Below are 56,572 nucleotides of genomic sequence, written 5' to 3'. Positions count from 1 at the left end.
GGGCCGGGTGTCCAGGGTGGAGCGCAGCGGAATCGGCGCAGCCGACGCGACGGAGGAGCGCCCTTGACACCCGGCCCGGAAGCGCGAAACTCACAGCTGGAGGGGCGGCCCCACACCCAACAACCCGCGCCACCCACCCACACCACTCAAAACCGCTCTGACCCGCACCCGACAACACCACCGTGACCAGCCGCGTCACCCCTGCTCAGAGATCCGCCGGGGGCGAGGTGGCTGTCCAGCGGGGGCCGGTGTCCTTGTCGATGGTCCAGATGAATTGCTGGTCGGGGGTCCGGGTCATGCCGAAGTCGTAAAGGCTCGGCTCCCCGGCGGTCAGCCATGTCTCGATCGCCCGGTCGGTCTCATCGGCCAGGTGGCGGGGGCCGCCCTGGTACGCCACGGCCGCGCCTCCCTCTCGTGCGTCGAGGGTGGCCCACGACGCGCGGCCGTCGTGCAGCCAGGCGCTCACGCCGTCGCTGTCCGCCCGCGTGGTGATCCGGACGTCGGGGAGTACGACGCGCAGGGCGAACAGCAGACTCACCTCATCGTGCAGGCGTCGCACGTGCTGCCGGAAAGGGCCCTCCGGCCCGGCCGTGGCAGTTCCCCGGATCCGGTCCCAGGGCAGGCCCTGGCCTGTGCCGCGACTCGGCATGAACGTCGCCAGTCCCTGCATCCAGCCACTGGCCGAACGGCCATCGTCCGCCACCGTGAGCGCCACATGTCCGAGCCGGCCCCAGGGGCTGACGATCCGGCCGCCGGGCCGGGTCTGCTCCACCCACGCCCACGGCACCTCGTCGACCGCGTACGTCGCGATGACGCGGTCGAACGGCGCTCCCTCGGCCCAGCCGTGGGCGCCGTCGCCGGTGACCACGTTCACCTCTGCTCCTGCCGCGCCGAGACGCACTCGCGCCGCCTCCGCGAGCCCGGGGTCGACCTCCACGCCGGTGACCCGTCCCGGGCCGACCCGTGCCGCCAGCAGAGCGGCGTTCCAGCCGGCCCCGGTGCCCAGTTCCAGTACGCGGTGGCCCGGCTCTGGCATCAGCGAATCGAGCATGTCCACCACGACGGCCTGACAGGACAGGCTGGAGGTGGCCAGTCCGTCCGTAATCTGCGTGATCGTGGCCTCGTCGGGCCCCGGACAGACGAGTTCGGCCCAGCGTCCGGGATCCGCCGTACGGTCCACCGGGACATAGGCGGAGCCGTCCCAGACCCATACCCGGTCCGGGGCGAAGAGGTGCCTCGGCAGATCCTCAACCGCCGTGCGAACCCATGGCGAATCGGCCGGCCAACCGCCCTCCGCCTCCGGCTCGCGCTGATCGCCCATGGGGACATCCCCTCTCTCAACCGGCAGAACGGACCCAGGCTCCCATGCCCGCTCGGGCCGGATCGCCGCGGTGAATCTCGGTGGCTGAAAAGCGGTTGCGGGGAGACCGGCGCCGTCTGTTTCCATGGGCGCATGGTGTCCACCGATCGACTTCTGGCCTTCGCCGCCATGTCGTTTCTCCTGATCGTCATTCCCGGCCCCAGCGTGCTGTTCGTGATCGGACGGGCTCTGGCGCAGGGGCGGCGGGCCGCGTTGACCACCGTCGTGGGCAACACGCTCGGCGCGTACGTGCTCGTTCTGGCCGTGGCGCTCGGGGTGGGGGCCGTGGTGGAGCGTTCGGTGCTTGTCTTCACCGTGCTCAAGCTCGCGGGCGCTGCGTATCTCGTATATCTAGGCGTCAAGGCGGTGCGGCAACGTGGGTCGCTGGCCGCCGCGTTCGCCGGTGGTGCCCCGGCGCAGGGGGGTCTGCGTACGCTGGGGGAAGGGTTCCTGGTCGGCGTGGCCAACCCGAAGGCCATCGTGTTCTTCGCCGCCGTACTGCCGCAGTTCGTCGACCGGACCCAGGGCCATGCCACGGCTCAGATGCTGCTGCTCGGCCTGGTCTTCAACGTCATCGCCGTGGTCTCCGACACCACGTGGGGACTGGTCGCGGCCACCACACGCGACTGGCTGGGCCGCTCACCCCAGCGGCTCTCCCTGGTCGGCGGGGCCGGTGGGCTCGCCATGATCGGGCTCGGGGTCACGATCGCCGCGACCGGCCGCAAGGACTGAGCCGGCGCCGGAGCCCGCGCCGCTCGCGGACGACCTCACCGAGTTCTTCCGCGCCCTGCGCGGATGAGCCGATCAGGGGCGGGGTGCCAGCAAGGCGTTCACGATGTCCTGGAGTGGGCCGAGCAGGTCCTCGGGGGTCGCGTCGCGCAGGGGTTGCAGGGCTACCGCGGAACGTACGACGGCGACGCCGACGCCCAGCGCGACCAGGAGTTCCGCCCGCAGCAGACGATCGGCGTCGTCCTCGGTGGCCGGGTCGTCCTGCGGCGGGCTGCCCGCGCCCGCCGCTTCCCGTACGCGGTGGCTGAAGTCCTCCAGCGCCCGTCTGCGCAGGGCGTCTACCTGCTCGTCCCCGGAGGGGCGCAGCAGCATGAGTACGGGGTGTTCGCCGAACTCCGGCCAGGCGTCGGCCGCCAGTTGACGGCTGAGCGCCTCGGCCAGCGCCTCGCGGCCCTCGGGGAAGTCGCCCTCCCGTCCCAGGAACCGGGGCGTGGCCGTCAGGGCCGCCTTGAACAGGCCTTCCTTCGAGTCGAAGTACCGCTTGATGAGCGCCAGGTTGACCCCGACGTCGCCCGCGACGTCCCGGAGTGTCGTGCGCTCGTACCCGAGGCGGATGAAGCGGCTGTGCGCGGCCTCCAGGAGCGCCTGCCGGGTCGCCGCCGCGTCCCGTCGCCGGGGTCCCCCGGTCCCGCTCCCCTCGCGGGTCTCTCCCGTCGCCACGCAGACCCCCTAAGTAATCATCCGTTGACTTGGCTCTGAAGCACGGTTACGTTACCAAGCACCAAGTAATCAATCGTTGACTTGCAAGCGTTGGCTTGCTCTCTTCGCAGTCCGGAAGGATGACGGTGGCCCAGCACGCTCTCCTCGTCATGGATGTCCAGCGCGTCGTCGTCGACCGCTACCCCGCTCCCGGCTACCTCCCGCGTCTGCGCGAGGCCGTCGACGCCGCTCGGGCGGGCGGCGTTCCCGTGATCTACGCCGTCGTCGGGTTCCGCCCCGGGTATCCGGAGATCAGCGCCCGCAACAAGATGTTCGGCGGACTTCTGCGCGCCGGGGCCCCGGCCGGTGCCGATGCCGATGCCGCCGCCACTGCCGCCGCCCGTGCCGCCGCCGAACGGGCCACCGAGATCCATCCGGACGTCGCGCCCGAGCCCGGCGAGACCGTTGTCACCAAGCGCCGCGTCAGCGCCTTCGCCGGCAGCGATCTGGACGTGGTCCTGCGGGCGGGCGGTATCGACCACCTCGTTCTCACCGGCATCGCCACGAGCGGTGTCGTGCTGTCGACCCTGCGCCAGGCGGCTGACCTGGACTTCGGCCTCACCGTCCTGTCCGACGGCTGCCACGACGCCGACCCCGAGGTGCACCGGGTGCTGACGGAGAAGGTCTTCCCGCAGCAGGCGGAGGTCACCACCGTGGCCGACTGGGCGGCGAAGGTACGCTGACGGGCCGTCTCCTGCCTCGCCGCCCTCGCCGCCGCCGTAGCCCTCGTCGCCGTAAGCACGCACGCGCGCACGCGCACCCGCACCGCCTCGGTCTCGCGCCCGCCCACTCAATGGCATGGTGTGTCGGCACGAACCGATCACGCGTGAGCGAGCGAGGCAGGAAATGAGCACGTCCAGTACGTCCCATGATCAGAACAGCGCGCGACCGGGCGGTCCCTTACACGCCGACGACACCGTCCAGCTGCGGCGACCCGCCAAGCCGCCTGCCGCACCCCCCGCCAAGCCCCCCGCCGCGCCCGGCAAAGGCTCCTCCAGCCTTCTGAAGTCCAGCGCCCTCATGGCCGCCGGCACCATCGTCTCCCGTATCACCGGGTTCCTGCGCACCCTCGTGATGGCCACCGCCATCGGTGTCGGCGCGCTCAACGACTCGTACCAGGTCGCCAATGTCCTGCCCACCATGATCTACGTGCTGGTGGGCGGCGGCGCGCTCAACGCCGTGTTCGTGCCGCAGCTCGTGCGGGCCATGAAGAAGGACGACGACGGGGGCGAGGCGTACGCCAACCGGCTCTTCACGCTGGTCATCACCGGGCTGGCGGTGGTCACGGCGCTCGGGGTGCTGGCGGCCCCGCTGCTGGTGCGCATGATGTCGCCGGACATCGCCTCCGATCCGGAGCGCATGGCCGTCACGGTCACCTTCGCGCGGTACTGCCTGCCCACCATGTTCTTCATGGGCGCGCATGTGGTGCTCGGCCAGATCCTGAACGCCCGTGGCCGGTTCGGCGCGATGATGTGGACGCCGGTCCTCAACAACCTCGTGACGATCGCCACGTTCGCCGGCTTCATCTGGGCCTTCGGCACCTTCACCGAGTCCGGCGTCGGCCCCTCGACCGTCACCCCCGGGGCCGTACGGCTGCTCGGGCTCGGCACGCTGCTCGGGCTCGCCGTGCAGGCGCTGGCGATGCTGCCGTATCTGCGCGGTGCCGGTTTCCGGCTCCGGCCGCGCTTCGACTTCCGGGGGCACGGGCTCGGCAAGGCGATGGGGCTCGCGAAGTGGACGCTGGCCTTCGTGCTGGCCAACCAGGCCGGCCTGGTGGTGGTCACCCAACTGGCCACCGAGGCGGGCTCGCTGGCCGAGCGGGCCGGTTACCCGGGGTCGGGGATCACGGCGTACAACTACGCGCTGCTGCTCTGGCAGATGCCGCAGGCCATCATCACCGTCTCGGTGATGACCGCCGTGCTGCCCCGGATCTCGCGCGCCGCCCACGACGACGACACGGCGGCCATACGGGACGACATCTCCTCCGGGCTGCGGACCTCGGCCGTCGCCATCGTGCCGTGCGCGTTCGCCTTCCTGGCGCTGGGCGTGCCGATGGCGACGCTGCTGTACGCGGGGTCGGGCGCCGAGGGGGCGCGGGGGATCGGGTACGTCCTGATGGCCTTCGGCCTCGGGCTCGTTCCTTACTCGGTGCAGTACGTGGTGCTGCGCGGTTTCTACGCGTACGAGGACACCCGGACGCCCTTCTACAACACGGTCATCGTCGCCGTGGTCAACGCGTCCGCCTCCGGCCTGTGTTTCGTCCTGCTGCCGGCGCGCTGGGCCGTCGCCGGGATGGCCGCGTCGTACGGGCTGGCCTTCGCGGTCGGTGTCGGGGTCGCCTGGCGGCGGCTGCGCAAGCGGCTGGGCGGGGAGCTGGACGGCGCGCGTGTCGTGCGTACGTACGTGCGGCTGATCGTGGCGTCGGCGCCGGCGGCCTTCGCCGCCTGGGGCGCGGCCCGCGCGGTGACCGGCGAGCTGGGCAGCGGCGCCGGGGGTTCGGCCGTGGCGCTGGCGGCCGGCGGGGCGGTGCTTGGCGTGGTCTTCCTGGGGCTCGCCCGGCTGATGCGGCTGCCGGAACTGGACGCCCTGATGGGCGCGGTGCGCGGTCGCCTGGGGCGCTGAGCCCCGTTCCGGCCGGCGCGGGACGCGCGACTCCCGTTCCGGCCGGCCGGAGCGCGTAAGCCTGTTCCGGCCGGTGCGCGACGCGTGACAACCCGGCGGGCCTCCCGACCTGTCCTACCTCCGGGAGACGCGAGTTCCCAGTCAAGTTCCGCGTATCAGGAGGCAGTTGTGCAATCCAAGGCGCTACGCAGACGGTGGCGGACCGCGGCGGTCGGAGTGGTCTCCGCCGTGGTGCTGATACCGGGGATGCCGGTGGCGTCCGCGCAGCCGGCGGTGCCCGGGGCCGGGGACCGCAGTGGCGGCTCCGGAGGCGGGCCCGTGCGTACGGTCGTGCTGGTGACCGGGGACCGGGTGCTGGTGGGGGCCGGGGACCGGGTGGTGGGGATCGAGCGGGCCGAGGGGCGGGAGAACGCCGCGTTCTCGGTGCGTACGACGGACGGGCACACGCACGTCGTGCCCGTCGACGCGCGGCCGTTGCTCGCGGCGGGGAAGCTGGACGCCCGGCTCTTCGATGTGACGCGACTGCTGGAGTACGGGTACGGCGGCGGCGACGGCGGTTCCGCGACGCTGCCGCTGATCACCTCCTTCACCGGCAGGAGCCTGCCGCCCGCCGGCGCGCTGAAGCGGACGGGCATCCGTACGGAGCGGACGCTGCCGACCGTCAACAGCCGGGCCATGCGGCTCTCCGGCGCGGACGGTTCCGCGTTCTGGGACGCCGTCACCGAGGAGACCCGGGGCGACGAGGCGCCCACCCGCTTCGCGGCCGGGACCGCCGTCAAGAAGGTCTGGCTCGACGGGCAGCGCAAGGCGAGCCTGGACCGGAGCGTGGCGCAGATCGGGGCGCCCACCGCCTGGGAGGCCGGGTACGACGGCAGCGGGGTGACCGTCGCCGTACTGGACACCGGGATCGACACGGGCCACCCCGATCTGGCGGCGCAGGTGGTCGGCGAGAAGGTGTTCGCCCAGGCGGACGGGCCGGGCGACGCGTTCGGCCACGGCACGCATGTGGCGTCGACGGTGGCGGGGACCGGGGCGAAGTCCGGCGGGCGCTACAGGGGCGTCGCGCCCGGGGCGAAGATCCTCAACGGCAAGGTGCTGGACGACAACGGCGACGGCTACGACTCGGAGATCATCGCCGGGATGGAGTGGGCCGTGGCCGAGGGCGCCGATGTGGTCAACCTCAGCCTCGGCGGGGACGACTCCCCCGGGATCGACCCGATGGAGGAGACCGTCAACCGGCTCTCCGCCGAGACGGACACGCTGTTCGTCATCGCCGCGGGCAACTCGGGCGACGGGGAGAGCACCGTCGGCTCGCCGGGCAGCGCGGACGCCGCGCTCACCGTGGGCGCCGTCGACACGTCCGACGTACTGGCCGACTTCTCCAGCCGCGGTCCCCGGGTGGGCGACGCGGGCGTCAAGCCCGATCTGACCGCCCCCGGCGTGGCGATCATGGCCGCGGCGGCGGCCGGCAGCGTACTGGAGCAGGAGGTTCCTTCGGACGTGCCGGGGTATCTCGCCATCGACGGTACGTCGATGGCGACCCCGCATGTCGCCGGAGCCGCCGCGATCCTGGCGCAGCGGCACCCCGACTGGAGCGGCCGGCGGATCAAGGCGGCGCTGACCGGCTCGGCGGAGCCGGGCCCGTACAGCTCCTTCCAGCAGGGCACCGGGCGCACCGAGGTGGTGCGCGCGATGGAGCAGGAGGTCATCGGTGAGACCGGGCCGCTGGGCTTCGGTCTCCAGCAGTGGCCGCACGACGACGACAAGCCGGTGACCAAGCAGGTCACGTACCGCAACCTCGGTACGGAGCCGGTGACGCTGGAGCTGTCGGCCGACGCGCGGGCGGTGGACGGGACGCCCGCGGCCGAGGGGATGTTCACCGTGTCGCCGGAGAAGATCACCGTTCCGGCGGGCGGTACGGCGAGCGCCGATGTCACCTCCGACACCCGGGCCGGTTCGGTGGACGGCTCCTTCGGCGGCGCGGTGACGGCCGCCTCGGCGGACGGTTCGGTCGCGGTGCGCACGGCGGTCGGGGTGGAGCGGGAGAAGGAGTCGTACACCCTGACGCTCAAGCACCTCGACGCGGAGGGCCGGCCCACCGGTGATGCCTCGACGTCGCTGATCGGCATCGGCCGGCAGTTCTACGGTGAGTACGCCAACCCGGAGAACGGGGAGGTCACTGCGCGGGTCCCGGCGGGTGACTACGCGCTCAGCGGGGTGATCCACACCCAGCGGAGTTCCACGGACAACGCGATTCTGATGCGGCCTCGGCTGAAGCTGGACCGGGACACCAGCGTCACGGTGGACGCGCGGGACGCGACGCCGATGGATGTCACGGTGCCGGACAGCGCCGCCGTCAGCACCAACGCCACGGTCGTGTGGATGTACGACCGGAGCGATCCGGACCGGCCGGGCAGCTTCGACTACATGCTTCCGGCGTTCGAGGGCCGCCGGTTCGGGATGATCGGCGGCGAGCCGACGTCCGACGACGGGTACGCGCTGTACTCGGGCAGCTGGGCCCGGACGGACGGGGACGGGACGCCGGTGAACTACCGCGCGGCCTGGGTGCGCCGAGGCGACCTGGGCGGCTTCGCCGACCGGATCGGCCGCGAACGGCTCGCCAGGACCGAGGTGTTGGTGGGGTCCCCGGGCACCGGCAGGCTGGCGCGGATCGACAACTCGCCCCGGACGCCGGAGGGGGACATCCTGTGGAGCACCTCCACCGTCAACCACGAGCTGAGCCCGTCGGCGCGGACGACCGAGTATGTGCTGGCCAATGACGTCAGCTGGTCGCACCGGGTCTGGCAGGGCACGCTGTATCCGAACCCGGAGCGGCCGTTCCTCGTCACGGACACCTTCCTGATGAGCAGGCCCAAGAGGTACGAGGCGGGCAGCAGCACCCGCGAGTCGTTCAACATCGGGGTGTTCGGCCCGGGCCTGGATCCCTCGGTCGCGTTCACGGGCGGTCTCTTCCCGGGTGCGGAGCGGCGGGGGAACACGATCAAGGCGTTCCTTCCGCTGTTCGGTGACGGTGCCGGGAACATGGGGCTGAGCGACTACACCTCGGTCGAGTCGTCGTTCCTGGCCGACGGCACGGAGATCGAGAGCGAGTACGCCCCGGTCGACGGGACCGTCGCGTACGAGGTGCCCGCCGGGGACAGTCCGTACCGGCTGACGATGGATGTCTCGCGCGATCCCGCGGTGTACCCGGTGAGCACGCGGGTGGCGGTGGACTGGGCGTTCCGGTCGGCAAAGACCCCGGAGGACGGGAAGCCGGTGGCGCTGCCGCTGTCGTCGGTGCGGTTCTCGCCGGAGCTGTCGGTGTCGAGCACGGCGCCCGCGGGCGGGCCGTTCACGGTGCCGTTCACCGTCGAGGGCGCTCCTGCCGGGGGCGGCGTCAAGAAGCTCGCCTTCTCGGTCTCGTACGACGAGGGCGCGAGCTGGCAGCGCGCGAAGGCGGTCGGCGGCGACCGGCTGAGGCTGACGCATCCGGCGGGGGCGGGCAGTGTCTCGCTGCGGGCGGAGCTGACCGACCGGGCGGGGAACACGCTGACCCAGACGATCGAGCGGGCCTACCTCATCGCCGAGTAGAGCCTGTCCGCGGAAACGCGGGCGCCGGACACGCCAACGCCCCGGTGCGGACCATGGTTTCGGTCCGTACCGGGGCGTTCGGCTTCCGCCGGGCGGCGGTTACGCGTTGACGGTTTCCTGCTCCGGCTCGGCCGCCGGAGTCTCCGTCGCCGGGGCCTCCTTGGCGGCGCGCTTCGCGGCCTTCTTCCCTGCGCGGCGCTCCTTGCGGAGTTCGACCATCGCGTAGAGCGTCGGTACGAGCAGCAGCGTCAGGACGGTGGAGGTCGCGAGGCCGCCGATGACGACCACGGCCAGGGGCTGGCCGATGAAGCCGCCCTCGCCGGTGATGCCCAGGGCCATGGGCACCAGCGCGAAGATGGTCGCCAGGGCGGTCATCAGGATCGGGCGCAGCCGGTGCCGGCCACCCTCGATGACGGCTTCGACGACGCCGAGGCCCTGGGCCCGGTACTGGTTGATCAGGTCGATCAGCACGATCGCGTTGGTCACGACGATGCCGATGAGCATCAGCATGCCGATCATCGCCGGGACGCCCATCGCGGTGCCCGTGATCAGCAGCAGCCCGATCGCGCCGGTCGCCGCGAACGGGACCGAGACGAGCAGGATCAGCGGCTGGATCAGCGAGCGGAACGTGGCGACGAGGAGCATGAAGACGATCGCGATGGCGGCCAGCATGGCGAGGCCGAGCTTCACGAAGGCGTCGTTCTGGTCCTCGGAGACGCCGCCGATGGAGGCGGTCGCGCCGTCCGGGAGCTTCAGCGAGTCGATCTTCGAGGCGAGCGCGGTGGAGACCGCGCCCGTGTTGTCGCTGGTTGGCCGGGCCGTGATGGTGGCGGCGCGGGCGCCGTCGATCCGGGTCATGGAGACGGGTCCGGGGACGAGTTCCACATCGGCGATCTGACCGAGCTTCACGGCGCCGAGCCGCAGGTCCTTCAGCTCGGCCATGGTGGTGGCCGGTTCTGCGGAGGTGATGACGACATCGCGCTCGGTGTCGTCGAGCATCGCCTTCGCGGCGGTCGTGCCCCGTACGGCCTGGCTGACGGCCGCGCCGAGGGTGGCGTCGCTGAATCCGGCGTCGGCGGCCTTGGAGTTGGCCTTGACCGAGATGCGCGGGATGGACTGCGACAGGTCGCTCTGTACGTCCGTGACGTCGTCGAGCTTCTTCACGACGCCCTGGACCTGGTCGGCGGCCTTGCGCAGGGTGTCCGCGTCGGACGCCTTGACGACGACGCTGAGGTCCTGGCTGCCGAAGCCGTCACCGGCGGCGATGGTGGTGTCGCCGATGCCGTCGAGGCCGGCCAGCTTCTTCTCGATCTCGTGCTGGGTGGACTCGTACTCCTTGGCGTCCTTCAGCGTGATCTGGTACGAGGCCTGGTTGGCGCCCGTACCGCCGCCGAAGGCAGCCATGAAGCCGGAGGAGCCGATGGTGACCTGGTAGTTCTTGATGGTGTCGACGTCCGCGAGGACCTTCTCGACCTTCGCGGCGGCGGCGTCGGCCGCGTCCAGGCTGGTGCCGGGCTCCAGCTTCTGCTTGATGGTGAGGACTTCCTGCTCGCCCTGGTCGAAGAAGTTGGTCTTCAGGAAGGGCACCATGCCGAAGGTGGCAAGGAGGACGGCGACCGCGATGCCGGCGCTCATGAGGCGGCGGCGGGTGGCGAACTCCAGCACCGGCACGTAGAAGCGCTGGAGCCGGCTCTGCGTCTCCTTCTCCTCGGCCAGCCGGCGCGCCTCCTCGGCGTCGACGCCGGCCGCTTCCTTCGGGACCCGCAGGAACCAGAACGAGAGGACGGGGACGACGGTCAGCGAGACGAGCAGCGAGGCGAGCAGCGCCGCCGTGACGGTCAGCGAGAACGAGCCGAAGAGCGCGCCGACCATGCCGCCGACGAGACCGATCGGCAGGAACACCGCGACGGTGGTCAGCGTGGAGGCGGTGACCGCGCCCGCGACCTCCTTGACGGCGGTGAGGATGGCGGTCTCGCGCTCCTCGCCGTAGCCGAGGTGCCGCTTGATGTTCTCCAGGACGACGATCGAGTCGTCCACGACGCGGCCGATCGCGATGGTCAGCGCGCCGAGGGTGAGCATGTTGAGCGACAGGTCGCGCGTCCACAGCACGATCAGCGCCAGCACGATGGAGAGCGGGATGGAGACCGCGGTGACGACCGTGGAGCGGATCGAGGCCAGGAAGACCAGGATCACGAGCACGGCGAAGACCAGGCCGAGCGCGCCCTCGGTGGTGAGCCCGGAGATGGCCTTGGAGACGGCGGGGCCCTGGTCGCTGACGACGGTGAGGGTGGCGCTGGAGCCGAGGTCCTTGCGCAGATCGGGCAGCTTGTCCTTGACGGCGTCGGAGATGGCGACGGCGCTGCCGTCCTTGTCCATCGTGGCCATGACGGCGAGGCTGGGCTTGCCGTCCGTCCGGGTCAGGGACGTCGCGGCGGCCGGCTTCTGCTCGACGGTGGCGACGTCCGCGAGGCGGACGGCCTTGGTGGCGCCGGTCTGGCCCGCGCCGCCCGCTGCCGCGCCGGCCGGGGGCGCGATGCGCAGGTCCTTGATCTGCTGGAGCGAGGTGAACCCGCTGCCGACCTGGACCGTACGGCTCTTGCCGTCCTCGGCGAACGAACCGGCGGGCAGGGCGGCGCCGCCGGCCCGCAGCGCGTCGGCGAGCGCCATGGTGTTGAGGCCCGCGGCGGCGAGCTTCGCGTCGTCGGGGGTGACGGCGACCTGGAGGTCGCGGACGCCGTCGACGGTGACCTGGCCGACGCCGGAGATGTCCTGGAGGGCGGGCACGACCGTACGGTCCAGCTGGGCGGCGAGCGCCTGCTGGTCCTTGTCGGAGGTGACGGCGAGGACGACGGTCGGGATGTCGTCCGTCGAGCCGGCGATGACCTGCGGGTCGACCTCGCCCGGGAGCTGGGAGCGGGCGCGGTTCACGGCCTGCTGGACATCGGCGACGAGCTGCTTGGTGTTCTCACCGCCGAAGTCGAAGCTGGCCATGATGATGGCACTGCCCTCGCTCGCCGTCGAGGTGATGCCCTTGAGGCCGTCGACGGCCTTGAGGGAGTTCTCGAGCGGTTCGACCACCTGCTTCTCGACCACATCGGGGGAGGCGCCCTGGTAGGGAGCGAGCACCGACACCATCGGCAGTTCGATGGAGGGCAGCAGCTGCTGCTTGAGCTGGGGTATCGCGATCGCGCCGAACACGATCGCGATGATCGACATCAGCCCGATCAGGGCCCGTTGCGCGAGGCTGAATTTCGACAGCCAGGACATTGGGGGTCTCTCTTCTGTGGTGTACGCGGCAGGCGGAGGAGCGCTGCTCCTCCGGGAGCGACCGGCACATGGGGCCGGTGCTGTTTACCGGCACATGGGGACGGTGCTGTTTATACGATCAGCCATCCGCGAGCCGGATCCGTCGCCCCCAGGTCTTCATTCTTTATCTGCCGCATACCGCACCTGGAGTACGGCGCCGGGGCGCTCACTCCACCCTCGGGCGTACCAGTCCCGACTCGTAGGCGATGACGACGAGTTGGGCCCGGTCGCGGGCGCCTAGCTTCGCCATGGCCCGGTTGACGTGCGTCTTTACCGTCAGCGGGCTCACCTGGAGGCGTGCCGCGATCTCGTCGTTGGAGAGGCCGCCCGCGACCTGGACGAGCACCTCGCGCTCGCGCCCGGTCAGCGCGTTCAGCCGCTCGGAGTGGCCGCCCGGGTCCCGTTCGGGGTCGCCGCCGCCCTGGGCGAGGAAGGTAGCGATGAGGCCCTTGGTCGCGGCCGGTGACAGCAGGGCGTCGCCCGCCGCCGCGATCCGGATGGCGTTGAGCAGCTCCTCGGGTTCCGCGCCCTTGCCGAGGAAGCCGGAGGCGCCGGCGCGCAGCGACTGCACCACGTACTCGTCGACCTCGAAGGTGGTCAGCATGACGACGCGTACCCCGGCCAGGTCGGGGTCGGCGCTGATCGTACGGGTGGCGGCGAGGCCGTCCGTACCGGGCATACGGATGTCCATCAGGACGACGTCCGGGCGGGTGGAGCGGGCGAGGGCGACGGCCTGGGCGCCGTCGGCGGCCTCTCCGACGACCTCCATGTCGGGCTCGGAGTCCACCAGTACGTGGAACGCGCTGCGCAGCAGTGTCTGGTCGTCGGCGAGCAGCACCCTGATCGTCATCTGTTCTCCCCGTGCGCCGCGCGGTCGTCCGTACGGCCGTCGACGGGCAGTATCGCCTGGGTGCGGAAGCCGCCGCCGTACCGGGGTGCCGCGGTGAGGGTGCCGCCGAGGGCGGTGACGCGCTCGCGCATGCCGATGAGGCCGTGGCCGCCGCTGTCGGGAGCGGGGGCGGGGGACGCGGGCGCCCTGGGGTCGCCCGTGCCGCTGTCGCCGCCGTGGTCGAGCACGGTGACCTCCACGGTGGATCCGATCCGTACGACGCTGACCTCGGCCTTCGCGCCCGTACCCGCGTGCTTGCGCACGTTGGTCAGCGCCTCCTGGATGATCCGGTACGCGGCGAGGTCGACGGCGGCGGGCAGTTCGCGGCGCGGTCCTGGCCCGCCCACCAGGAACTCCACGGGCAGGCCCGCGTTGCGGAAGGTGTCGAGGAGCCCGTCGAGGTGGGCGAGGCCGGGGGCGGGCTCGGTGGGGGCAGCGGGGTCGCCGGACTGGCGGAGCAGCCCGACGGTGGCGCGCAGCTCGTTGAGCGCGGAGCGGCTGGCCTCCCGTACGTGCGCGAGCGCCTCCTTGGCCTGGTCGGGGCGCCTGTCCATGACGTGCGAGGCGACGCCGGCCTGCACATTGACCAGGGCGATGTGGTGGGCGACGACATCGTGGAGGTCGCGGGCGATGCGCAGCCGCTCCTCGGCGACGCGGCGGCGCGCCTCCTCGTCGCGGGTGCGTTCTGCGCGTTCGGCGCGCTCGCGGATGGCGTCGACGAAGGCGCGGCGGCTGCGGACGGCGTCCCCGGCGGTGCTGGCCATGCCGGCCCAGGCGAAGATCGCCAGGTTCTCCTGGGCGTACCAGGGGGCACTGCTGACGACCATCGCGACCGCCGTGAGGACGGTCATGGTGCCGAGGCCGACCCGCCAGGTGGTGGGGCGGTCGGTGTGCGCGCCGACGGTGTAGAGCGCGATGACGGCGGTGAGGACGGCGGGCGCGGGCGGGTGGACCATGATCAGCCCGAGCAGGGTCAGCCCGGCGGTGCCCAGCAGTACGGCCGTGGGCGCGCGGCGCCGGAAGACCAGTACGGCGGCGCTGAGCACCATCAGGACCACCCCGAGGGACGTGGGCGCACGGCTGCCGAAGACGGGCCCGTCGGGCCCGCCGTGGTCGGCGAACGACCCCACGATCATGCAGAGCAGCACACCGGCCGACAGCAAGGCGTCGGAGGCGAGGGGATGCGCGTACGCCCGTTCCCGCGAGCGGGCGCACACTTCGCCGAGAGTCGTCACACCTCGCAACGGTACGCCGCCCACGCGGGCAGCCCGGTCGCGAGCGCCCCGACGGCCGGCCCGGTGGTCAGCCCTGCCGGGAGTCCTGGCCGGGGCGGGCGCTGAGCAGGGCCGCGCCCAGCGGGGTGAGGACGTGGAGCACGGTGTTGCCCCGCCGGGTCGCGGTGGTCAGGCCCGCCTCGCGCAGTGTGGTGGCGTGCTGGCTGGCCGTGGGCGGGGTCATGCCGAGGCGCCGGGCCAGTTCTCCGGTGGTGCAGCCGTCCTCGATCAGACGCAGGCAGGCGGCCCGGGTGGGGCCGAGGAGGTTCGCGAGCCTCCGGGATCCGGCCGTGTGGTCGGGGCCGGCCCACCAGCCCGGCACACGGGGGATCGGGTAGACCAGCACGGGCGGCAGCCCGGGGTCGACGAGGGTGATGGGCATCCGCCAGCAGAACACCGAGGGCACCAGCACCAGGCCCCGCCCGGCCAGTTGGATGTCGTGCTCCACGGGGTAGTCCGCCTCCAGCACCGGTCTTCGCCACCGCAGGATCGGCGCCAGGCCGGCCAGCATTCCCTCGCTGCCGTCGTCCAGTACGGAGCGGGAGCGCAGCGCCCGCTCGGCGTCGACGAGGGCCCGCATCTGCGGCCAGTAGGGTGCGACGGCGGTGCGGTAGTACGCGCGGAGCGCGCCCCCGAGCCCTTTCAGCGTCTCCGGATCCCCCTCGGCCAGGGGACGGGCCCAGGGCGGCGCGCCGGGCAGTGCCTCCAGTTCCCGGCGCAGTTGGCCGCGCGGGGTGGTCAGTACCGCCTCGATGCCGGGCTCCAGCCCCTCGGACGCCTGCGCCGGGGTCAGGAAGTCGGGGAAGTCGCCCACCGGGGGCGCCAGCGTGCGCAGCACCCGGACCTGCGACGGCTGCAGCCTGCTGAGCCCGGCCCGTACCTGCGCGCGCCACGGGTCGAAGACGGCCCGCCCCTGCGCCGTACCCAGCAGGGTGATGCTGAGCACCGTCTCCCAGAGCGGATCGGGCTCGCGTACGAACCGGATCCTGGACAGGTCGTCAGCGGTGAAGTGCACCCGCAGCACCACGCTCACCCCTCGTTCCCACGACGGCTCGCCGCTCGCCAGTCTGCATCCCCGACAACCCCTCTGACCAGCCCTTTTAGGCCAGCTATGAACAATGTGGCGCCAAGTTCGCGAGACCCGCCACGCTGAGGCACCGCCACGGTCGGCTCCTCGGACCCGCGGCGGAGAACAGCGGTGCCGACGCGGCCGTACGGGGGGCGGTCGCGTCGCGCCGTACGGCCGCGTCACCGCGGCCGACCACCTCATTCCGCGACGACAGAACAGGACCGGCCACACCATGGGACGTTCGGAACTCCCCGTCTCCCGCGCCGCGGGACAGGCCCTCTCGCCGCCCCGCAGAAGCGTTCTCCTGGGAGCGCTCGGCGCCGCCGCCGCGTTGAGCGCCTTCGCCCGTCCGGCCGCCGCAGCGGCGGCGGCGGCGTCCGCGCCCGTCCCCTATCCGCTGCTGACCCGCGCCGACTGGGGTGCGGACGAGTCGCTGCGGTTCGCCGTCGGCGGCGCCGAACTCTGGCCGCCGGAGTTCCACCCCGTACAGACCCTGAGCATCCACCACACCGCCGACGAGAGCAGCAACCCCGACCCGGCCGCGCGGGTCCGCTCGATCTACCGCAACGACGCTGTCGGCGCCGGCAAGGAGTACGGGGACATCGGCTACCAGTACGTGATCGACGAGAACGGCCGGGTGTACGAGGGACGCTGGTCGGGCACCGCCGGCACGGTCGCGCACGACAGCGCCGGGAGACTCGTCACCGGTGCGCACATCGGCGGCTACAACAGCGGCAACGTGGGGATAGCCCTGCTCGGCACGTTCACCCGGACGCCCGCGCCGGCCGCCGCCCGCGCCACCCTGATCCAGTTGCTGGCCGAACTCGCCGCGCGGCACTCGATCGATCCGCTGGCCACCGTCGTCTACCGCAATCCGATCAGCGGAGTCACCCGGACCGTCCCGGCCATCGGCGGCCACCTCGACTGGGCGGCCACCCTGTGCCCCGGAACGGTCCACGCCGACCTGCCGGCGATCCGTACCGAGACCGCCGGGCTGATCAACGGCTGATCCGACACCGACGGGGACGCCGGACCACTGACCAGGGACGCGTTCTGGCGGTTCAACGTCGGCTGCTGAGCCGACAGCGCTTCGCCCCGCCGAGTGGCAACTCGGCGGGGCGAAGTGTCGCGCTGCTGGAGTGGAGTCGGCAGGGCCGGGCGCCAGGGGCCGCGGGAGGCTACGGGGAGGGGATCAGGCCCTCGTCGTCGAGCATCTCGCGGACCTCTTCCATCGTCGCGCCGGGCGCCGGCAGGATCAGTTCGGACGGCTCCAGGGAGTCGTCCGGCAGCGGCTCGCCGAGTTCGCGGACCTTGTCCAGGAGCGCGTGCAGCGTGCGGCGGAAGCCGTCCGCGTCACCGTCCCTGACCTCGGCCAGCAGTTCGTCGTCGAGCTTGTCGAGCTCGGCGAAGTGGCTGTCCGCCAGCTTCACCTGGCCCTCCCCCATGATCCGTACGATCATGACGCGCCCCTACTGCTTGTCGAATTTGTTGGTCGACGGCTGGGCGTCCTGCGTGCCCGTGCCACCGGTGCCGCCCTCGATCGCCTGGGTCGACGACGAGCCGCCGGCCAGCTCCGCCTTCATGCGCTGGAGCTCCAGCTCGACGTCCGAGCCGCCGGAGATACGGTCCAGTTCGGCGGCGATGTCGTCCTTCGCCATGCCGGACTGGTCGTCCAGCGCGCCGGAGGCGAGCAGCTCGTCGATCGCGCCGGCCCGCGCCTGGAGCTGCGCGGTCTTGTCCTCGGCGCGCTGGATGGCCAGGCCGACGTCGCCCATCTCCTCGGAGATGCCGGAGAATGCCTCCCCGATCCGGGTCTGCGCCTGCGCGGCGGTGTAGGTCGCCTTGATGGTCTCCTTCTTCGTACGGAAGGCGTCCACCTTGGCCTGGAGGCGCTGGGCGGCGAGCGTCAGCTTCTCCTCCTCGCCCTGGAGCGTCTGGTGCTGCGTCTCCAGGTCGGTGACCTGCTGCTGGAGCGAGGCGCGGCGGGACAGCGCCTCGCGCGCCAGGTCCTCCCGGCCGAGCGCCAGCGCCTTGCGGCCCTGGTCCTCCAGCTTGGACGACTGGCCCTGCAGCTGGTTCAGCTGAAGTTCCAGCCGCTTGCGGGACGTCGCCACATCGGCCACGCCCCGGCGTACCTTCTGAAGCAGCTCCAGCTGCTTCTGGTACGAGTAATCAAGGGTCTCGCGCGGATCCTCGGCCCGGTCAAGGGCCTTGTTGGCTTTCGCGCGGAAGATCATCCCCATACGCTTCATGACACCGCTCATGGGCTTCGCGCGCCCCCTTCTGACGGACTCCGGACTACAGCACTCCAACAGAACCCACAGTACGGGCCCTGCCTCTATTACCGCACTGTTCCAGCGCGGATGCGCTCCTCCCCAAGGACGACTGACCTCCGCCCGGCTCGGACGCAGGGAGTAGATGACCACGGAGGATGATCGGGAAATAGCGGGCAAATTCGAATTATTCACCCGCCGTTTCCCTGTCTTCTTCCCGGAAGAGACGCAGGACGTTGCGGGATCGTTCCCCGCAGGGGTGGGGCCGAACCACGTCACCCCGTACCCTTGGGTTTTGTGTTCCGAAGCCGCTCCAAGGAAGAGAAGGCCACCGCCACCAAGGTGACGGCGGACCTCTCCACGCAGCCCCGCGACCCGCAGGCCCCCAAAGGCCGCCCGACCCCCAAGCGCAGTGAGGCCCAGTCGCAACGACGGCGCGCCTCGACGACGCCGACCGACCGCAAGACGGCCATGAAGCGCCAGCGCGAGGCCCGCCGGGAGGACCTGGCGAAGCAGCGCGAGGCGCTGGCCAGCGGTGACGAGCGTTATCTGCCGGCCCGTGACAAGGGCCCGGTACGCCGGTACGTCCGCGATTTCGTGGACTCCCGGTTCGCCATCGCCGAGTTCTTCCTGCCGCTCGCCGTGGTGATCCTCGTACTGAGCATGGTGCGGGTCGGCGCGCTCCAGAACATCGCGCTGCTGCTGTGGCTCGGTGTGATCGTGCTGATCATCATCGACTCGATCGGCATCTGGCTGCGGCTGAAGAAGCAGCTCGCCGAGCGCTTCCCGGACACCCCCAAGCGCGGCGCGGTGGCCTACGGCCTGATGCGTACGCTCCAGATGCGCCGACTGCGACTGCCGAAGCCGCAGGTCAAGCGCGGAGAGCGGCTCTGAGTACGGAAGTCTCCGGCTTCTCCGCGGCACGGGCCAACTGGCTGGCCGGGCTCGGCGGGCTCCGTAACGTCGTCCGTCAGGAGCTGGTCGCGCGCCAGCTCGACGAGCAGATCAGCGCCCGCTTCCCGGTGGGACAGCGGCTGCGGGTCCTCGACGTCGGGATGGGGCAGGGCACCCAGGCCCTGCGGCTCGCGCGCGCCGGACACACCGTGACCGGTCTTGAGTCCGATCCCGGGATGCTGGCCACGGCGCAGGCGGCCTTCGCCGACGAGCCCGCGGGCATACGCGAGCGGGTGCGGCTGATCGAGGGCGACGGCCTGGAGACCGGGGTCCACTTCCTGCCGGGCAGCTTCGACGTGGTGCTCTGCCACGGCGTGCTGATGTACGTCAACGAGCCGGACGCGATGCTGGCCGGGCTGGCGCGGATGCTGGCGCCGGGCGGGCTGCTGTCCCTGCTCGTACGGAACGGTGACGCGCTGTCGCTCCGTCCCGGGCTGGCCGGGGACTGGGCGGAGGCGCTGGACGCGTTCGACTCGGCCACGTACACCAACCGGCTGGGCCTGCGCGTCAGGGCGGACCGGCTGGAGTCGCTCACGGCGACGCTGGCGGGGATCGCCGCGCCGCTGCACGCCTGGTACGGCGTACGGGTCTTCACGGACGGCGCCGCGGGGAACGCGGAGCCGCCGGTGGGCGAGGAGCTGGAGCGGCTGCTGTCGGCGGAGGACCGGGCGGGCCGCCTGGAGCCGTACCGCAGGGTGGCGGCGCTGCTGCATCTGTGCGGGGTCCGTGGCTGAGAATCGGGCACGGACTCTGTCAGGCGCGGGGCGCGTTTTCGCGTCCTCACTGAAATGAGCGGCACTGAAGCGGTCGGCGTCGACGCCGGCCCGAACGCGAGAAGCGCGCCCGCGGCCGGCACGCGGGAGACACCCCAGCTGCCCGCCAGGGAGACCTGGGCGGCCCTGTACCGGCACTTCCGGCCGCATCGCGCGACGGTGGCCCTCGGCGCGCTGCTTGCGCTGATCGGCACGGCGACCGGGCTGGCGCAGCCGCTCGCGGCGAAGGCCCTGGTCGACCGGCTCGGTGACGACGGCTCGATCACCGGCGTGCTGCTGCTGCTCACCGGGCTGGTGGTGTTCGGCACGGCGGTCCAGGCGGTCGGCTCGTACCTGCTGGAGCGGACCGCCGAGTCCGTGGTGCTGGCCGCCCGGCGCACTCTGATCGGGCGGCTGCTGCGGCTGCGGCTGCCCGAGGTGGAGCGGACCCAGCCAGGCGATCTGATGTCCCGGGTCACCTCGGACACCACCCTGCTGCGCGCGGTGACGACGCAGTCGATCGTCTCGGCGGCGACCGGCAGCCTGGCCTTCCTGGCGACGATCACGCTGATGGGCCTGCTGGATCCGGTGCTGCTGGGTGTCACGCTCGGGGTGATCGTGGTGATCGGCGCCGCCGTGGCGCTGGTGATGCCGAGGATCTCGCGGGCGGCCAAGCGGTCGCAGGAGGCCGTCGGCCACATATCCGCGGTGCTGGAGCGGGCCTTCGGGGCGTTCCGTACGGTCAAGGCGTCGGGCGCGGAGGACCGGGAGACCGCGGTCGTGGAGACGGCGGCCCGGGACGCGTGGCGGCACGGGGTGGCGGCGGCGAAGTGGCAGACGGTCGCCGGGGCTTCGGTCGGGCTGGCCGTGCAGGTGTCGTTCCTGGCGGTGCTGGGGGTGGGCGGGGCGCGGGTGGCGTCGGGGGCGATCTCCGTGTCGACGCTGGTCGCGTTCCTGCTGTTCCTGTTCTATCTGATCGACCCGGTGTCGAGCCTGGTGGGCGCGGTGACGCAGTACCAGGTGGGTACGGCGGCGGTCGCCAGGATCGTGGAGGCGGAGCGGCTGGAGACCGAGACGCTGGACGTCGCGACGCGGGAGACCGGGACGCCGGCCCCGGAGTCCGGGGCCTCCGCCTCGCGGAAGCCGGCCTCGGTCGTCTTCGACGACGTCACCTTCCGCTACCGCGACGATCTCCCGTACGTCCACCGCGGCGTCTCCTTCGAGGTCCCCGGCCCGGGGATGACGGCCTTCGTCGGCCCGTCGGGCGCGGGCAAGACGACGGTCTTCGGGCTGGTGGAGCGGTTCTACGAGCCGGCCGGCGGCCGGATCCTGCTCGACGGGCGGGACATCCGCGAGCTGCCGCTGGCCGAGCTGCGCGCCTCCATCGGCTACGTCGAGCAGGACTCCCCCGTGCTGGCCGGGACGCTGCGCGAGAATCTCGTCTTCGCCGCACCGGGCGCCTCCGACGACGAGATCCACGAGGTGCTCGTACGGGCCAGGCTGGACGGGCTGGTGGAGCGGCTGCCCGACGGGCTCGACACGCTCGTCGGCCATCGCGGCTCCAAGCTCTCGGGCGGCGAGCGGCAGCGGGTGGCGATCGCGCGGGCGCTGCTGCGCAGGCCCCGGCTGCTGCTCCTGGACGAGGCGACGTCGCAGCTGGACGCGGTCAATGAGCTGGCGCTGCGGGACGTGGTCGCGGAGGTGGCGCGGGAGGTCACCGTGCTGGTGGTGGCGCACCGGCTGTCGACGGTGACACTGGCGGACCGGATCGTGGTGATGGACGCGGGGCGGGTCCGGGCGGTGGGCACGCACGAGGAGCTGGTGGCGGGGGACGCGCTGTACGGGGAGCTGGCGGCGACGCAGTTCCTGGCGGCGGCGCGCTGACCCGGGGCGACCCGGCACCCGGCGACCGGGCGTGACCCCCTGATCGGCGGCGTATCGCAGGCCGCACCTCGGGGACAAACGGGATACTCCGGGCATGACTGCTTCTCTTCGCCGTCGCTCCGCGCGCCGGATCCCGCTGTCCCTGACCGCCGCGACCTGCCTGGTCGCACTGGTGGGCGGCTGCTCAGGCACCGCCGCCCCGGGCTCCGGTACGTCGCTGTCCGGCAGCAGCACGCCGGCCGCCGGGGTCGAGCGGCGGGCGGGCAGCGATCTCCAGACCGCCTACGAGACGGTGATCAAGAACGTACTGCCGTCGGTCGTGCAGATCGAGTCGGGGGACAGCCTGGGCTCGGGCATCGTCTACGACGCGCAGGGCCATATCGTCACCAACGCCCATGTGGTGGACCGGCAGCGGACGTTCACGGTGACGGTGGCCAACAGCGAGCAGCCGCTGAAGGCGACGCTCGTCTCCAGCTATCCGCAGCAGGATCTCGCCGTCATCAAGCTCGACTCGGTGCCGAGCGGGCTGCGGGCCGCGAAGTTCGGTGACACGGCGAAGGTCGCGGTGGGGCAGATCGTGCTGGCGATGGGGTCGCCGCTGGGGCTCTCCGGCAGCGTCACGCAGGGCATCGTCTCGGCCGTCGGACGGACCGTCAGCGAGGGTTCGACGGGTGGCGGTACGGGCGCCACGATCCCCAACATGGTGCAGACGTCGGCCGCGATCAACCCGGGCAACAGCGGGGGCGCGCTGGTCGATCTGGACAGCCGGGTGGTCGGCATCCCGACGCTCGCCGCGGCCGATCCGCAGCTGGGCAGCGGCGCGGCGCCCGGGATCGGCTTCGCCATCCCCGTCTCCATGGTGAAGACGGTCGCGGACCAGATCATCAAGAACGGCAAGGTCACCGACTCGGGCCGGGCCGCCCTGGGCATCACGGGCCGTACGGTCCTGGGCGCCGACCTCCAGCCGTCCGGCGTCGCGGTCGTCGAGACCGTGCCGGGCGGCGCGGCGGCCGGGGCGGGGATCGGGGCCGGCGACATCATCACGAAGGTGGACGGCGCGGCGGTGACCTCGATCGAGTCGCTCTCCGAGCTGCTCGCGGCGGACCGTCCCGGGCAGCGGGTCAAGGTGACGTTCACCCGGTCGGGGTCGGCGAGGACGGTCGAGGCGACGCTCGGCGAGATGTGACGGCCCGGCGGGATGCACTGCCCGGCGGGATATGACGGCCCGGAACGCGGGACGGCGCCCGCGCACCCCGTCGTACGGTGGGGTGCGCGGGCGCCGTTCCCGACTGCCCGAGGGAGTCCGCCCCCGTCAGCCTTCCTCGGCGCGCAGGCTCATCGGACCGTAGATCTTGCTGCCGTCCTCGAAGAGGGTCACCTGCTCGGCGCCCCCGCTCAGCAGGTCCTTCCACGCCTCGCCGACCCACGACTCGGCGTCCCCCTGCGTGGTGAACTCCTCCGGCTCCACCGCCGGGGGGACCTCCGTCCCGTCGGCCTTCTCGAACCGCCACGTCCACGCCATGTGCGCCTCCCGGATCCCGCGGAACTGATCGATTTCCTGCCCGCAGCGTAGCCGGGCGCGCACCCTGAGCGGTGACGCGGGAGGATCGTCACCGTGGAACTGACTCTGCTCGGCACCGGAGCCCCCGCCGGACTCCCCCGCCCCGACTGCCCGTGCGCCGCGTGCGCGACCGCCCGCGGTACCCGGGCCCGCGCCGCCACCTCGCTGCTGGTGGACGGCGTCCTGCTGCTCGACCTGACCCCGGGGGCGCCGCTCGCCGCCGCCCGCGCCGGGCACTCGCTCGCCGGGGTGCGGCAGGTGCTGCTCACCCATCCGCACGACGGTCCCGCCGTGGAGCTGCCCGCCGGGCTGCCCACCGCGGGCCGGGTGGCGGACGGCCGGGTGCTGACGCTGCTGGGCGGGCACCGGGTGCGGGCGGTGCCGATGGACGCGCCGGGCACCGGGTACGAGGTAACCGCGCCCGGCGGCGAGCGGCTGCTGTACCTGCCGCCGGGCGGCGCGCCCGCCGGGGTGCCGTCGGCCGGGGGCAACGGCCATGGCCGGGGCGGGCCGCCGCCGGCCGCGACCGCCCCGTACGACATGGTCGCCGCGGATGTCACCGGGCGTCCCGACGCGGTGGCCCGGCTGCGGGCGGCCGGGGCGATCGGTCCCGCCACCGATCTCGTCGCCGTCCATCTGGACCATGACGTGCCGCCCGGCGCCGAGCTGGACCGGCGGCTGGCGGCGGCGGGCGCGCGGGCCGTGCCGGACGGGACGACGCTGACGGTCGGCGCGTACCACCCCGTGCCCGAGGTGCCGCGCCGCACGCTGGTGACCGGCGGGGCGCGCTCCGGGAAGTCCTGGGAGGCGGAGCGTCGGCTCGCCGCGTTCCCCGACGTGCTGTACGTGGCGACGGGCGGCGGGCGCGACGGCGACCAGGAGTGGGACGCGCGGGTCCGGCTGCACCGCGAGCGCCGGCCGGCCTCCTGGCGGACTGCGGAGACCTGCGATCTCGTACCGCTGCTGCGCGTGGACGGGCCGCCGCTGCTGATCGACTGCCTGTCGCTGTGGCTGACGGACGCCATGGACCGGGTGAACGCCTGGGACGACGGCGCGTGGGCGGCGGGCGGCGAGGAGGCGCTGCGGGAGCGGACGGGCGAACTGGCGCGCGCGGTACGGGAGACCGGCCGCACGGTGGTCGCGGTGACCAACGAGGTGGGCGGCGGGGTGGTCCCGGCGACGCTCTCGGGCCGCCGTTTCCGCGACGAACTGGGCCGGCTGAACGCGGCGGTGGCGGCGGAGTGCGAGCAGGTGCTGCTGGTCGTGGCGGGGCAGGCGCTGCCGCTGCGGGGGTGAGGCGCAGGGGGCGGGCCGCGGTCCGCGCAACTGCCGCCCCCGTCCCGGGAGGACACCGTGAACGGGACGGTACTGTCGGCGGATGAGTTCGCTTAATCTCGACGACTTCTCCGATCTGATCGAGCGCCCCGACAGCGGTACGCGGCGTGACGCCGAGGAACGCCGGGAGCGGCTGACCGTGCCGCCCGGGTCGCTCGGGCGCCTCGACGAGCTGGGCGAGTGGCTGGCCGCCGCGCAGGGCGCCGTACCGGTCAAGGCCCTGAAGCAGCCGCGGGTGGTGCTGTTCGCCGGGGACCACGGCGTGGCCTCCCTCGATGTGTCGGGCCGTCCCGCGGGCTCCGCGCATCTGCTGGTGCGGGCCGCGCTGGAGGGCGAGAGCCCCGTCGCGGTGCTGGCCCGGCTGGCGGATGTGCCCGTACGGATCGTGGACGCCGGTCTTGACTGCGATCCCGCGCTGCTGCCCGACGAGGTGGTACGCCACCGGGTGCGGCGCGGCAGCGGGCGGATCGACATCGAGGACGCGCTGACCGCCACGGAGGCGGAGATGGCCGTCAGGCTCGGCATGGCGATCGCGGACGAGGAGGCCGACTCCGGTACGGATCTGGTGGTCCTGGGCGATCTGAGCGTCGGCGGCACCACGGCGGCGGCCACCCTGATCGCGGCGCTCTGCGGTACGGACGCCTCGGTGGTCACCGGGCGCGGCGGCGCGGGCATCGACGATCTGGCGTGGATGCGTAAGTGCGCGGCGGTACGGGACGCGCTGCGCCGGGCGCGGCCGGTCCTCGGGGACCAGCTGGAGCTGCTGGCGGCGGTCGGCGGCGCGGATCTGGCCGCGATGACGGGCTTCCTGCTGCAGAGCGCGGTCCGGCGGATGCCGGTGATCCTGGACGGGGTGGTCTCGGCGGCGTGCGCGCTGGTGGGACAGCGGGCGGCGTTCCGGGCGCCCGACTGGTGGCTGGCGGGCCAGCTGAGCGGCGAGCCGGCGCAGGCGAAGGCGCTGGACCGGATGGCGCTCAACCCTCTGCTGGACCAGGGCGTCACTGTGGGGGAAGGGTCCGGGGCGCTGCTCGCGCTTCCTCTCGTGCGGGCCGCCGCCGCGCTGGCGGCGGAGCTGCCGGAGAAGGCGGCCGAGCCGGAGCCCGACACCACGGAACCCGCCGCCGCCGAGTAGGCATCGGGCGTGGCCACGCTCCCCGCGGCCACGCCAATCCGTCTCCCAGCACGGAGCGCGATGCCCCATATGATCGTGTTTCATGGGAGAAGTTCAGTTGCCTGCCGACCGACCGGGCCGGGGCCTCGCCCCGGACCGGGCCAGCGTTCCCGGCCGGGGTCCCGCCCCGGGCGGCAGCTCCGTACGTACGCGGCGGTGCGCGGCGTTCGCCGTCTGGTATCTGCGCGCCGCCGCGTTCCTGAACTTCCTGGGCGCCGTCTGGGTCTCCTTCGGGCAGGACGTGCGGCGGCACAACATCAACAACTTCTTCACCCCGTACCTGCTCACGGCGGGCTTCGCGTCGGGCGCCTTCACGCTCTTCCTGGCGATCACCATGCGGCGCCGCAAGCGCGCGGCGTGGATCCTCAACATCGTCATGTCCGGGCTCTTCCTGCTGCTGCTCTGCCTCGTGATGCTCCTGCCGGAGATCCGGCACTATCCGCAGAACTGGGTCTCGTTCGCGCTGACCGCCGCCTTCGTGGTCTCGCTGGTGGCGGGCCGGCGGGAGTTCTACGCCAAGGGCGACCGGTCCAATCCGAAGCTGGCCGCCGCCGTGGCCGCCGGCGGGCTGCTGACGGCCTCGCTGCTGGCCGGGCTGCTCGTCACGGTCACCAACACCGGGCACGGCGCCACGACCTTCCTGGAGCGCTGGCAGTACGGCGCGCTGCGGCTGATCTGGCTGACGGACAGCGACCGGTTCCCGCACATCTCCACGCCCGGCTGGGTCAACGTCTCCATCAACGTGCTCTCCACGCTGCTGCTGCTCGCCGTGCTGTACGCGGCGTTCCGCTCGCGCCGGGCGGTCGATCCGCTGACCGAGGAGGACGAGGCGCGGCTGCGCGTCCTGCTCGACAAGTACGGCGAGCGCGACTCCCTCGGCTACTTCGCGCTGCGCCGCGAGAAGAGCGTCATGTGGTCGCCGAGCGGCAAGTCCGCCGTCACCTACCGGGTCGTCGGCGGGGTCTCGCTGGCGTCCGGCGATCCGATCGGCGATCCGGAGGCGTGGCCGGGCGCGATCGACGCGTGGCTGGCCGAGGCCCGGGAGCACGGCTGGACGCCGGCCGTCATGGGCGCGAGCGAGGAGGCCGGCACGGTCTACGCCCGGCACGGGCTGGACGCGCTGGAGCTGGGTGACGAGGCGATCGTGGAGACGGCCGAATTCACGCTGGAGGGGCGTGCGATGCGGACCGTACGGCAGGCGTACAACCGGGTCGCGCGGGCCGGTTACCAGGTCCGGGTCCGGCGCCACGAGGACATCCCCGCCGACGAGATGGCGGAGCTGCTGCGCCGTGCCGACGACTGGCGCGACGGAGCGACGGAGCGCGGCTTCTCGATGGCGCTCGGCCGGCTCGGCGATCCGGACGACGGCCGCTGCGTGATGCTCGAATGCCGGGAGAACGGTCCTGAGGGCCCCGGCACGGGCGAGCTGAAGGCCGTGCTGAGCTTTGTGCCGTGGGGTCCCGAGGGGCTCTCGCTTGACCTGATGCGCCGTGACCGGGACAGCGAGAACGGCCTGATGGAGTTCATGGTCATCGAACTGCTCCAGCACGCGAGGGAGATCGGGGTCACTCAGGTGTCGCTCAACTTCGCGATGTTCCGGTCCGTCTTCGAACGTGGCGCGAAACTGGGCGCGGGGCCGGTGCTCCGGCTGTGGCGTTCGCTGCTGAGCTTCTTCTCCCGCTGGTGGCAGATCGAGTCGCTCTACCGCGCCAACGCCAAGTACCGGCCGATCTGGGAGCCGCGGTTCATGCTGTTCGAGAAGAGTGCGGATCTGCTGCGCATCGGGGTGTCCGCGGGCCGCGCCGAGGGCTTCCTCGAAGCGCCGGGTCTGCCCAGGTGGCTGCACCGCCGGCGGCTGGAGAGCCGCCGGTGAACGGTGCGCGACCGCGTGAGATCGCGCGCCGCGAGTGGGGGCCGATACTCCGTACCGTACGGGCCGCGCTCTCCGCGCGGGGCCCGCGCGCCCTGCCGATGACGCTCGCGGCGGTGTCTCTGACGGGGCTGTTCCAGTTCGTACAGAACCAGTCGTGGGGCTACCGGGCGGTGATGGACCTGGGCGCGGTGCGGGCCGAGGACCCGCTCGGGGCGGCTCTGCTGCGTACTCCCCTGTCGCTGTACGTACCGGCGCTGGATCTGCCGGTGTGGGGCGCGCTGGGGCAGATCCTGGTGGTGTTCGGGCTGGCGGAGATATGTCTGGGCCGGTGGCGGACGCTGCTGGTCGCGTATGTGGCGACGCTGGCGGGGACGCTCTACGCGCGGGTGGGTATCGCGCTGGGCCCGAAGTCCTTCGTCGGGCTGCCCGCCTCGGACGCCGTGATCGTCGACACCGGCCCCTCGGCGGCGGTCGTGGGGCTCGGCGTCTACCTGTGCTGGCGCCACCGCGCGTGGTGGACGGGCTCGGTGCTGGTGGCCGCGCTGGTCGTCGAGTGCGTCGTCAAGGACAACCTGGCGGGCCGGGAGCATCTGGCGGCCGTGGCGGCGGTGGCCGTGGTCTGTGCCGTCCGCTCCCGCCTTCAGCGCGGCGGCAGCGGGGGCTCGTCGTCGGGCGTGCCGCCGATCCAGTCCTGAATCCTGCGGCGGGGACCGGCCCAGCGCCTGTCCCTGCGGTACACGCGCAGGGCGGCCCTGGCCCGTGCCCTGGGGCGGCGGCGGTAGAGGCGGCGGGCGTACGGGGACGCCGGCCTGGCCAGCCGGATCGCGCCGATGAGCGCGACGAAGGGCACGAGCGTGCCGACGAGCGCCATGCGCGGCTTGCCCTTCAGCAGGGTGATGAGTACGAACACGAAGTTGACCAGCAGCGTCGCGACCGCCGAGACGCGGCCCTGCCGCTCCTCCTGCGAGAGCTGCCCGACGTCCAGCGGTGAGAAGCCGCTGAGGACCAGGAGCGCGAGCGCGGCGGCCAGGATGACGGCCTCCACGCTCTGCCGGCCCTGCTCGGTCCAGTAGACGTCGTGGAGGTGCAGGATCAGCGCGAACTCGTCGAGGACGAGCCCGGCGCCGGTCCCGAAGATCACCGCGCAGACGGCGGCCCCGACGCCGTGCCGGCCGCTGCCGACGGCGCCGAACCCGCCGATCACGGTGAGGATCACGCCGGGCACCACATGGTGGATGTGCATCCCGCCCGGCGTGATGTTGCGGAACGGCCCCTTCCCGGCGCGGATGAGGCGGGTGATCGTACGGACCAGGAGGAAGCTCAGCACGAAGGAGGCGAGGGCGAGCAGGGTGGGGAGCTTGCCCGGTTCGACGATGTTCTGGTGAAACCAGTGGCCCATGCGATCTGCTTCCGAGCGGATGAATATGGGGATTTCGCAGAGTATCCGCCAATTTGGACCGCGTTGCCGCTCCGCTCCTGGGGGCGGGCGCCCGGCCCGCTCGTCGTAGGCTCGCGCGATGAGCACCACCGACGGCCCCCGCTTCGCGTTCGGCACCCTCACCGTGCTGCCCGTCCGGGTGACGCGCTGGGACCGGACCGCCGCGCGCGCCGGAATGCTGTGGGCGCCGGCCGCCGGGCTGGTCGTGGGCGGCGCGGCGGCGGCCGTGGGCGGGCTGTTCCTGCTCGCGGGCGCGACCCCGCTCCTCGCGGCCGTCGCCGCCGTCGCCGTGCCCGCCGTCCTCACCCGGGGGCTGCACCTCGACGGGCTCGCCGACACGGCGGACGGTCTGGGCAGCGGCAGGCCGGCCGAGGACGCGCTGCGGATCATGAAGCGGTCCGACATCGGTCCCTTCGGGGTGATCACCCTGCTGCTGGTGCTGCTCGGCCAGGTCGCCGCGGTGGCCGCGCTGTACGGCGAGGGCGGGGCGCACGGCACGGCCGGTGTCGTCCTGGCCGGGGTGACGGCCAGGGTCGCGCTCACCCTGGCCTGCCGTACGGGCGTACCGCCGGCCAGGCCCGACGGTCTCGGCGCCGCGGTGGCCGGCACCGTATCCGTAAGGATCGCGGCGTCGGCCGCGGTGCTCGCCTGCGCGGCCGGGGCGGCGGCCGGGGCGCCCTTCGGGCCGGCCGGCGCCGTCCACCACGCACTGGCCGTCCTCGCGGCCCTGGCCTGCGCCCAGTTGCTGCTGCGGCACTGCGTGCGCCGCTTCGGCGGGGTCACCGGCGATGTCTTCGGCGCGCTCGCGGAGACGGCGGCGACCGGCGCCCTGGTCGCGCTCACACTTGGCTGACAAGATCATCGGCCCGTGGGGCCGCGCGGGGCGCGCAAACACGGAGAAGGCGCCCACGGGACCGTGAACCGCCGCCCCGGTGAGCGACGTATATCACTCAGCGTAGGCTCGTTCCCGCCACTCCGACCGGGCCGCGCGCGGCCCGGTCGTTACGATGCGGCGGGCTCGGTCGGCCCACCCCTCGACCACCGAAGAACTCAACGGAAGCGAGATTTCACCACCGTGACTGCTCTCACTCTCAGCACCTCCGGCGCGGCGACGCTGCGCGCCGACGCGATCGTCGTCGGCGTCGCGAAGGGCACCAAGGGTCCGGTGACGACGCCGGGTTCCGAGGCCGTGGACCAGGCGTTCGACGGAAAGCTGGCCACCGTCCTGGAGACCCTCGGCGCCACGGGAGCCGAGGGCGAGGTGACGAAGCTGCCCTCCCCGGCCGGGCTCAAGGCCCCGGTCGTCCTCGCGGTCGGGCTCGGTTCCGTACCGGACAAGGACGAGACGTACGGCGCCGAGACGCTGCGCCGCGCCGCCGGTGTGGCCGCGCGCGCCCTCTCGGGCGTGAAGAAGGCCGCGTTCGCGCTCCCCATCGAGGCGACCGTGGATGTCGAGGCGATCGCCGAGGGCGCCCTCCTCGGCGCGTACGCCTTCACCGCGTACCAGGGCGGCGGGAAGAAGACGAAGAAGGGCGAGGGCCCGAAGCAGCCGCTCGCCGAGGTCGCCCTGCTCGGCACCAAGCCGCGCGACAAGGCCCACAAGGCCGCCGCGGACCGTGCGATCGCGCTGGCCGAGGAGGTCAACCGCGCCCGTGACCTCGTCAACACCCCGCCGAACGACCTCACCCCCGAGTCCTTCGCCGCCGTGGCCACCGCCGCCGGCAAGGAGAACGGCATCAAGGTGCAGGTCCTCGACGAGAAGGCACTCGCCAAGGGCGGCTACGGCGGCATCATCGGCGTCGGCCAGGGCTCGGAGAACCCGCCGCGCCTGGTCAGGCTCGCCTACACGCACCCCGACGCGGTCAAGACCCTCGCCCTGGTCGGCAAGGGCATCACCTACGACTCGGGCGGCATCTCGCTGAAGCCCGCCGGTCACAACGAGACCATGAAGTGCGACATGGCCGGCGCCGCCGCGGTGTTCGCCACGGTCGTGACCGCCGCCCGGCTCGGCCTGCGCGTCAACGTCACCGGCTGGCTCGCCCTCGCCGAGAACATGCCGTCGGGCTCCGCCACCCGCCCCGGCGACGTCCTGCACATGTACAGCGGCAAGACCGTCGAGGTCCTCAACACCGACGCCGAGGGCCGTCTCGTCCTCGCCGACGCGCTGACCCGCGCCTCGGAGGAGAACCCGGACGCGATCGTCGACGTGGCGACCCTCACCGGCGCGATGATGCTGGCGCTGGGCAACCGTACGTTCGGCATCATGGCGAACGACGAGGCGTTCCGCACCTCCCTGCACGAGATCGCCGAGGAGGCGGGCGAGGCGTCCTGGCCCATGCCCCTCCCGTCCGAGCTGCGCAAGGGCATGGAGTCCCCGACGGCCGACCTGGCGAACATCGGCGAGCGGATGGGCGGCGGCCTGGTAGCCGGGCTCTTCCTGAAGGAGTTCGTCGGCGAGGGCATCACCTGGGCCCACCTGGACATCGCGGGCCCGGCCTTCCACGAGGGCGCGCCGTACGGCTACACCCCGAAGGGCGGCACGGGCTCCTCGATCCGCACGCTGGTGAAGCTGGCCGAGCGCTTCGCGGCGTAGCCGCGGCGGACCGGGTCCGGGTCCGTCCCGGGTACGGGTGTGTTTGTCACGTGCCGGGGGTCCGATGTGGGCGGGTGAGGGGGCGAGTGGGGCCTTGTGCCCCTGGACACCCCCGACCCCGTCCCACCTCGGCGCGTGCAAAGATGGGTAACCGGCAGGACAGGGCCCCCACCACAGGGCCGAAGACATAGCGGCCGAAGACAAGCCGCCGCCCGGTCAGCGGACCGCGCCCGGCGCACATGCATGGAGGACGTGACGTGGCGAACGACGCCAGCACCGTTTTCGACCTAGTGATCCTCGGCGGCGGTAGCGGCGGTTACGCCGCGGCGCTGCGCGGAGCGCAGCTGGGCCTGGACGTCGCACTGATCGAGAAGAACAAGCTGGGCGGCACCTGCCTGCACAACGGCTGCATCCCCACCAAGGCCCTGCTGCACGCGGGCGAGGTCGCCGACCAGGCGCGCGAGAGCGCGCAGTTCGGTGTCAAGGCCACCTTCGAGGGCATCGACATCGCCGGTGTCCACAAGTACAAGGACGAGGTCGTCTCGGGCCTGTACAAGGGCCTCCAGGGGCTCGTCGCCTCCCGCAAGGTGACGTACATCGAGGGCGAGGGCCGGCTGTCGTCGCCGACGTCCGTGGAGGTGAACGGGCAGCAGGTCCAGGGCCGTCACGTCCTCCTCGCGACCGGTTCCGTACCGAAGTCGCTGCCGGGTCTGGTGATCGACGGCGACCGGATCATCTCGTCCGACCACGCGCTGACGCTGAACCGCGTCCCGGAGTCCGCGATCATCCTGGGCGGCGGCGTCATCGGCGTCGAGTTCGCCTCGGCGTGGAAGTCCTTCGGTACGGACGTGACGATCGTCGAGGGTCTCAAGCACCTCGCGCCGCTGGAGGACGAGAACAGCTCCAAGCTGCTGGAGCGCGCCTTCCGCAAGCGCGGCATCAAGTTCAACCTGGGCACGTTCTTCGACAAGGCCGAGTACACGGAGACCGGCGTCCGCGTGACGCTGGCCGACGGCAAGACCTTCGAGGCGGAGGTGCTGCTGGTCGCGATCGGCCGCGGCCCGGTCTCGGCGGGCCTCGGGTACGAGGAGCAGGGCGTCGCGATGGACCGCGGTTACGTGGTCGTCGACGAGTACATGCGGACGAACGTGGAGACGATCTCCGCCGTCGGTGACCTCGTCCCGACCCTCCAGCTCGCGCACGTCGGCTTCGCCGAGGGCATCCTGGTCGCCGAGCGGCTGGCCGGTCTGAAGACCGTTCCGATCGACTACGACGGCGTGCCCCGGGTGACCTACTGCCACCCCGAGGTCGCCTCCGTCGGCATCACCGAGGCGAAGGCCAAGGAGATCTACGGCGCGGACAAGGTCGTCGCCCTCAAGTACAACCTCGCGGGCAACGGCAAGAGCAAGATCCTCAAGACCGCCGGCGAGATCAAGCTCGTCCAGGTGAAGGACGGCGCCGTGGTCGGCGTCCACATGGTCGGTGACCGTATGGGCGAGCAGGTCGGCGAAGCGCAGCTGATCTACAACTGGGAGGCTCTGCCGGCCGAGGTCGCGCAGCTCATCCACGCCCACCCGACCCAGAACGAGGCGCTCGGCGAGGCCCACCTGGCCCTGGCCGGCAAGCCCCTCCACTCCCACGACTGATGCTTCAGTCCGGGCGCGACGACCACTTCCGCACTTCCCCTCGCTCGGCGCTCCGCGCGAGCTGGGGAGACCCCACCGTTAGGAGCAACTGAAACCATGGCGGTTTCCGTAACCCTGCCGGCGCTCGGCGAGAGCGTCACCGAGGGCACTGTCACCCGCTGGCTGAAGGCCGAGGGCGAGCGCGTCGAGGCCGACGAGCCGCTGCTCGAGGTCTCCACCGACAAGGTCGACACCGAGATCCCGGCGCCCGTCGCCGGCGTTCTGGCCTCCATCAAGGTGGCCGAGGACGAGACCGTCGAGGTCGGTGCCGAGCTGGCGATCATCGACGACGGTACGGGGGCCCCGGCCGCCGCGCCGGCTCCCGTCGCCGAGCCCACCCCTGCCCCTGCCGCCGCTCCGGCCCCGGCTCCTGTCGCCGAGGCCCCCGCGGCTCCGGCGCCCGTCGCCGAGCCCGCGCCCGCCGCCGCTGCCGCCGCTCCGGCGGGTGGCGCCACCGGTACCGATGTCACGCTGCCCGCGCTGGGCGAGTCGGTCACCGAGGGCACCGTCACCCGCTGGCTGAAGGAGGTCGGCGAGGAGGTCGCGGAGGACGAGCCGCTGCTTGAGGTCTCCACGGACAAGGTCGACACCGAGATCCCCGCCCCGGTCGCCGGTGTGCTGCTGGAGATCGTGGTCGGCGAGGACGAGACCGCCGAGGTCGGCGCGAAGCTCGCCGTCATCGGCGCTCCGGGTGCGGCTCCGGCCGCTCCCGCTCCGGCTCCCGTAGCCGCTCCGGCTCCGGCTGCTCCGGCCCCCGCGCCGGTCCAGGCGGCTCCGGTGGCCGCTCCGGCTCCGGTGGCCGCTCCGGCCCCCGCGCCGGTGGCTCCGGCCGCGCCCGCCCCCGTACCGGCGCCCGCGCCGGTCGCTCCGGCTCCGGTCACCCCGGCGCCGGCTCCGGCCGCGACCTCCGGTGACGACGGCGCGTACGTCACGCCGCTGGTCAGGAAGCTCGCGTCGGAGAACGCGATCGACCTGAGCACGGTCAAGGGCACCGGCGTCGGTGGCCGGATCCGCAAGCAGGACGTCATCACGGCAGCGGAGGCCGCCAAGGCCGCCGCCGCCAAGGCGCAGGCCCCGGCCGCCGCGCCGGCTCCCGCCGCCGCGTCGAAGGCGCCGAAGCTGGAGGCGTCCCCGCTGCGCGGGCAGACCGTCAAGATGACCCGCATGCGCAAGGTCATCGGCGAGAACATGATGAAGGCGCTGCACACGCAGGCCCAGCTGACCTCCGTGGTCGAGGTGGACATCACCAAGCTGATGCGGCTGCGCGCGCAGGCGAAGGACTCCTTCGCCGCCCGTGAGGGCGTCAAGCTGTCCCCGATGCCGTTCTTCGTCAAGGCGGCGGCCCAGGCGCTGAAGGCCCACCCGGTCATCAACGCCCGGATCAACGAGGACGAGGGCACCATTACGTACTTCGACTCGGAGAACATCGGCATCGCCGTGGACTCCGAGAAGGGTCTGATGACGCCGGTCATCAAGGGCGCGGGCGACCTGAACATCGCCGGCATCTCCAAGAAGACCGCCGAGCTGGCCGCCGCCGTCCGGGCGAGCAAGATCACCCCGGACGACCTGGCCGGCGCGACCTTCACCATCAGCAACACCGGTTCGCGCGGCGCGCTCTTCGACACGGTCATCGTGCCGCCGAACCAGGTCGCCATCCTGGGCATCGGTGCCACCGTCAGGCGTCCCGTGGTCATCAACCACCCGGACCTCGGCGAGACCATCGCGGTGCGCGACATGACATATCTCGCACTCTCCTACGACCACCGTCTGGTGGACGGCGCCGACGCCGCCCGCTACCTGAGCGCGGTCAAGGCGATCCTCGAAGCGGGCGAGTTCGAGGTCGAACTCGGCCTGTAGGGCTCATCCACAACGCCCTGGGCACGCCGTACGGCAACGACGCCCCCGCCCGGAATCTCCTCCGGGCGGGGGCGTCGCCGTATCGTTGTCCATCGACCGCTGACCCCGAGGAGCCCTTTCATGACCGCGCCCGTCGTCCACTCGCTGCGCGAACAGATCCGCGAGCACATCGTGGAGGGGATCGTCAGCGGTCGCTGGAAGCCGGGCGAGCGCATCGTCGAGCGGCGGATCGCGACCGAGCTGCAGGTCAGCCAGACCCCCGTACGGGAGGCGCTGCGCGAGCTGGAGAGCCTGCGGCTGATCGAATCGGCGCCGAACAAGGGCGTACGGGTACGGAATCTGACCGCGGCCGATCTGGAGGAGAGCTATCCGGTCCGGGCGGGTCTGGAGCAGATCGCGGCCGAGCTGGCGGCCGGGCGGCTGGCCGCCGACTGCTCCGCGCTGGAGCCGCATGTGACCGCGCTGTACACGGCGGACCGGCTGGCCGACGGCACGGCGCAGGTGCGGCACACGGTGGGCTTCCACCGGGAGCTGGTGCGGGCGGCGGGGAACGGCGTCCTGCTGCATACCTGGGAGGGGCTCGGCATCGAGGTCTTCACCGCGCTGTCGATCCGCTGGCTGGGGACCGTACAGAAGTCGTACGCGGAGGAGCACCAGGAGCTGGTCGAGGCGTTCCGCCGGCGGGACCCGGCCATTGGCGCACTGGTGAAGGACCATGTGCTCGGATGCGCACCGCGCGCCTGATCCGAGCCGGTTTGTCATGAATTTTCGAACGTCACTCGGTGCCCACTATCACGGCACGGGATGCCAATTCCTTGAGTTCGACAAGTTTTGCCGTTCAACCCTTTGATCGATCATCGATCAACGACTTACAGTCGACGACGGGCTGCACCCAGCCCGTCGCCCTGTCCTGCCAGACAAGGCCATCTCTCCACCCCCCTCCAGTCAGTCCGGAAGGCGGCGACCATGCCCGACCCCGTAGGCAAACTCCCGAGCGAGCTCGACCAGCTCCCGGACCGTGACACCGAGGAGACCGCCGAATGGGCGGCCTCCCTCGACGCCGTCACCGAACACGCGGGGCCCCACCGGGCCGCGTACCTCATGCGTCGTACCCTCCAGCACGCGGGATCGGCCGGGGTCCCGGTGCCGGCGCTGCTGGAGACCGATTACGTCAACTCCATCCCGACCTCCGCCGAGCCCGCGTTCGACGGCGACCTGGAGATGGAATCCCGGATCACCGCCTGGAACCGCTGGAACGCGGCGGCGATGGTCACCCGCGGCGCCCGCTACGGCGTCGGCGGCCATATCGCCACCTTCGCTTCGGCCGCCTGGCTGTACGAGACGGGCTTCAACCACTTCTTCCGCGGCAAGGAGGGGGACGGCTCCGGCGACCAGCTCTACATCCAGGGCCACGCCTCCCCCGGCATCTACGCCCGCGCCTTCCTCGACGGCCGGCTCACCGAGACGGACCTCGACCACTTCCGCCAGGAGGCGGGCGGCAAGGGCCTGCCCTCGTACCCGCACCCGCGCCGGCTGCCCTGGCTCTGGGAGTTCCCGACCGTCTCCATGGGTCTGGGCCCGCTCTCCGCGATCTACCAGGCGCGCTTCAACCGCTATCTGACCAACCGCTCCATCAAGGACACCGCCAACTCGCACGTCTGGGCGTTCCTGGGCGACGGCGAGATGGACGAGCCCGAGTCGACGGCGGCCCTCGCCCTCGCCTCCCGCGAGCAGCTCGACAATCTGACCTTCGTCATCAACTGCAACCTCCAGCGGCTCGACGGTCCCGTCCGCGCCAACTTCAAGATCGTGCAGGAGCTGGAAGCCCAGTTCCGCGGCGCGGGCTGGAATGTCGTCAAGTCGCTGTGGGGCTCCGCCTGGGACGAGCTGTTCGCGCTGGACACCACGGGCGCGCTGGTCCGCCGGCTGCGCCAGGTCCCGGACGCCCAGTTCCAGACGTACGCGACCCGCGACGTCGCCTACATCCGTCAGCACTTCTTCGGCGTCGACCCGGCGCTGATCGAGCTGGCGAAGCTGCTGCCCGACGCGAAGATCGCGGAGTGTTTCTTCACCTCGCGCGGTGGCCACGAGGCCCGCAAGGTGTACGCGGCGTACCGCGCTGCGCTCGCCCACAAGGGCGCGCCCACCGTGATCCTCGCGCAGACGGTGAAGGGCTACACGCTCGGCGCCGGCTTCGAGTCGCGCAACGCCAACCACCAGATGAAGAAGCTCTCCGGCGAGCAGTTCCGCGCCATGCGCGACCTGCTCGACCTGCCGATCCCGGACTCCAAGCTGGACGACAGCCTGGTCCCGTACGGCCACCCGGGCGCCGACTCCCCCGAGGTCCGCTACCTCCAGGAGCGCCGCGCCGCGCTGGGCGGCCCCGCGCCGGCCCGCCGGGTGCACGCGGTGGCGCTGCCCGAGGCGCCCGACAAGCCGTTCCAGGCGGTCTACAAGGGCTCCGGCAAGCAGTCCGTGGCGACCACCATGGCGTTCGTCCGGCTGATGAAGGACCTGATGCGGGACAAGGAGACCGGCAAGCGCTGGGTCCCCATCGTCCCGGACGAGGCGCGCACCTTCGGCATGGAGGCGCTGTTCCCGTCGGCCGGCATCTACTCGCCGCTGGGGCAGACGTACGACCCGGTCGACCGCGACCAGATCATGTACTACAAGGAGGCCAAGGACGGCCAGATCCTCAACGAGGGGATCACCGAGGCCGGCTCCATGGCCGACTTCATCGCCGCCGCGACGTCGTACGCGACGCACGGCGAGACGATGATCCCGTTCTACATCTTCTACTCGATGTTCGGCTGGCAGCGCACGGGCGACCAGATGTGGCAGCTCGCCGACCAGCTCGGCAAGGGCTTCATCGTCGGCGCCACGGCCGGCCGTACGACCCTGACGGGTGAGGGCCTCCAGCACGCGGACGGCCACTCGCACCTGATCGCGTCCACCAACCCGGCGTCGCTCAACTACGACCCGGCGTTCGCGTACGAGATCGCGGTGATCGTCAAGGACGGTCTGCGGCGGATGTACGGGCAGGCCGCCCCCGGCGAGGACTCGGACGTCTTCTACTACCTGACGGTCTACAACGAGCCGATGCCGCAGCCCGCGATGCCCGAGGGCGTCGAGGAGGGCATCCTCAAGGGCCTGTACCGCTTCAAGGAGGGCACCCCGGCCGCCGCCGACGCGCCCCGCGCCCAGCTGCTGGCGTCCGGTACGGCGATCCACTGGGCCCTGGCGGCTCAGGAGCTGCTCGCCGCCGACTGGGGCGTCACCGCCGACGTCTGGTCCGCCACGTCCTGGACGGAGCTGCGCCGGGACGCGCTGGAGGCCGACGCGGCGCTGCTCCGCGGCGAGCAGCGGACGCCGTACGTGACGCGCGCGCTGTCCGGCGCGCCGGGCCCGGTGCTCGCGGTCAGCGACTGGATGCGGCAGGTCCCGGACCAGATCAGCCAGTGGGTCGAGCAGGACTACACCTCGCTCGGTACGGACGGCTTCGGCCTCTCCGACACCCGCGACGCGGCCCGCCGCCACTTCGGTGTCGACGCGCAGTCGATCGTGCTGGCGACGCTGGCGCAGCTGGCCCGCCGGGGCGAGGTCAAGCCGGAGCGGGTCGCGGAGGCCCGGGCGCGCTACGGTCTCTGACAGCGATGTCCATATAGCAGGTTGGGGAGCCCCTGTCACTCGGTGTCAGGGGCTCCCTGCATGATGGATATATGCGCGCTGCACGGCTCATCAAAATGGTGCTCCTGCTCCAGTCCAGACCCTCCATGACCGCGGGCGAACTGGCCCGTGAACTCGAAGTCTCAGAACGGACCATCACCCGCGACGCACAGGCCCTCTCCGAGGCCGGGGTGCCTGTGTACGCGGACCGGGGCCGGACCGGTGGCTACCGGCTGATCGGCGGCTACCGCACCCGGCTGACCGGCCTGGCGCGCGGCGAGGCCGAGGCGCTGTTCCTGTCCGGGGTACCGGGCGCGCTGCGCGAGATGGGGCTCGACGACGTCTCCTCGGCGGCCCGGCTGAAGGTGTCGGCGGCGCTGCTGCCGTCGCTGCGGGACGCGTCGGACACGGCGGCCCAGCGCTTCCATCTGGACGCGCCCGGCTGGTACCAGGAGCCCAGGACGCCCGAGCTGCTGCCGGTGGTCGCCGAGGCGGTCTGGGGCGACCGGCTGCTCTCGGCGCGCTATCTGCGCCGGGACGCCGAGGTGGAACGGCGGCTGGCGCCGTACGGTCTGGTCCTGAAGGCGGGGGTCTGGTACCTGTGCGCCCGCGCCTGCGCCGAGAATTCCTTCCGGGTGTACCGGATCGACCGGTTCACCGCGGCGGAGCCCATGCAGGAACGTTTTTCTCGACTGGAGTCCTTCGACCTCCCCGCCTTCTGGGATGAGCGCGCCGCCGAGTTCGCCCGCTCGCTGCTGTGCGCGGAGACCGTCGTACGGCTCACCGCCGAGGGCGCGCGCAGACTCCCGCACGTCACGGACCGGGTGGCCGCGTACGAGGCCCTGGCGGCGGCGGATCCGCCGGACGCGGCGGGCCTGCGTACGGTCACCCTGCCGGTGGAGTCCCTGGACGTCGCGTACGACCAGCTGCTCGCCCTGGGCCCCGACGCCGAGATCCTCGAACCGGCCTCACTGCGGACCCGCTTCGCGGAGACGGCGGAGCGGATGCGGGGGCTGTACGGCACGTGACGGCGCGGCCCCCGCGCCGACTCGCCGGGCGGCGAATCGGCGGCTCCGCGTGCGCCGCCCCCCGCCAAGCACGATGCTGGACCCGTGATGGACGAGACGGAGTTCTGGGAGATCGTCGACAGCACCCGCGAGGCCGCCGACGGCGACCCCGTGGACCATGCCGATGTGCTGGTCGAGCGGCTCCTCCAGCTCGACCCCGACTCCGTACTGGACTTCGCGCGCCACTTCGAGGCCCGCTACAACCGCGCGTACCACTGGGACCTGTGGGGCGCGGCGGCGGTGCTCCTCGGCGGCGCGAGCGACGACGCCTTCGACTACTTCCGCTGCTGGCTCATCGGCCAGGGCCGGGAAATCTTCGAGGGCGCCCTGCACGACCCGGACAGCCTCGCCGAACTGCTGGACGACTTCGACGAACAGGTCGACGGCGACGGCGAGGAACTGGGATACGCGGCGGACGAGGCGTACGAACAGCTGACCGGCACCGTGGCCCCCGCCCTCGGCATCGCGGCGCAGCCCGCCGAGCCGACGGGCACCCCGCTGGACTTCGAGAACGACGCGGCGCTCGCCGAACGCTTCCCTCGACTGTGGGAACGCTTCGGCCCGGAGATCGGCCCGACCTAGGCCAGCGGGAGCGCCATGAACACGTCGTCCACGTACGCGCCGTCCAGCAGGAACTCCTCGCGCGCCACGCCCTCCACCACGAACCCCTCCGACGCGTAGAGCTGCCGCGCGGCCGTGTTGTGCCCCAGCACACGCAGCGTCAGCCTGCGCGCCCCCTGATTGCGCGCGTGCAGCGCCCCGGCGCGCAGCAGCGCACGGCCCACGCCACGGCCCCGCGCCCGCTCCTGGACCGCCAGGCCCTGTATCTGCCGTACATGCGCGTTGCTGACGAGCGGCGTGGGCCTGCCGATCCGGATGTACCCGACGACACCTTCCGCCGCCTCGGCCACCAGGAACTCCCCCGGCGGATGGCGCTCGTCGAAGAACAGCCCGTACGGCGGCTCCGGCCGCGGCGTCACCGCGTGCAGCGTCGACCACACCGCGCGGTCGAGCACGCTCAGCGCGTCGTCGTCGGAGCGGACAGCCGGGCGAATCTGCGGGACGTCCATGCCGCAACTGTGCCACGGGGCGCGGGAGAGGCAGGATGGAACCCATGAGGATCGCGGTCACCGGTTCCACCGGGCTCATCGGTACGGCGCTTGTACGCTCCCTGCGCACGGACGGTCACGAGGTGGTCCGCCTGGTCAGACACCCCGCACGCGAGGCCGACGAGATCACCTGGGACCCCGAGCTCCAGCGCATCGACGCCCGCGCCCTCAACGGCTGCGACGCCGTCGTCCACCTCGCCGGCGCGGGCATCGCGGGCCGGCGCTGGAGCGAGGCGTACAAGAAGCGCATCCGCGACAGCCGGCTCCTCGGCACCGCCACCCTCGCCGAGGCCATCGCCTCCCTGGACACCCCGCCCCGGGTCTTCGTCTCCGGCTCCGCCATCGGCTTCTACGGCTACCAGGGCGACCGCGAACTCGACGAGAGCGCTCCCCCCGGCGACGGCTTCCTGCCCTCCCTCTGCGTCGAGTGGGAGGAAGCCGCCCTCGCCGCCGAGGAAGCCGGCGTACGCACCGTCCTCGCCCGCACCGGCCTCGTCGTCTCGGCGGCGGGCGGCGCCTGGGGCAAGCTCTTCCCGCTCTTCCGCGCGGGCCTGGGCGGGCGGCTGGGCGACGGCCACCAGTACTGGTCCTTCATCTCCCTCCACGACGAGGTGGCCGCGCTGCGCCACCTCATCGACACGGACACCCTGGAGGGCCCGGTCAACCTCACCGCGCCCCACCCGGTCACCAACCGCGAGGTCACCACCGCGATGTCCCACGTCCTCCACCGCCCGGCCCTCTTCCCGGTCCCGGCGACGGCGCTGCGGCTGGTCCTGGGCGGGCTGGCGGACGACGTGGTCGGCAGCCAACGCGTACTCCCGAAGCGCCTCTTGGACACGGGCTTCACATTCGCCTTCCCCACGGTGGCCGAGGCGGTGCGTTCGGCGGTTTAGGGGTGGGGTCCGTCTTGGGCTCGGCCCGGTTCGTACCTGCGGGTGACGGCCGGGGGCCGGGGTCCGTCTTTGGGCTCGGCCCGGTGCGGGCCTGCGGGTGCTGGCCGGGGGCCGGGGTCCGTCTTGGGCTCGGCCCGATGCGGGCCTGCGGGTGACGGCCGGGGGTACGGGTCTGTTCGGGCTCGGCCCGGTGGGTACGTGCGGGTTGTTGCCGGGTGCCGTCTTGGGCTCGGCCCGATGCACACCTGCGGGTGACGGCCGGGGGTACGGGTCTGTTCGGGCTCGGCCCGGTGGGTACGTGCGGGTTGTTGCCGGGTGCCCCTCCGGGGGCGGGGTCGCCTCCCGGCGGGGGGCCGTGGTCCGTCTTGGGCTCGGCCCGGTTCGTACCTGCGGGTGCTGGCCGGGGGCCGGGGTCCGCCTCGGGATCGGCCCGGTGCACACCTGCGGGTTGTCGCCGGGTGCCCCTCCGGGGGCACATGCCCGGACTGCACGATTTACGCCGCGTGCGGGCCGGACCGTATCCGCGGGTCTCGCTCAGCGGCACAAATCGCGCTTTACGTCCGGACACATACCCCCTGCGGTGCCCCCTTCACCGGCCCGCACAGACCCACCGGGCCGGGCCCCGGACGTTTGCGCACCGGCCGTCCACCGACCGGAGGGGGCCGGGGTCGCAGGAGGTGACGTCCCCGGATGTAGAGCGTGATTTGTGCCGCTGAACACAGCCGCGGTCAAAGAACCCTGCCGCACGCGGCGTAAATCATGCATCCGGGGATGCGCCTCCGGAGTGCCCCGGCCCCCGGCACGGGGCGAACCGGCCGCACCCGCACCGCACCGCTAAGCCCACGGCCCCTCGCCGGAAGGCGACCCCGCACCCACATAACGGGGGCGACCGCCCCCCATGCATCGGTGACCCCCGCCGCGCGCGTACGCCCCGCCCCCCTTCGGTCCCTAGTCTCGGGCTCGACTCGGACGTTCCGGGGGCTCGCCCCCAACACCCAGCCGCGCCGACCTCGGGGAGGGGCACGTGCTCAGCACCGCCATGAATAGCGCGCAAAGCGCGCAAAGCGCGCCACGCGCGCCACGCGCGCATCACGCGGACGTCGTCGTCATCGGCGCCGGCATCGCGGGCCTGTCCACGGCCCATCATCTGGCCAGCGCCGGCGTAAGCGTCGCCGTCCTGGAGGCCGCCCCTTACGTCGGTGGGCGGATGGTGACCGACGAGGTGGACGGGTTCCGGTTGGACCGTGGTGGGCGCCCGCTCATCACGTCGTATCCCGAGCTGCTGCGGACGCCGGGGCTGGAAGGCGCCGCGGTCCGGATGTTCGGGCCTGGCGTTCTCGTGCACAGCGACGGCCGCAACTACCGCACCGGTGCGGTAGGGAGCGCGCGGAGCGCACTGACCGTCGCACGCGCCCTCGCGAGCGCCCCCCGCCCGCCGCTCGGCGGGGCCGGTGGCGCGCTCGACCAGGCGCGGCTGAGCGCCGCGCTGGGCCGGCTCGCGGCGACGCCGACGGACCGGCTGCTGGCCCGGCCGGAACGTACCGCGCGGGAGGCGCTCGTGGCGCGCGGGCTGCCGGCCCGTACGGTCAGCGGCTTCGTCCGGCCGTTGCTGTCCGCGCTGCTCTGCGATCCGGATCTGACGACGTCGAGCCGGTGCGCGGATCTCGCTTTGCGGGCGTTCGCGCGGGGCCGGCTGTTCGTCACCGCGGGCGGCGCCGCGACGCTGCCCGAGCTGCTGGCGCGGACGCTGCCGGCGGGGACGGTCCGTACGGAGGTGTGCGTGACGGACGCGTCGATCAACAACGTCACGACCAAGGAGCACGGCGAGATCGGCTGCCGTTCGCTGGTCCTGGCGACCGGCGCGCGGGCCGCGGCCGAGTTACTGCCCGGGCTGCGCGTGCCCGGCTTCCACGCGGTGACGGTGGTGCACCACACCGCGCCCGAGCCCCCGTTGACGGATCCGATGCTGCTGCTGGACGGCGACCGGGGCGGGCCCGTCGCGCACACGGCGGTGATGAGCGCGGTCGATCCGTCGCGTGCGCCGGAGGGCCGGGTGCTGATCTCGTCGACGGTGCTGGGCACCCCTCCCCCGGCGGCGGAGCTGGACCGTACGGTCAGGGCGCATCTCGCGCGGCTGTACGGGACGCCGACGGACGACTGGGAGCTGCTGGCCGTCCATCACGACCCGGAGGCGGTGCCCGCCATGTCGCCGCCGCACGATCTGCGCCGGCCGGTCCGGCTGCTGTCCGGGCTGTATGTGTGCGGTGACCACCGGGACACGAACACGGTGCAGGGCGCGCTCTTCTCGGGCCGCCGCGCCGCCCACGCGGTCCTGCGCGATCTGGGCGTACGCCCGGCGCGCGAACAGACGCCGCTGTCCGCCGTGGCCTGACGGCCTGCGCCGCGCCGCACCACCCAAGTCTCCGGTCCCGTCCGGGCGTCGACCTACCCCGGGCGGGACCGGCTCAAGCCGCCGTCGGCCGAGCGCCGGCCGGCCGCGCGCCGGTCAGCCGAGCGCCGCGACCCGCTCGCGGTAGCCCCGTACGGCCGCCGCGTCCCGGTACGGCTCCAGCCGCCGTTCGAAGTCGCGTACGTACTCGACGGCGCGCGCGGAGCGCATCTCGGCGGCCTGTTGCGCCGCCTCCGCGCCCAGCAGGCACGCCTGGTCCAGCTCGCCGAGGCCGAGGCGCCCGCAGGCCAGTACGACGCGGCAGAAGAGGCGGCTGCGCGCGAAGGCGGGCGCGCGGAGCTGGAGGGAGCGCTCGGCGTGCTGCACGCACGCGCGGTGCTGCCCGAGATCGCGGTGGCAGTGCCCGAACTCGTCCGCGAGCTGTGCCTCGTCGAAGAAGCGCGCCCAGCGCGGTACGTCGTCGCCGGGCCGCGCGGCCTCCAGGGAGCGCTCGGCCCGTAGAAGCGACGACTGGCACGCGCGCGTGTCGAGCAGCACGCCGTGCCCGCGGGCCTCGGCGGCGTGCAGCAGCGCCTGGACGGCCGGGGGCGCGGACGCCCCGATGCCCTGCTGGGCGACGCGCGCGAGCTGGACGGCCTCCCGGCCGTGGCCGAGGTAGACGGCCTGGCGGCTCATGGTGATCAGGACGTACGAGCCGTACGCGCGGTCCCCGGCCGCCTGGGCGAGCCGCAGTGCCTGGACGAAGTAGCGCTGGGCGAGGCCGTGGGCGGCGATGTCGTACGAGGTCCAGCCGGCCAGCCGGGTCAGCTCGGCGGCGGCGCCGAAGAGCCGGCGCCCGGTGGTCTCGCCGTACACGCCGCGCAGCATCGGTTCGGCCTCGTGCTCCAGATAGCGGATGAGGGCCTGCCTGGCGTGGCCGCCGCCGTAGGCGTCGTCGAGGGTGCGGAAGAGGTCGCCGACGGAGCGCAGGGCCTCGACGTCGCCGGGGGTGACCTTCTGGCCGACGGCGCGTTCGGTGCGCTGCCGGGGGACGGCGGGAGCGGCGCCCGAGGGGGCGGCGGGGGGCGGTGGGTGGACGGGGGCCGTCCCCGGCGCCGGGCGCCCCTGGGCGGGCACGCGCACGGCGTTGTGGGCGGTGGCGAGGGCGGGGTGGCCGACGCGTTCGTCCGGGCGGCCGATCAGCCAGTCCCGGCTGGGCACGACCAGCCCCGCCGGGGTGAACGCGATCTTGCGCAGTTCGCTGTGGCTGCCGGAGTCCTTGCGCCACAGGCCGCCGACGATGTCGACGGCCTCCTCGGGGCTGGACGCGAATTCGAGCCCGGCGTAGACGGGGGCGCAGGCGTCGAGGCCCAGGTCCTGCGCGGAGAGCCGGCGGCCGAGGCGGCGGGTGAAGACCTCGGCGATCAGGGCGGGCGTCGTGCCGCGTGGCTGCTGGCCGCGGAGCCAGCGTGTCACCGACGTCTTGTCGTACCGCAGGTCGAGGCCGTGCTCCAGGCCGAGCTGATCCACCCGGCGGGCGAGCCCGGCGTTGGAGAATCCGGCTTCTGAGATGAGCGCGGCGAGCTGGCGGTTGGGGATGCGCTGCGGAGGTCGTTCCGACATCAGCTGTACGGTCTCCTGCCTTCCGGGCCCGGAAGCAGCCCTCATGGAACGGCGCGAATTTAGTAGCCACAACCGCCTCTGCCACCAACTTCGCCCCACATTCATCCGATCGTGTGAGGATCGCTGGCGCTGCCTGACCCCTGTATGACCGGTGGCCGGGCAGGAGGTATGCCACACACACCTGCCCGGTCGGTCCTGACGGTGCCGCCGTACAGTGGCAGGGGCGCTTCCGGTGCCCGGTGAAGTCTTCAGGGAGGCACTGGCGTGAGTGAGCTGCGGTACGTCCATCTGGGATTCGGCGCGGACGCCGTCGAGTACCGGGAGGCTTGGCAGGAGCAGCGCCGGGTGCACGCGGCCCGTTTCGCCGACGAGGTCCCGGACACCTGCCTGCTGCTGGAGCACCCGCCGGTCTATACGGCCGGACGGCGCACGGTGGAGAGCGAACGGCCGCTGGACGGCACCCCGGTCGTGGATGTGGACCGCGGCGGGAAGATCACCTGGCACGGCCCCGGCCAGCTGGTGGGCTATCCGATCCTGAAGCTGCCGCGTCCCGTCGATGTCGTCGCGCATGTCCGCCGCCTCGAAGAGGCCATGATCCGTACGGTCGCGGACTTCGGTCTGACGACCACCCGGATCGAGGGTCGCAGCGGGGTGTGGGTGCTCGGCGACCCGGTCGAGGACCGGCCGGCGGCGGGCGGCGGCCTCACCCTGGACTTCGGGCCCCGGGTCGATCCCCGGGTCGCGGACGAGGAGTTCGACCCGCGGCTGAACGGCCCGGAGTACGCGCCCTCGAACGCCGGCCAGCGCCGGGAGGACCGCAAGCTCGCGCAGATCGGCATCCGGGTGGCGAAGGGGGTCACCATGCACGGCTTCGCCATGAATGTGAACCCGGACAACACCTGGTTCGACCGGATCGTGCCGTGCGGCATCCGCGACGCGGGCGTCACCTCGCTCGCGTACGAGCTGGGCCGTGACATCGGCGTCCGGGAGGTCGTGCCCGTACTGGAGAAACACCTGCGGGACGTGCTGGCGGCGGCGGAGCCGAGGCCGCGCGAGATCGAGCGTGATCGTGAGCGGGCGAACGCTTAGCCCGCACGGGGGAATGCGCCCCATCGGCCACGGGTTGGCCAGACGTAATGCCACGTAATTAACGGGCGTAACCTGGTGTTCGCCGAAGAATCGAATGCCGCGCCAGCAGAGAAGAGGTGCCGGACGTGTCCGCTGTCGCACCCGACGGACGCAAGATGCTGCGTCTGGAGGTCCGGAACAGCCAGACCCCCATCGAGCGCAAGCCCGAGTGGATCAAGACCCGGGCGAAAATGGGCCCCGAGTACCAGCAGCTCCAGAAGCTCGTGAAGAGCGAGGGCCTGCACACGGTCTGCCAGGAGGCCGGCTGTCCCAACATCTTCGAGTGCTGGGAGGACCGCGAGGCGACCTTCCTCATCGGCGGTGACCAGTGCACGCGGCGCTGTGACTTCTGCCAGATCGACACGGGCAAGCCCGATGCCCTGGACCGTGACGAGCCGCGCCGCGTGGGCGAGTCCGTCGTCACGATGGACCTGAACTACGCCACGATCACCGGCGTCGCCCGCGACGACCTGGCCGACGGCGGCGCCTGGCTGTACGCGGAGACCGTGCGCCAGATCCACGCGCAGACGGACGGGCGCGAGGCGGGCCGTACCAAGGTCGAGCTGCTCGTCCCCGACTTCAACGCCGTGCCGGAGCAGCTGGCCGAGGTCTTCTCCTCGCGTCCCGAGGTGCTCGCGCACAATGTCGAGACGGTGCCGCGGATCTTCAAGCGGATCCGCCCCGGTTTCCGGTACGAGCGCTCCCTCGAAGTGATCACCCGGGCCCGCGAGGCGGGGCTGATCACCAAGTCCAATCTGATCCTGGGCATGGGCGAGACGCGCGAGGAGGTCAGCGAGGCGCTGCGGGATCTGCACGCGGCGGGTTGCGAGCTGATCACGATCACGCAGTATCTGCGGCCTTCGGTACGGCACCACCCCGTCGAGCGGTGGGTGAAGCCGAACGAGTTCGTGGAGCTGAAGGACGAGGCCGACGCGATCGGTTTCTCGGGCGTCATGTCGGGACCGCTGGTGCGTTCGTCGTACCGCGCGGGCCGGCTGTACCAGCAGGCGATCGAGCGGCGCGGCGCGGCGGTGGCGAGCCAGGCGGTCTGAGGCGCCGGCCGGCGCCTCACGGGCCGACGGCTGTGTGAATCCGGTCACGAGTGACTACCAGCGAGTAACTCGCCGCACCGACGCGGCCCGTACGCTCCCCCGCAGGCCGGGGCGGGGTACGGGCCGCGCCCGCGTTTCCGGGGGCCGTGACCGTATCCACGGCAGGGTTTCATTCGCGTTTGACCGGTCGGTCACGCCCTGGTAACACCGGGGAGTGACCCTGGACCCACGCACCGCGCACACGCGCTCTTGCCTTCACCTCTCCGAGGGGACCGCCACCATGCAGGTCGCGCCGGTAAGACCCATAGACCGGACCACTCCCGCCACGCCCACCCTGCCGTCCCTCTCCGGAGCGCTGCGCGCGATGGAGTCCCTCCTGCTGAGCGGCGGCCAGCGCACGGCGCGCCGCAACGCCTGGACGGCCGTCCTGGAGGACCGCCGCCGGGCCAAGGACAGGGTGGAGACGGAGCACGTACTGGAGGCGGTGTCGGAGGCCACTTCCCACGCCACGTAAACTTCCGGGTATGGCGAGGAAGGAAAACGCAGACACTGCTGCGAACCCGGGGCGACTGAAGCAGATCGCCCTTACCTACAAGATGACCCGGAAAGCCGACTCCAAAGTCGGACTTGTCCTCGCGGGTGTGGGAATCGTCACCTTCGGTGTCTTCCTCGCGATCGGTTTCTTGATCAACCACCCCATCTATCTGGGCATCCTGGGTTTCATCCTGGCGTTCCTCGCGATGGCGATCGTTTTCGGCCGGCGTGCCGAGCGGGCCGCCTTCGGTCAGATGGAGGGCCAGCCGGGCGCCGCCGCGGCTGTTCTGGAGAACGTGGGCCGTGGCTGGACCACGACGCCTGCGGTCGCGATGAACCGCAGCCAGGACGTCGTCCACCGGGCCGTCGGCAAGGCGGGCATCGTGCTGGTGGGCGAGGGCAACCCGAACCGGGTGAAGGGCCTGCTCGCCGCCGAGAAGAAGCGGATGGCGCGGATCGTCGTCGATGTGCCGGTGCACGACATCATCGTGGGCGACGGCGAGGGCCAGGTCCCGCTCAAGAAGGTCCGTACGACCATGCTGAAGCTGCCGCGCGTGCTGGCGGGTCCGCAGGTGACGGCGGCGAACGACCGGCTGCGGGCGATGGGTGACCTGATGAGCAACATGCCGCTGCCAAAGGGCCCCATGCCGAAGGGGATGCGGATGCCGCGCGGCGGAAAGATGCGCTGACGTTCGGAACGTTCGGAATGTTCATAACTGAGGGTGGCCGGGAACCGTTGAACGGATCCCGGCCACCCTCACCGATGTAACGGGCGCTGTGGCGCCGCCGGATCAGATACGCACCTGTACGGCGCGGGCGAGCCGGTCGTGGAGGCCGCGTCCGTCGCGGTCCCAGACGAGCGCCGGAACTGCCAGGCAGAGCAGCGCCGTACGGACGAGGACGCGGCCCGGGCCGATCCGCCCGCCGTTCTCGGCGACGACCCGGAGGCCGAAGAGCCGCTTGCCCGGGGTGAAGCCGACCGTACCGACGGTGAGCAGGCTGAGTACGAAGAGGACGCCGAGCGCCCAGTTCCCCGACGCCTGCCAGTTACCGCCGGAGAGCAGCCCGTATGCGATCAGCATGCAGAGCGCCCAGTCGGTGAACAGCGCCCCGAAACGCCGTCCGAGCGGGGCGACGGAGCCGGGTCCGTGCTCCGGCAGACCGAGCCGTTCACCCCGATAGCCGAAGTCGACGCCCATCTCCTCGGCCGCCGCGCGCGGTCCGGAGAGCCACGATCCCAGTGCTTGCCTGTTGTCCACCCGTACACGGTACTGCGGCACGGTTCGCGCCCGGGCGCGGGGGCGTCGTACGCCCGGCGCGGAAGGTGGCTGGTTAACTTCGGCGAAACAAATGGGTCATGCTGGAGAAATCCCGGAAACCTAAGGTCGGGTCCAGCGTGTGCCACCGCACTGGCCGCACGACCGATAACCCCCGCCCCACCCCGGGTCGGGAGGAGGAGGAGCTGGATGTTCCAGAACGCCGACGAGGCCAAGAAGTACATCGCGGACGAGGACGTGAAGTTCGTCGACGTCCGCTTCTGCGACCTGCCTGGCGTGATGCAGCACTTCACGATCCCGGCGAAGGCCTTCGACCCGGACGAGGAGCTGGCCTTCGACGGCTCGTCGATCCGCGGCTTCCAGGCCATCCACGAGTCGGACATGGCGCTGCGCGCGGACCTGTCGACGGCCCGGGTGGACCCCTTCCGCCGCGACAAGACCGTGAACATCAACTTCTTCATCCACGACCCGATCACGGGCGAGCAGTACAGCCGCGACCCGCGCAACATCGCCAAGAAGGCGGAGGCGTACCTCGCCTCCACCGGCATCGCGGACACCGCGTACTTCGGCCCCGAGGCCGAGTTCTACGTCTTCGACAGCGTGCGCTTCAACACCACCGCCAACGAGGGCTTCTACCACATCGACTCCGAGGCCGGCGCCTGGAACACCGGCTCGGTCGAGGACAACCGCGGCTACAAGGTCCGCTACAAGGGCGGCTACTTCCCGGCCCCGCCGGTCGACCACTTCGCCGACCTGCGCGCGGAGATCTCCCTGGAGCTGGAGGCGTCCGGCCTCCAGGTCGAGCGCCAGCACCACGAGGTGGGCACCGCCGGCCAGGCCGAGATCAACTACAAGTTCAACACGCTGCTCGCCGCGGCCGACGACCTGATGCTCTTCAAGTACATCGTGAAGAACGTCGCCTGGCGCAACGGCAAGACCGCGACCTTCATGCCCAAGCCGATCTTCGGTGACAACGGCTCCGGCATGCACGTCCACCAGTCCCTGTGGCAGGGCGGCGTCCCGCTCTTCTACGACGAGCAGGGCTACGCGGGCCTCTCGGACATGGCGCGCTACTACATCGGCGGCATCCTCAAGCACGCCCCGTCGCTGCTGGCCTTCACGAACCCGACGGTGAACTCGTACCACCGCCTGGTCCCGGGCTTCGAGGCGCCGGTCAACATGGTCTACTCGCAGCGCAACCGCTCCGCCGCGATGCGCATCCCGATCACGGGCTCGAACCCGAAGGCCAAGCGCGTCGAGTTCCGCGCCCCGGACCCGTCGTCCAACCCGTACCTGGCCTTCTCGGCCCTCCTCCTCGCGGGCCTCGACGGCGTCAAGAACAAGATCGAGCCGGCCGAGCCGATCGACAAGGACCTCTACGAGCTGGCCCCGGAGGAGCACGCCGGCGTCCCCCAGGTCCCGACGTCCCTCCCGGCCGTCCTGGACGCCCTGGAGTCGGACAACGAGTACCTCCAGGCGGGCGGCGTCTTCACGTCGGACCTGATCGAGACGTGGATCGACTACAAGCGCACCAAGGAAATCGCCCCCATCCAGCTCCGCCCGCACCCGCACGAGTTCGAGCTGTACTTCGACATTTAGGAACGCCGCAGGTCAGAGCGTCTATTCGCTCCCCTGGGCCGTCCGTGGGCCGTCGGCCGTGCTCTTCCCCTCCCGGAAGGCACGGCCGACGGCCTTTCTGCGGGCCGCGTTCACGCCGCCGCTTGCTGCTCTCCCCCGTCGTCCCGATCGTCCGCGGAGACACTGAACATCGCGTCGATGGCCTTACGCGCCCGAGCCTGACTGTTCGGCATGAGGTGCGTGTACGTCCGGAGGGTGAAGCCCGGGTCCGCGTGCCCCAGGTACTCGGCAAGCGCCTTGATGTTCTCCCCCGCGTCGAGCAGGACGGACGCGTAGAAGTGCCTCAGCGCGTGCATGCCGTGCTCGCGCGACGGCTCGAACCGCTCCCCCGGCTCGCGCTCCGGGATGACGCCAGCGGAGACCAGGGCGGGCTTCCACAGGTACATGTTGAAGTAGTTCCGGTTCAGCGCCTTCCGCTCCCGCGAGTAGAACAGCAGCGTCGCCGTGACGGGCGGGCCGTCCGGGGTCTTCCACGGCAGGGTGACTTCGATCGGCGGACGGCTGGTGATGTGAGCGGCCAGCGCGTACGACACCGCGTCCGGCAGGGGCACATCCCTCAGCTTGCCGCCCTTCGGCGGGGCGAACACGAGATGCGAGCCAACCATCTTGACCTGTCGTACGACGTGCACGACTCCCCCGAGGAAGTCGATCTCATCGGGCGCCAGACCGAAGATTTCCCCCTGCCGCAGACCGCATCCGGCGCCGACGTCCACGAGCGTCTGGTACTCCCCCGGCAGACCGGCCCGTACTTCGAAGACCCGCTCACGAGTCCACGGCTTGAGCTTCCGCGCGTCCAGCTTGGGCGCCCGGACGGAACCGGCGCGGCAAGGATTCCGGACGATGACGCCATCGTCCACCGCGGCGCCGAACGCGGCCGACACGTTCGCGAAGATGACGCGCTGGTACGACGCGGCGATGCCGGAGTCTTTGAGCGTTCGCGCCCACGTCCGGATGTGCCCCGGCTGGAACGCGCTCAGGGAGCGCGACCCGATGTGCGGGAAGACGTGGATTCGGAAGCGAAGTTCCATGGCCGTGATCGTGGACACGTCCGTCGTGGCGGACGCGAGCCACCCCGTGGCGAACTGTTGGAACGTCACCTTCCCCGCGGACGGGTCGATGTACTGGCCTCGCGACAGATCAGCCGCGATCTGTGTCAGCCACGACTCGGCAAGGCGCTTCTGCTTGTCGGGGAACGAGCGGCTTTTCTCCGTGCCGTCCGGGGCGACGTAGCGGGCGCGGTAGCGCATGCCTGTGCCGTAGCGCTCGGTTTTGACACGGGTGGTCTTGCCGTCGGTGCTGGTCTCGGTCTTGAACCAGCGGTCTTGGATGTGGCCGGCCATAGGTGGCTGCTCCCTTGGGAATGGCGGCGGCCGGTGGCGAGGAGTGCTCGCCACCGGCCGTGGTGCTGGTGCGGGTTGGTCAGGCTGCTGTGCTGTCGGCCATGAGGTCGTTGACCCAAGCGCGGACGGCCGCCGGGTCGTAGCGGACGTACTTGCCGACGCGGAAGCCGGGCGGCCCGGTGCGCTTCTTGCGCCAGCCGTAGACGGTTTCCAGCGGCACGCCGAACATGGCGGCGATGTCGTCGGGGGTGAGGTAGCGGTCCGGGAGTCCGGCCCGGAGGGTGGTTGTGGCGGATGCCGTTGCCATACGGGATCTCTCCTTGCGGGGCTCCGGGCGGGGACCCCCCTCTCAGATGTCCGCTACAGCCGCTACGCCGCTACATCGCAGGTCAGCGGCATGATTTTTGTAGCGGACGGGTGGGGTGTAGCGGCTACGGCCGGTGGCGGGGTGTGGGGCGTAGCCGCTACATCGGGGTTTGCCGCTACAGATTCGGGGGCTCTGACCTGGGATGTAGCGGCGTAGCGCTTGTAGCGGCTGTGGGGGGCGGGCAGTAGCGGGCCCACGCGTCTTCGAGATCCTTGGTGAAGAAGCCTTTGAGGACTCCGCCGGCCGTGCGGATGTTGCGCGAGGCGACGGGCTCGTTGTCCCCGGTCATGTACTCACCGAGCATCCGGGACAGGCGGCGGTTGTCGAGCGGTCGGCCGCCCATGTCGGCCCACGGGGCGTCTTCGAGGGCATTGAGGCGGTCGATGATGGCGACGGTGGGCAGCTTGTCCACGCCGATCAGGACGTGGTCCCGCAGATCGCACAGCAGCCGGATGCCGAGGCTGCCCTTGTCGTTGCTCTGGGATGCCTTGACCAGGGTGGTGCAGGCTTCCCGGGCCCGGCGCGGCCAGTCTCCGCCTGCCGCGTCTGCGACGGCGAGGAGGGGTTCCCAGACGTCTCCGGGGCGGTCGGAGATGCCGTCGGGCATCTCGGGCCATGCGTCCGTGATCTGTCCCCGTACCTGTTCGGCCCAAGCGGCGAGGCGGTCGCGCAGGGCGTTGCCCTCCTTCTCGTGCAGCCGGGCCCGGAACGATTCGACCTTCTCGTTGCGGGCGCGACGGCGCATGCGGATGATGACGGAGCGCGTGAAGATCGTGTCCGGCAGCGAGCCGAGCCCGGCGACCGCGACGGCGGCGAACGACGGGAACGGGGTGACGGTCTGACTGTCACCGACGCACCGGTAGGTAACGCCCTTGCGTCGGTGTCCGGCGTTCACGAACCCGCGCAGTTCCTCGTTGTCCCCGGCCTTGGGCCCGAACACGGTGTCGATCTCGTCGAAGAGGATCGTGGGGCGCCCGTCCGGGCCGGACACCGACCGGAACAGTGCGGCGGCAGAGGCGTTCACCGCGACCATCGGGCGCGGGACCAGGGTTTCCACGATCTCCAGTGCCCGGGACTTCCCCGAGCCCGGTTCGGGGGAGAGGAACGCGATCCGCGGGGTGGAGTCGAAGCAGTCGAGGAGGTGGGCGTGCGCGTCCCACAGGGCGACGGCGACGTACGCGGCTTCGGTCGGGAAGACGTTGAAGCGGCGGTGGAAGGCTTCCACCTCGTTGAGCAGGGCCGCTCCGTCGATGCTCGTGTCGTTCATGCGGCGTTCCTCTCTTCCCGTCCGGTGTGCCGGGGGCAGATGTCGCGGTGGGCGGTGTGGTCGGCGATCAGCGCGAGTACCTGGCGGTGGCCGGCGGCGAACAGGTCGCGTCCGCACACGCACCACGAAGCGGCGGTGGGAGCGGCGCCCCGGGGCGCGGTGATGCGCAACCCCCCGATGACGCGCTGCTCGGGAACCGGGCGCGGGTCAGGACGAACAGCAATGCGGACGCCTACGGCGACGACTTCCGGCGCACTACGGCCGGAGGGGGCGGGGGCCGGTCCGGCGGCGCGCGGATGGCTGGCGGGAGAGGAGGACTGCCTCTTAAGCGGTGGATTCGGCGGCGCGCTCATGACGCCGTGCCGCTGGGATTGTGGGCGATCGACCAGTTCAGAGCGCTGGTGATGACCGGCGCGCACTCGCTTTCCCGCAGCCCGGCCGCCATCCCTGCCTGCTTAAGAGGCTCTTCCACCTCGCTGCGGGTGAGCGCGCCGGATGCGACGAACCGCCCGAGAGCCCGTGCGGCCCTGAGGAGAGTCCAGTTCCGTACGCCCTCCCCGGCGCCCGCGACATTCGCCAGTTCGGCCCTGAGGGCCGCTGTGGCGTAGTGAGAGGCCCCGGACGGCGGCGAGGCGACCCTTAGTACCCGCGACATCTGACGGACCGTCAGGCAGGCGTGCAGCCATTCGGGGAGCGGGGCGGGGGGCGTGGGGTCGGTGACGGTGTAGGGCCCGGCGGCGGTGGTGCTGCCTCCGGCGACGACGTAACCGCCCCACGCGCGGGTGTCGATCAACTTGCCGAGCCTGCCCGCACTGTTGGTGAGGCGGGCGTCGGGCGGGGCGGTGAAGTACAGGTGCTGTCCGCCGCTCGCGGTCCGGGTGCGGTAGGTAGCGGGGACGGGGTTCCCGGTGCGCTCGCAGAGCGCCTTGAAGGTCGTCACGCCGGAAGGCGTGTCCGTACTGCTGTTGCCCTTGTTTCTGTTCCTGTTCTTGGTTTTGGGCATGTCGAGGTCGATGACGACCAGGCCGGAGGGGCCGGTGGCGATGCCGACGTTGAACGGAGTGTCGGCCCACGCCCGGCGGATACGGTCGGGGTCGGTGGTGGCGCGCTCCTCCCACTTGCGGTGCCCGTCCGTGCAGGGGCCGGTGCCGGGGCATGCGGTCTCGCCGTGGAGGGCGGGGCGCTTGTCGGACGGGCGGAGGGGGAAGACGGCCCAGCCGCGTTCGGCGGCGGCCAGCGCTGCCCGTAGCAGTGCGGACAAGGGTTCAGGTGTCATGCTGGATGTCTCCAGTTCTGTTGAGTGCTGCGAGATGAGAGCGGCCCCCGGTTCTTGGTCGGAGTGGGGGCCGCTCTCGGCGGTGCTGGGGTCAGGCGGGGTACTGCGGGCGGTGTTCGGCTCCGAATGCGATGAGCCAGTCGGGCCAGTCCTGGGGGCGGTCGCGGTCGAAGAACTCGGTGAGGTCACGCCGCCCGTCGTTGTAGGGCTCGTTTGTGTGTGCGCTACGGGCGGGGCCGGTCACTTCGGCACGGACCGGATAGATCCCGTTGACGGGTCCGGGGTTGTCGAGCCGGTAGATGAAGGTCACGGTCTCGGGCGTGATGATGCTCTTGCCCAGGTCGCGGACATCGGGTTTTCCGCGCACGTGCCGGGTCACGGTGACGGTGTCGTTCATGGGTCTCCTACAGGTTGGGGATGGCGTTGAGGACTGCGGTGGCGAGTTGGTTGATGGGGGCGGCGGCGCCGGTGGAGGCGAGGAAGAACCCGAATCCGGTGGCGGTGAACGCGGCGCCGAAGCTGAGGGAGTGGGAGCGGAGGAGGAAGAACAGGACGAGTCCGAAGAGGAAGACCAGGGAGATGGTCAGTGCCACGGCGGGGTTCCCTTCTGGGGTGGTGTGCGGTGGGTGGTTCCGGTGGTGTGGGTGCGGCGGGCGGCGTTGAGGATGCGGCGGCCGGTGCGGAGTCGGCGGCGTTGGCCGTGGCAGCGGCGGCAGAGTTTGGCGCCCTTGCGCAGCTCGCGCAGTCCGGTCCCCGAGCATGTGCGGCAGGGGCCGAACGGCGAGATCGCGCACAACGCTGTGTAACCGGCCAGGATGGTCAGCAGGGCGGCGCTAGCGATGAGCATGTGGGGTGAACTCCCGTCCGGGGGCGGTCTTCGGGGGTTGTGGCTGGTCAGGTGCTAGACGCTAGGTGCCTGATCAACGGCCCTGTGGGGTGCTAGCGGAGGTGCTAGACCTAGCAGCCGGGGC

At 71.9% G+C, this 56,572-nt stretch carries 49 protein-coding genes; 28 read left to right on the top strand and 21 right to left on the bottom strand.

The features are described from left to right. Positions 1-205: 205 nt before the first annotated feature. Positions 206-1,321: a methyltransferase domain-containing protein gene (locus tag AB0389_RS32345; protein ID WP_366399096.1), complete on the bottom strand. Its 1,116-nt coding sequence runs from the start codon at positions 1,319-1,321 to the stop codon at positions 206-208. 132 nt (positions 1,322-1,453) lie between these two features. Between AB0389_RS32345 and AB0389_RS32340 the strand changes: the two genes are divergently transcribed. Next, the gene (locus AB0389_RS32340; protein ID WP_366399095.1) at positions 1,454-2,092 is read left to right on the top strand and encodes a LysE family translocator; all 639 of its coding nucleotides are present in this window, start codon (positions 1,454-1,456) and stop codon (positions 2,090-2,092) included. 72 nt (positions 2,093-2,164) lie between these two features. Here the strand turns inward: AB0389_RS32340 and AB0389_RS32335 are convergent, their stop codons facing one another. Beyond that, the gene (locus AB0389_RS32335) at positions 2,165-2,809 is read right to left on the bottom strand and encodes a helix-turn-helix domain-containing protein (RefSeq protein ID WP_366399094.1); all 645 of its coding nucleotides are present in this window, start codon (positions 2,807-2,809) and stop codon (positions 2,165-2,167) included. A 125-nt stretch (positions 2,810-2,934) separates the two neighbouring features. Between AB0389_RS32335 and AB0389_RS32330 the strand changes: the two genes are divergently transcribed. The 3 genes from AB0389_RS32330 (at position 2,935) to AB0389_RS32320 (ending at position 9,061) form a co-directional block, all read left to right on the top strand. Further along, a complete protein-coding gene (locus AB0389_RS32330; RefSeq protein WP_366399093.1) occupies positions 2,935-3,531 on the top strand; it encodes an isochorismatase family cysteine hydrolase in 597 nt (198 codons plus the stop codon). 163 nt (positions 3,532-3,694) lie between these two features. Beyond that, a complete protein-coding gene (gene murJ, locus AB0389_RS32325) occupies positions 3,695-5,470 on the top strand; it encodes a murein biosynthesis integral membrane protein MurJ (protein ID WP_366399092.1) in 1,776 nt (591 codons plus the stop codon). 168 nt (positions 5,471-5,638) lie between these two features. Continuing rightward, positions 5,639-9,061, top strand: coding sequence for a S8 family serine peptidase (locus tag AB0389_RS32320; RefSeq protein WP_366399091.1), 3,423 nt, complete (start codon positions 5,639-5,641; stop codon positions 9,059-9,061). A gap of 99 nt (positions 9,062-9,160) precedes the next feature. Here AB0389_RS32320 and AB0389_RS32315 read toward each other — a convergent pair whose 3' ends face one another. The 4 genes from AB0389_RS32315 to AB0389_RS32300 form a co-directional block, all read right to left on the bottom strand. Continuing rightward, on the bottom strand, positions 9,161-12,328 hold the full coding sequence (locus tag AB0389_RS32315) for an efflux RND transporter permease subunit (protein ID WP_366399090.1): 3,168 nt from the start codon (positions 12,326-12,328) through the stop codon (positions 9,161-9,163). 205 nt (positions 12,329-12,533) lie between these two features. After that, positions 12,534-13,217, bottom strand: a complete 684-nt coding sequence (locus AB0389_RS32310; RefSeq protein ID WP_366399089.1) for a response regulator transcription factor — start codon at positions 13,215-13,217, stop codon at positions 12,534-12,536. Continuing rightward, positions 13,214-14,491 carry a sensor histidine kinase gene (locus tag AB0389_RS32305; protein WP_366399088.1) on the bottom strand — a complete coding sequence of 426 codons (1,278 nt, stop codon included), beginning with the start codon at positions 14,489-14,491 and terminating at the stop codon, positions 13,214-13,216. Before AB0389_RS32305 ends, AB0389_RS32310 begins: the two co-directional genes overlap by 4 nt. Before the next feature lie 67 nt (positions 14,492-14,558). Continuing rightward, a complete protein-coding gene (locus AB0389_RS32300) occupies positions 14,559-15,563 on the bottom strand; it encodes a winged helix-turn-helix domain-containing protein (RefSeq protein WP_366399087.1) in 1,005 nt (334 codons plus the stop codon). 268 nt (positions 15,564-15,831) lie between these two features. Between AB0389_RS32300 and AB0389_RS32295 the strand changes: the two genes are divergently transcribed. Beyond that, the gene (locus AB0389_RS32295; protein WP_366399086.1) at positions 15,832-16,608 is read left to right on the top strand and encodes a peptidoglycan recognition family protein; all 777 of its coding nucleotides are present in this window, start codon (positions 15,832-15,834) and stop codon (positions 16,606-16,608) included. Between the two features lie 169 nt (positions 16,609-16,777). Here AB0389_RS32295 and AB0389_RS32290 read toward each other — a convergent pair whose 3' ends face one another. After that, positions 16,778-17,059: a hypothetical protein gene (locus AB0389_RS32290; protein WP_366399085.1), complete on the bottom strand. Its 282-nt coding sequence runs from the start codon at positions 17,057-17,059 to the stop codon at positions 16,778-16,780. Positions 17,060-17,068: 9 nt separating this feature from the next. Further along, positions 17,069-17,851 (bottom strand): PspA/IM30 family protein, encoded by a 783-nt coding sequence (locus tag AB0389_RS32285; RefSeq protein ID WP_366399084.1) that lies wholly within the window; start codon positions 17,849-17,851, stop codon positions 17,069-17,071. Between the two features lie 318 nt (positions 17,852-18,169). On the opposite strand from AB0389_RS32285, the gene AB0389_RS32280 reads away from it, so the two are divergent. From AB0389_RS32280 to AB0389_RS32265, 4 genes are all read left to right on the top strand, one after another. Further along, positions 18,170-18,766, top strand: a complete 597-nt coding sequence (locus tag AB0389_RS32280) for a DUF3043 domain-containing protein (RefSeq protein WP_366399083.1) — start codon at positions 18,170-18,172, stop codon at positions 18,764-18,766. Positions 18,767-18,807: 41 nt separating this feature from the next. Beyond that, a complete protein-coding gene (locus tag AB0389_RS32275; protein WP_366399099.1) occupies positions 18,808-19,560 on the top strand; it encodes a methyltransferase domain-containing protein in 753 nt (250 codons plus the stop codon). Between the two features lie 54 nt (positions 19,561-19,614). Continuing rightward, positions 19,615-21,462, top strand: a complete 1,848-nt coding sequence (locus AB0389_RS32270; RefSeq protein ID WP_366399082.1) for an ABC transporter ATP-binding protein — start codon at positions 19,615-19,617, stop codon at positions 21,460-21,462. Positions 21,463-21,556: 94 nt separating this feature from the next. Next, positions 21,557-22,648 (top strand): trypsin-like peptidase domain-containing protein, encoded by a 1,092-nt coding sequence (locus AB0389_RS32265; RefSeq protein WP_366399081.1) that lies wholly within the window; start codon positions 21,557-21,559, stop codon positions 22,646-22,648. 126 nt (positions 22,649-22,774) lie between these two features. Here AB0389_RS32265 and AB0389_RS32260 read toward each other — a convergent pair whose 3' ends face one another. After that, the gene (locus AB0389_RS32260; RefSeq protein ID WP_366399080.1) at positions 22,775-22,984 is read right to left on the bottom strand and encodes a hypothetical protein; all 210 of its coding nucleotides are present in this window, start codon (positions 22,982-22,984) and stop codon (positions 22,775-22,777) included. 93 nt (positions 22,985-23,077) lie between these two features. Between AB0389_RS32260 and AB0389_RS32255 the strand changes: the two genes are divergently transcribed. The 4 genes from AB0389_RS32255 (at position 23,078) to AB0389_RS32240 (ending at position 28,097) form a co-directional block, all read left to right on the top strand. Further along, on the top strand, positions 23,078-24,319 hold the full coding sequence (locus AB0389_RS32255; RefSeq protein ID WP_366399079.1) for a bifunctional adenosylcobinamide kinase/adenosylcobinamide-phosphate guanylyltransferase: 1,242 nt from the start codon (positions 23,078-23,080) through the stop codon (positions 24,317-24,319). Between the two features lie 82 nt (positions 24,320-24,401). Next, a complete protein-coding gene (gene cobT, locus AB0389_RS32250; protein WP_366399078.1) occupies positions 24,402-25,490 on the top strand; it encodes a nicotinate-nucleotide--dimethylbenzimidazole phosphoribosyltransferase in 1,089 nt (362 codons plus the stop codon). 82 nt (positions 25,491-25,572) lie between these two features. Further along, entirely contained in the window at positions 25,573-27,402 is a 1,830-nt protein-coding gene (locus AB0389_RS32245) for a phosphatidylglycerol lysyltransferase domain-containing protein (RefSeq protein WP_366399077.1), read from the top strand. Continuing rightward, complete coding sequence (locus AB0389_RS32240; protein WP_366399076.1) at positions 27,399-28,097, top strand: hypothetical protein; 699 nt, start codon at positions 27,399-27,401, stop codon at positions 28,095-28,097. The genes AB0389_RS32245 and AB0389_RS32240 overlap by 4 nt, the downstream gene beginning before the upstream one ends. On the opposite strand, the gene AB0389_RS32235 is transcribed toward AB0389_RS32240, so the two are convergent. Continuing rightward, positions 28,043-28,801, bottom strand: coding sequence for a hypothetical protein (locus AB0389_RS32235; RefSeq protein ID WP_366399075.1), 759 nt, complete (start codon positions 28,799-28,801; stop codon positions 28,043-28,045). The two genes, AB0389_RS32240 and AB0389_RS32235, sit on opposite strands and share 55 nt — an antisense overlap. A gap of 118 nt (positions 28,802-28,919) precedes the next feature. Between AB0389_RS32235 and AB0389_RS32230 the strand changes: the two genes are divergently transcribed. From AB0389_RS32230 to AB0389_RS32195, 8 genes are all read left to right on the top strand, one after another. Next, positions 28,920-29,693, top strand: coding sequence for an adenosylcobinamide-GDP ribazoletransferase (locus AB0389_RS32230; RefSeq protein ID WP_366399074.1), 774 nt, complete (start codon positions 28,920-28,922; stop codon positions 29,691-29,693). Positions 29,694-29,915: 222 nt separating this feature from the next. Next, positions 29,916-31,433, top strand: coding sequence for a leucyl aminopeptidase (locus AB0389_RS32225; RefSeq protein ID WP_366399073.1), 1,518 nt, complete (start codon positions 29,916-29,918; stop codon positions 31,431-31,433). A 257-nt stretch (positions 31,434-31,690) separates the two neighbouring features. Beyond that, entirely contained in the window at positions 31,691-33,079 is a 1,389-nt protein-coding gene (gene lpdA, locus AB0389_RS32220) for a dihydrolipoyl dehydrogenase (protein ID WP_366399072.1), read from the top strand. Between the two features lie 96 nt (positions 33,080-33,175). Next, positions 33,176-34,975 (top strand): 2-oxoglutarate dehydrogenase, E2 component, dihydrolipoamide succinyltransferase, encoded by a 1,800-nt coding sequence (gene sucB, locus AB0389_RS32215; RefSeq protein WP_366399071.1) that lies wholly within the window; start codon positions 33,176-33,178, stop codon positions 34,973-34,975. Positions 34,976-35,095: 120 nt separating this feature from the next. Next, positions 35,096-35,719 (top strand): GntR family transcriptional regulator, encoded by a 624-nt coding sequence (locus tag AB0389_RS32210; protein WP_366399070.1) that lies wholly within the window; start codon positions 35,096-35,098, stop codon positions 35,717-35,719. Positions 35,720-35,941: 222 nt separating this feature from the next. Continuing rightward, positions 35,942-38,623 (top strand): pyruvate dehydrogenase (acetyl-transferring), homodimeric type, encoded by a 2,682-nt coding sequence (gene aceE, locus AB0389_RS32205; protein WP_366399069.1) that lies wholly within the window; start codon positions 35,942-35,944, stop codon positions 38,621-38,623. Positions 38,624-38,694: 71 nt separating this feature from the next. Next, positions 38,695-39,669 (top strand): WYL domain-containing protein, encoded by a 975-nt coding sequence (locus AB0389_RS32200; protein ID WP_366399068.1) that lies wholly within the window; start codon positions 38,695-38,697, stop codon positions 39,667-39,669. Positions 39,670-39,756: 87 nt separating this feature from the next. Then, positions 39,757-40,290, top strand: coding sequence for a DUF4240 domain-containing protein (locus tag AB0389_RS32195; RefSeq protein WP_366399098.1), 534 nt, complete (start codon positions 39,757-39,759; stop codon positions 40,288-40,290). Here AB0389_RS32195 and AB0389_RS32190 read toward each other — a convergent pair. Next, complete coding sequence (locus AB0389_RS32190; RefSeq protein ID WP_366399067.1) at positions 40,287-40,778, bottom strand: GNAT family N-acetyltransferase; 492 nt, start codon at positions 40,776-40,778, stop codon at positions 40,287-40,289. The two genes, AB0389_RS32195 and AB0389_RS32190, sit on opposite strands and share 4 nt — an antisense overlap. A gap of 35 nt (positions 40,779-40,813) precedes the next feature. Here AB0389_RS32190 and AB0389_RS32185 point away from each other — a divergent pair, with 35 nt between their 5' ends. After that, positions 40,814-41,710, top strand: a complete 897-nt coding sequence (locus AB0389_RS32185; RefSeq protein WP_366399066.1) for a TIGR01777 family oxidoreductase — start codon at positions 40,814-40,816, stop codon at positions 41,708-41,710. A gap of 1,039 nt (positions 41,711-42,749) precedes the next feature. Further along, entirely contained in the window at positions 42,750-44,102 is a 1,353-nt protein-coding gene (locus tag AB0389_RS32180) for an NAD(P)/FAD-dependent oxidoreductase (protein WP_366399097.1), read from the top strand. A 114-nt stretch (positions 44,103-44,216) separates the two neighbouring features. Here AB0389_RS32180 and AB0389_RS32175 read toward each other — a convergent pair whose 3' ends face one another. Continuing rightward, the gene (locus tag AB0389_RS32175) at positions 44,217-45,722 is read right to left on the bottom strand and encodes a regulator (protein WP_366399065.1); all 1,506 of its coding nucleotides are present in this window, start codon (positions 45,720-45,722) and stop codon (positions 44,217-44,219) included. A 264-nt stretch (positions 45,723-45,986) separates the two neighbouring features. Here AB0389_RS32175 and lipB point away from each other — a divergent pair, with 264 nt between their 5' ends. The 4 genes from lipB to AB0389_RS32155 all read left to right on the top strand — a co-directional run bounded on the left by lipB (position 45,987) and on the right by AB0389_RS32155 (position 49,125). After that, on the top strand, positions 45,987-46,811 hold the full coding sequence (lipB, locus tag AB0389_RS32170) for a lipoyl(octanoyl) transferase LipB (protein WP_366399064.1): 825 nt from the start codon (positions 45,987-45,989) through the stop codon (positions 46,809-46,811). Between the two features lie 125 nt (positions 46,812-46,936). Beyond that, a complete protein-coding gene (gene lipA / locus AB0389_RS32165) occupies positions 46,937-47,902 on the top strand; it encodes a lipoyl synthase (protein ID WP_366399063.1) in 966 nt (321 codons plus the stop codon). Between the two features lie 280 nt (positions 47,903-48,182). Then, the gene (locus tag AB0389_RS32160) at positions 48,183-48,416 is read left to right on the top strand and encodes a hypothetical protein (RefSeq protein ID WP_366399062.1); all 234 of its coding nucleotides are present in this window, start codon (positions 48,183-48,185) and stop codon (positions 48,414-48,416) included. Between the two features lie 10 nt (positions 48,417-48,426). Next, entirely contained in the window at positions 48,427-49,125 is a 699-nt protein-coding gene (locus AB0389_RS32155; RefSeq protein WP_366399061.1) for a DUF4191 domain-containing protein, read from the top strand. A 102-nt stretch (positions 49,126-49,227) separates the two neighbouring features. On the opposite strand, the gene AB0389_RS32150 is transcribed toward AB0389_RS32155, so the two are convergent. Beyond that, positions 49,228-49,695 carry an RDD family protein gene (locus AB0389_RS32150; protein ID WP_366399060.1) on the bottom strand — a complete coding sequence of 156 codons (468 nt, stop codon included), beginning with the start codon at positions 49,693-49,695 and terminating at the stop codon, positions 49,228-49,230. Positions 49,696-49,902: 207 nt separating this feature from the next. Here AB0389_RS32150 and glnA point away from each other — a divergent pair, with 207 nt between their 5' ends. Then, a complete protein-coding gene (glnA, locus tag AB0389_RS32145; protein WP_366399059.1) occupies positions 49,903-51,312 on the top strand; it encodes a type I glutamate--ammonia ligase in 1,410 nt (469 codons plus the stop codon). 110 nt (positions 51,313-51,422) lie between these two features. On the opposite strand, the gene AB0389_RS32140 is transcribed toward glnA, so the two are convergent. The 8 genes from AB0389_RS32140 to AB0389_RS32105 form a co-directional block, all read right to left on the bottom strand. After that, on the bottom strand, positions 51,423-52,691 hold the full coding sequence (locus AB0389_RS32140) for a site-specific integrase (RefSeq protein WP_366399058.1): 1,269 nt from the start codon (positions 52,689-52,691) through the stop codon (positions 51,423-51,425). Between the two features lie 79 nt (positions 52,692-52,770). Continuing rightward, a complete protein-coding gene (locus AB0389_RS32135; RefSeq protein WP_366399057.1) occupies positions 52,771-52,998 on the bottom strand; it encodes a helix-turn-helix domain-containing protein in 228 nt (75 codons plus the stop codon). A gap of 175 nt (positions 52,999-53,173) precedes the next feature. Beyond that, positions 53,174-54,325 carry a DUF3631 domain-containing protein gene (locus AB0389_RS32130; RefSeq protein WP_366399056.1) on the bottom strand — a complete coding sequence of 384 codons (1,152 nt, stop codon included), beginning with the start codon at positions 54,323-54,325 and terminating at the stop codon, positions 53,174-53,176. Next, positions 54,322-54,495 carry a hypothetical protein gene (locus AB0389_RS32125; RefSeq protein ID WP_366399055.1) on the bottom strand — a complete coding sequence of 58 codons (174 nt, stop codon included), beginning with the start codon at positions 54,493-54,495 and terminating at the stop codon, positions 54,322-54,324. Before AB0389_RS32125 ends, AB0389_RS32130 begins: the two co-directional genes overlap by 4 nt. A 179-nt stretch (positions 54,496-54,674) precedes the next feature. Continuing rightward, on the bottom strand, positions 54,675-55,601 hold the full coding sequence (locus AB0389_RS32120) for a bifunctional DNA primase/polymerase (protein WP_366399054.1): 927 nt from the start codon (positions 55,599-55,601) through the stop codon (positions 54,675-54,677). 91 nt (positions 55,602-55,692) lie between these two features. Continuing rightward, positions 55,693-55,998: a hypothetical protein gene (locus tag AB0389_RS32115; RefSeq protein WP_366399053.1), complete on the bottom strand. Its 306-nt coding sequence runs from the start codon at positions 55,996-55,998 to the stop codon at positions 55,693-55,695. Positions 55,999-56,005: 7 nt separating this feature from the next. After that, positions 56,006-56,194 (bottom strand): hypothetical protein, encoded by a 189-nt coding sequence (locus tag AB0389_RS32110; protein ID WP_366399052.1) that lies wholly within the window; start codon positions 56,192-56,194, stop codon positions 56,006-56,008. Further along, positions 56,185-56,448, bottom strand: coding sequence for a hypothetical protein (locus tag AB0389_RS32105; RefSeq protein ID WP_366399051.1), 264 nt, complete (start codon positions 56,446-56,448; stop codon positions 56,185-56,187). Before AB0389_RS32105 ends, AB0389_RS32110 begins: the two co-directional genes overlap by 10 nt. Positions 56,449-56,572 lie beyond the last annotated feature (124 nt).

The organism is Streptomyces sp. NPDC093109, from assembly GCF_040701725.1.
In the GTDB taxonomy this organism is placed as follows: domain Bacteria; phylum Actinomycetota; class Actinomycetes; order Streptomycetales; family Streptomycetaceae; genus Streptomyces.
This window is presented reverse-complemented; position numbering and strand designations above follow the sequence as displayed.

Bases quoted from the DNA above. Each gene is read 5' to 3' on its own strand.
- AB0389_RS32115 (WP_366399053.1), bottom strand. From the start codon at position 55,998: ATGAACGACACCGTCACCGTGACCCGGCACGTGCGCGGAAAACCCGAT.
- aceE (WP_366399069.1), top strand. From the start codon at position 35,942: ATGCCCGACCCCGTAGGCAAACTCCCGAGCGAGCTCGACCAGCTCCCG.
- AB0389_RS32265 (WP_366399081.1), top strand. From the start codon at position 21,557: ATGACTGCTTCTCTTCGCCGTCGCTCCGCGCGCCGGATCCCGCTGTCC.
- AB0389_RS32230 (WP_366399074.1), top strand. From the start codon at position 28,920: ATGAGCACCACCGACGGCCCCCGCTTCGCGTTCGGCACCCTCACCGTG.
- AB0389_RS32290 (WP_366399085.1), bottom strand. From the start codon at position 17,059: ATGATCGTACGGATCATGGGGGAGGGCCAGGTGAAGCTGGCGGACAGC.
- AB0389_RS32195 (WP_366399098.1), top strand. From the start codon at position 39,757: ATGGACGAGACGGAGTTCTGGGAGATCGTCGACAGCACCCGCGAGGCC.
- AB0389_RS32140 (WP_366399058.1), bottom strand. From the start codon at position 52,691: ATGGCCGGCCACATCCAAGACCGCTGGTTCAAGACCGAGACCAGCACC.
- AB0389_RS32160 (WP_366399062.1), top strand. From the start codon at position 48,183: ATGCAGGTCGCGCCGGTAAGACCCATAGACCGGACCACTCCCGCCACG.
- AB0389_RS32120 (WP_366399054.1), bottom strand. From the start codon at position 55,601: ATGACACCTGAACCCTTGTCCGCACTGCTACGGGCAGCGCTGGCCGCC.
- murJ (WP_366399092.1), top strand. From the start codon at position 3,695: ATGAGCACGTCCAGTACGTCCCATGATCAGAACAGCGCGCGACCGGGC.
- AB0389_RS32175 (WP_366399065.1), bottom strand. From the start codon at position 45,722: ATGTCGGAACGACCTCCGCAGCGCATCCCCAACCGCCAGCTCGCCGCG.
- AB0389_RS32105 (WP_366399051.1), bottom strand. From the start codon at position 56,448: ATGCTCATCGCTAGCGCCGCCCTGCTGACCATCCTGGCCGGTTACACA.
- AB0389_RS32345 (WP_366399096.1), bottom strand. From the start codon at position 1,321: ATGGGCGATCAGCGCGAGCCGGAGGCGGAGGGCGGTTGGCCGGCCGAT.
- AB0389_RS32295 (WP_366399086.1), top strand. From the start codon at position 15,832: ATGGGACGTTCGGAACTCCCCGTCTCCCGCGCCGCGGGACAGGCCCTC.
- glnA (WP_366399059.1), top strand. From the start codon at position 49,903: ATGTTCCAGAACGCCGACGAGGCCAAGAAGTACATCGCGGACGAGGAC.
- AB0389_RS32130 (WP_366399056.1), bottom strand. From the start codon at position 54,325: ATGAACGACACGAGCATCGACGGAGCGGCCCTGCTCAACGAGGTGGAA.
- AB0389_RS32310 (WP_366399089.1), bottom strand. From the start codon at position 13,217: ATGACGATCAGGGTGCTGCTCGCCGACGACCAGACACTGCTGCGCAGC.
- AB0389_RS32235 (WP_366399075.1), bottom strand. From the start codon at position 28,801: ATGGGCCACTGGTTTCACCAGAACATCGTCGAACCGGGCAAGCTCCCC.
- AB0389_RS32200 (WP_366399068.1), top strand. From the start codon at position 38,695: ATGCGCGCTGCACGGCTCATCAAAATGGTGCTCCTGCTCCAGTCCAGA.
- AB0389_RS32190 (WP_366399067.1), bottom strand. From the start codon at position 40,778: ATGGACGTCCCGCAGATTCGCCCGGCTGTCCGCTCCGACGACGACGCG.
- AB0389_RS32210 (WP_366399070.1), top strand. From the start codon at position 35,096: ATGACCGCGCCCGTCGTCCACTCGCTGCGCGAACAGATCCGCGAGCAC.
- AB0389_RS32180 (WP_366399097.1), top strand. From the start codon at position 42,750: ATGAATAGCGCGCAAAGCGCGCAAAGCGCGCCACGCGCGCCACGCGCG.
- AB0389_RS32260 (WP_366399080.1), bottom strand. From the start codon at position 22,984: ATGGCGTGGACGTGGCGGTTCGAGAAGGCCGACGGGACGGAGGTCCCC.
- AB0389_RS32270 (WP_366399082.1), top strand. From the start codon at position 19,615: ATGAGCGGCACTGAAGCGGTCGGCGTCGACGCCGGCCCGAACGCGAGA.
- AB0389_RS32340 (WP_366399095.1), top strand. From the start codon at position 1,454: ATGGTGTCCACCGATCGACTTCTGGCCTTCGCCGCCATGTCGTTTCTC.
- AB0389_RS32155 (WP_366399061.1), top strand. From the start codon at position 48,427: ATGGCGAGGAAGGAAAACGCAGACACTGCTGCGAACCCGGGGCGACTG.
- cobT (WP_366399078.1), top strand. From the start codon at position 24,402: ATGAGTTCGCTTAATCTCGACGACTTCTCCGATCTGATCGAGCGCCCC.
- AB0389_RS32185 (WP_366399066.1), top strand. From the start codon at position 40,814: ATGGAACCCATGAGGATCGCGGTCACCGGTTCCACCGGGCTCATCGGT.
- AB0389_RS32245 (WP_366399077.1), top strand. From the start codon at position 25,573: ATGGGAGAAGTTCAGTTGCCTGCCGACCGACCGGGCCGGGGCCTCGCC.
- sucB (WP_366399071.1), top strand. From the start codon at position 33,176: ATGGCGGTTTCCGTAACCCTGCCGGCGCTCGGCGAGAGCGTCACCGAG.
- AB0389_RS32285 (WP_366399084.1), bottom strand. From the start codon at position 17,851: ATGAAGCGTATGGGGATGATCTTCCGCGCGAAAGCCAACAAGGCCCTT.
- AB0389_RS32135 (WP_366399057.1), bottom strand. From the start codon at position 52,998: ATGGCAACGGCATCCGCCACAACCACCCTCCGGGCCGGACTCCCGGAC.
- AB0389_RS32315 (WP_366399090.1), bottom strand. From the start codon at position 12,328: ATGTCCTGGCTGTCGAAATTCAGCCTCGCGCAACGGGCCCTGATCGGG.